Here is a 57,671-nt window from a genome sequence, read left to right as displayed (position 1 = left end):
CAGGTTTTCCCTGGGCATTCACATAGGCAATTACCGAGTAGGTAGTGCCCAGGTCGATCCCAACAACTGTACTCATGCGCTAACTCCACCCTGCTGAAACTACATCAATCTCGGTTATGGCTTCCGCTGGATAACTGGTCGCTGGCGATTAAGAGATTACCAGTTTATTCGAGCGTTGGCGGGCTACTTCTTTCTCTTCTTCCGAGATACCACGGGCCGTTTGAATCTCGATTTCGATTGACTGCTCACTGCGGGGCTCACGACCAACGATATGTAGCCGTCCCTCGCGATTGAGATCAAAGGTGACCTCGATCAGAGCGTTATCAGGCAGGTGAGGGGGAAGATGAAGGACCGCATTGCCGATTTCCTGTCCCAGAGTCACATCCCTGATCGTTTTTTCGGTGACGCTGTTCTCCATTACCTTTAGCTCAACGGTCTCCTGCTCAGCTTCCTGCGTATAGAATTTTCCAACTTTAGTAAATGGCAATGGATCGTTTACCAGTACCAGGTTGGAAATAATATCTTGCTGCGTGCCGGGGTCGAAGGCGATAATACCAAAGCTATGGCTGGCCACATTGGTGACAGACATATCATTGTATTTTTTGACCGCGTGTAGCTTGAGTCCGCTGTCCTCGGCTACCTCTTGCTGCGCTTGCTCTCTGACGGTCTGTGAGACGCTATCCAGGTCGACCTTCTCTTCGGTTTTGCCTGTGAGCTCGGCGATCTTGTGAATGATCTTCTCATCGATCGCCAGCTTACGACCATAAACGGCCGCGCCTTTGGCTACCGCCTGGTCTGGATCAAATACCTTGAGGGGGATATTGTACTCTTGTTTGAGGCGCTCATTGACCTGTGGCATCTTCGTAGAGCCACCCACCAGCAGGATCTGATCAAACTTACTATAGTTACGGGCTTTGGCGGCCTCGATGGTGGAGTTTGTGTAGTTGATGGTCTGTTCGAGCAGATGATTGGTAAGTTCATCAAATTTTTCGCGTGTCAATGGGATGCCAATGCGTTTCCCGTTATGGGAGACGACGACGGTGGTCTCCTTGCGGGCTGTGAGCGCATGCTTGGCGCTTTCGGCACGAATCCAGAGATCTTGCAGGGTCTCTTCGGTATCGACGGGATCATCGTTTGAGCCTGCTTCTTTCATCCACTGGTCGGCGACATAGCGGACCACGGCCTCATCCCAGTTGCGTCCACCCAGGGTGTGGTCACCACCGGTCGCTACTACGGTGATCGCGCCCCCCTGGATCTCGATCACGGTAATATCGAAGGTGCCCCCACCCAGATCATAGACCAGCACTACCTGGTCCTGCTCATTTTGCAAGCCATACATGACGGCGGCGGCGGTCGGCTCATTGATGATTTCGCGCACATTGAAACCGGCGATCTCACCGGCCTTCTTGGTGGCATCGCGCTCGGCAATACCAAAGTAAGCGGGGCAGGTGATGACTACATCTTTGACCGGGATGTTGATGGCCTGCTCGGCGTCATCAGCCAGCTTGCGCAAGATATACGAAGAGATCTCCTCGGCTGTATAGTCAGTTCCATTATAGTGGAAGCGCCAGTCGCTCTCGCCCATGTGGCGCTTAACCATCTCGCATGCTTCGGTTGGATTCATGACTGCGCTATTCTTGGCCTCTTTACCAACAATGCGGTTATCGCCTTCAAATTGCACGACAGAGGGGGTGGTTGAGTCACCCTCCAGGTTAGGGATGACGACTGGCTTGCTGAATTCATCTACATAGGCGATGCAAGAGTATGTCGTGCCAAGGTCTATGCCAAATATTGTAGGTACTGTCTGATCGCTCACTGGATTATCTCCTCATGAGAATAGTTATGCAATAGAATTGCCTGTGGTGGATTATGCTTGTGGTTGTTCTGCGACATAGCGATAGGTCTCCACCATTTCTGGGCGCAGAACGCGGTTCTCATAGAGAAAACCTTTGCGCAGGCGGCGGGCGATATGCTTGTCTAAAGATGCGTCGGTTGTTGGAATGGCTCGGAGTGTGCGCTGTTTATTGGATACGAAGGTCTCTTCTGCCACCTGGAAGGTTTCCACCCCATTATTGCTCAACATCTCTTCAACGCTTTCGGCGAAAGATTCGATATTGGCGATAATTGTGGCATCCAGGCCAGGGAACTCCTTTTGCATGTTATCCGTGATGTGATTGATATCATCATAGAGTGAAATAAGGTCGATAAAAAGGGGGCGCAAAATCTTGAAATGCAGGCCTTCGCGATAACTTTGTAGCTCGCTGTGCAGCGTATCAATCATACGCTCCTTGCTCTCATCATATTTGACTTTCGTCTCAAAGTCCTGCTTTAAGCCCTGCATGGTCTTCAAAAGCTGTTGCATGCCCTGAAATGTTTGCTCGATCAGCTCTACATTTTTATCTTCTGCTGCAGGTATAGCTATTTCTTGTTCAGTGGGAGGAAGCGCGGTCTGTATTGGCGATTGAGTGGCCGTATCTGTAAAAGTTGCCTGTTGTTCTTCCGTCATGCACGAACCTCATTCTTCCTGGTAAGAAAAGAATTTGATTTTATTAAACTATTAGAGTTTTTGCTGGCAAAGATGGATTAATTTGGATTATTGAATTGCCAATGCTTTTGTAGTATATTCTGAGCATAGTACGCTGTCAAGTAAATTTATGTATAAACCTGTTGATATGATTGAAGGAAATACCTACATTTGAAAGGTTTCTATGGCTCTAGTATTTAATCTGCTCGGTACCGCCTGGGTAGGTAGAGCTGCAATCTTCGGGGCGGTTATCCCTCTGGATGGTAGATGGTATTGATAGTTATGTATGAAGTATTATGAGTGATTTAGTTGCTGAGCAGCTTGCGATCAATAAAAAGATAAATATTGCTTTACACATTTATCCGGGTAAGAGCGAGCCAATTATTCTTTTGCACGGTGGACCCGGTGGCTATGATTATCTGGGTCCGGTGGCTGAGATGCTTTCACCCCCTCAGCTGGCTATTGGTTATGATCAGCGTGGTGGCGGGGCTTCAACGCGGCGTGGGCCGTATGGCATTGTAGACTATGTTAATGATCTGGAAGCGCTCAGGACTCATATAGATGTGGAGCGCCTGCATATTTTTGGCCATTCATGGGGTGGCTTGCTGGCACAGATCTATGCCGCATACCACCCGCAGCGGATTGCTAGCCTGGTACTTTGTAGCTCCGCGGCTGGCCTGGGTGCAGCCTTTATGCAGGAGGAGCGGGCGGCCAGTCGTGCGATATTCCTGCGCAATCCGCTGGTTGGCCTCTTTAGCCATACTATTTTTGCGGCCATGCTTGGCTCTTCTAATCTTATGAGTCTACTGGCTCCTATGTATTTTGCCTATCCCGAACAGGTTGCTCGTGAGGATCTGGCCATTCTGCGCCAGTTTGATGGTGGCAGTTTCAATGCTACCTTACGCTCTATTATGTATTCCAGTAATAGCTTGCTGCAGCGTTTATCATTGGATGGGCATGTGCCTATTATGCGCTTGCGTGGACAGCATGATCTTTTTGTTGCCTCAGAGCGTTCGTTGCGGCGCCGTTTTCCCCAGGCTCAGGAAGTTTGGTTTGAAGAGAGCGGACACTTTCCCTGGATTGAAGAGCCGGAAAAATTCAAGCGTGTGTTATGCGCTTTTTATACACAAAATGCCTATTCTGGAAAGGAATAAAATGCTATGTTTGAGGATGATGAGCTGGATACTTTGCGCGATGGGGTGATTATCAATCGTTCGCAGTTCAATGATGATGAGGATGATAATGCGCCTCGTGGTATAACGAGCGGCAATGTATTGCGTTGTCCACGTTGCCATCGTACGCGAGGCTATCGACCCATCAGGGTATTAAACGGCGTACAAGGTCAGCGTTGCCTGTCCTGTGGCACTAACCTCGTGCAATGTAGTCATTGCCAGCAGTTTACTATTCTGCCCCGGCTAATCCGAAACGCTCTACTCACCTGCCAGCATTGTGGCAATAAGCTAGCGTAGTGAAAGAAAGATCCATTCATTTTCAAGAATATACGCATAAAGGCAAGGTAGATGGCCAGGAAAAAGAAGCATCCTCATAGCAAGCCTCAAGTAGATGGTGGGCGGCAGGCTGTAACCCATCATACTGGTGTGATGGTTACACCGGATATACCGTTGACTCCGTTAGCGCAGTCCTGGGTCAAGGGGCGTGGCCTCTCTCTTTATATCCTTTGGAAACGTACCGCTGGGGCAGCGGCTGCCTTGCCCGAGCATGCTGCGATCTGGAGCCACCATACTCCTGTCAATTTATGGATGGTCACCCAATGCCAGTGGAACCCTGCTACACAGCCAGATGATGGCTGGTTTACCCTGGCTGCTCTGCTTGAGGGATGCGATAGCTTGCATGCTTACCTGGCGGCGGTGCGCCAGGCGCAGAAAGAAGTTGCTTATGCTATCTTGCAACTGGAGGAGATCCAGGTGACGGTGCCGGCGGATGTGGTGAAGAGTATGCGTCGGCAGAAACAGTATCGCAAGAAGGCGCTGGCTGAGAGTAAGGATGGCGCGATTGAGGAGGCGCTGGATATCTTGCAGCAGCATCTGCGATTGAATGAGAGCGCCTTAGAGCAGGGCTGGTCACCAGGCCGCTTTACCCATTTTGATCGTGAAACTGGCCAGCGTGGGTGGCTGGTTATCTCGCCACGGGAAGCTATTGCTGCTCGTCTGTCGGTGCAGCAGGTCTACAATTTAAGCAGTCTGCTCCAGCCACAAGATATCGAGTGGACCGGTCAGCGGGGAGCGCAGATTGCTTCTTCGCGCTATGAACCGTTCTATGAGCGGGTGATGCAGTGGAATGCGACCAATGATATTTTTGAAACTGTGGTTCAGTTGGAGACGTTGGTGGAAGATGGACAGCGCTCGACCGATGGCCAGCTCTGGTTGAATTTCGCGCTGGCCGGCATCGGCGTGCTCCTCTCTCTCTTCTCTCTCTCTCAACTACGCTGGTTACAGATCAGCGCGCTGGCTGGCCTGGCCCTGGCATCGATCTTTCATGCCTGCTATGCCCGCTTTGGCAAACCGCTATTGCAGGTGCTTGGCTGGCTCTTCTTCGCGCTTTCTCTACTTGTAGTTGTCTTGCTCTACACTTTGAAGTAATCCCTGTCTTTTATTGCTCGACTTGAAAATCTTTGCTGGAGGTAGTTACGTGACCGCTGAATATATCCCTACCATATTTGGAATTGATCTGGGCACTACCTATTCCTGTATTTCTTATATGGATCAATATGGCAAACCTGTGATTGTGTCGCTGGAGGATGGGGGCACCACCTTACCTTCGGTGGTGCGCTTTGAGGGTGAACAGCGTATTGTCGGTATGGAGGCCAAGAATAGCGCCGTTCTCTTTCCTAACCAGGTGGTTAGAGAAGTGAAGCGTCATATGGGCCACCCAGATTGGCGCTTCCTATATAAAAAAATCGAGTATACGGCGGAGGAGATCTCTTCCTACATTCTGCGCAAACTGGTGCTGGACGCCGAAAGCTATCTGCATGTGCCGGTTAAGGATGTGGTCATTACCTGCCCGGCCTACTTCGGTATTTTGCAGCGCGATGCGACGGTGCGAGCCGGTGAACTGGCGGGCCTGGTGGTGCGTGAAATCATTAACGAGCCGACCGCTGCCGCCATTACCTATGGTTTGCAGAATGAGAAAGATCAAACCATCCTGGTCTATGATCTGGGAGGCGGGACTTTCGATACCACGGTGATTACCGTCAAGGCGGGTGAGATCGCTGTGGTAGCCACTGGCGGGGACGATAATCTGGGTGGGCGTAACTGGGATGAAGCGCTACTGGTGTATCTGGCTGAGCAGTGGCAGGCTTTGAGCGGCTCTGACTCTGATCCTACCGATTCACCCGAGTCGTTGCAGGATCTCTGGAGTAAAGCTGAGGTTGCTAAGATTACCTTGAGCTCACGTTTGAATACCACTGTGACGGTTACCCATGAAGGGAAGCGTGTCTCTGTACCGCTGTCTCGCGAGAAATTTGCCTCCCTGACGTCCCATTTGCTGGAGAAAACGATCAAGTTCACGCAGGAGACGATGTATAACGCGCGTATGCGTGACTGTGAGCACTATGATCAAATCATCCTGGTCGGTGGCTCAACCCGTATGCCCCAGGTCGCAGAGCGTTTGACCAGCGAGTTTAACATCCCGCTCAGGATTTTTGAGCCCGATACAGCGGTCGCCAAGGGGGCGGCTATCTATGGCTACAAACTTTTCCTGGATGAAAAGATCGCCTGGAAGCTAGATCAGATGGGAGGACAGAAGCCGGGCCCACAACAGCCCCGCTCTTCGGTTATCCCTGAGGAGTTACGCACAGCACAGGCCGAGGTGGCTAAAAATGATGGTATGCCTTTTGAGACGGTGAAGAAGTTCAATGAAATGACGGTCTCCAATGTGACCAGTCATAGCTTCGGGGTTATCGTGCGTGACGCTGAGACCCATGAGGATGTCATCTCAAATATTATTATGATTAATGATACCCTCCCGATGACCGAGTCGAAGACCTTTTATACTACTATCCCTAATCAGGAAGTGGTAGAGATGAAGATCGTGGAGAATACGCAATTTGAACATCGTGTCTTTGAGCTAGCACAGGGACAGGAAGTTGGTAAAGTGAACCTGCATTTGCCACCTCGTTTACCTGTGCAATCTCCGATTGAGGTTTCCTTTACCCTGGAGCGTGATGGTCGCCTGTCCACTACCGCTCGTGAGCCCAAGAGTAATCGCCAGGTGATGGTTGATATTCAGACGGATCGTGTTATGTCTTCCGAACAGTATCAAGCTGCCAGACAGCGTTCGAGTGGTGTATCAATCTCATAGAAGGTGAGCGTCAGGCGCATATGGCGATTATGTTGTGTAGCCACTGTGGACATAAGTTTGTGCGTTCGCCTGAGCGTGAACGCTGTCCTTTCTGTGATCAGCCTGTGGATGTGAATGGGGCAACAGATGCCGCCGGCCCGCCGGCTACGGCAGCAGAACCTGTTTCTCCTTCTCCTACCCAACCAGAAGCGGCTCAGTCAGAACCACAGCTAGATATGCCTGAGGAAACGCCTGTTCTGAGTGCGGAGGAGCAGGCTGCTGAAGCTTATGTGCAGGAATTATGCCGCATTTTTGATGCTTTACTGGTTGTAAAGTCCTGGGAAGAGGCGCGCACATTGATCGAAGAAAATCAATCTTCGCTGCTGATTCCCACCTGTCCGCCGGTGCTGGCTGCCATTAGTGCGTCGCTGCACGAGAATGGGCATCCAGAGGTTGCCGAGCATGTGGATATGTATCAAGAATTGGTTCTGGATAGCCTGGCTCATGGTTTTGAGCAGGCCTGGCAGCATTTCTCGCAGTCTCAGGAGGTGGCTGGCCAGGCGTTAAGGGATCTCTTGCTGGCCCATACTAATGGTACTGTGCGCCGGGTCTTACAAGAACAGCAGGCGGTACTCTTATCTCCAGTTGCTGTGGGGGCGCTTTATCGGTTGATCGAACACTTTGGTAGCGGGACCACACACGCCAATGCCTACAATGCCTATCTCTTGCAGCTTTTGTTGGATGCTCGCGGAGGCATCTGGCCGCCCGAGGACCAGAAGTTACCGGTGATCGACGAGGCACAACTTTCCCCGATGGTCGTATTACTCTCTTTCCAGGCATGCCTGGCTTACATCCCGATGATCCCATGTTGAAGGAGATATTGAATAATCAGCCCGGTCAGACCGGGCAAGCTGTGGACAATGAGACATTGAACTTGTATCGCGACCTCATTCTTGAGGTGATGCGCCGGGGGGATTTATCCGCGACCGGAACAGGGAATTGGTCGCTAGATGCTGAAGGGAAAGCGGCGCTTCAAGCCAGGGTAGATGCTCTATTACCACATATCGATCGCGTCAAGCAGCCGCAGTTCTGGGCCTCACTGCAGAATATGCTTGAGATGTTGTCGCTCTCGCGTGTAGACCAGGAACCGGCTGCAATGCCAGCCGAGCCGAGCTTTTCGGTTGAGGAAGCCCCGGTGCAGTGGGTACAGGCGCAGATGCTGCGCAGTTTTTATACACTGGGCTATCTGGAAGATAATTTCAAGCGTGAGGAGCTGCTGGCCAGTTTTGAGCAGGCTTTTACTTTGCTTGATCCTGTGATCAATATCGAGGAATGGAATTATGCGCTCGTTGGTCGCGCGCAAGTCAGGGTGCATCGCAGAACCGATAAGCCGGTCCCACTGCTCTTGCAATCTCTTGAGGATGTGAATCAGGCGCTCCACTTTTTTACCTATGAGCGCAACCCTGAACGCTGGGCTATGACCCTGAATATGCGCTGCTTGCTGTGTGCTGAATTAGGACAACTTACTGGCGAGCACGCAAAATATAATTCTCGGGTTGTGGAGGATACTTCTCAAGTGATTGCTTTCTGCCAGGAAGCACAGATTTCATCCTATATGTATTATGATGCCTTGCTGGCGCGTGGTATGGCTTATACGATGCTGGCCGCCCATAATCAGAACTATTCGCTGGACCTGGCGCTGGCTGATCTGAATATGGTCTTGCAGCAGGATGTGCAGTGTGAGCCGCTGACTGAGCATTGGGCTACTGTGCATGTGGCATTGGGATCGGCCTATTATTATGTGCAGGGCGGTGAGCGGGTGCAGGCCTTGCGGCAGGCTATTGCTCATTTTGATGAGGCGCTGCGCGCTTTTACGCCGGAGCACAATCGCTTGCAATGGGCGCACACTATCTTTTTGCGCGCGCTGGCTTATAGCGATTATGCCGAGGGGAGCGTGCTGCGTAATAAAGAGCGCGCTTTGCAGGATATGTTGCGGGTGGTTGACGATTTTTCGCCTGAGATTGCGCCGACGCGCTGGGCTTTTCTACATGCCAATCTGGGCAATCTATACCTGATCCGCTTGATTGGCCGGCGTGGTGAAAATTATGAGCAGGCGATCGAGCATTATGGTCAGGCACTGACTGTCCTGAGCCCCAAAGAGCATACCGTTACCTGGGCGCTGGTACTGGTGGGTCGGGGTGTTGCCTATCGCCAATCAGCTATGCCAGCGGTGGATCAGCGCTACTCTTACACGATCAGCCCATTAGAGATCTTGACGCGAGCCTTCCAACCATTGGGAGAGGGAAATATCATCCAGGATATAGCGCAGCTCTTGCCACATTATTTGAAGTACATGCGCCTGGCAATGCAAGATTTTGATGCTGCCCTGACCGTTTTATCGCCTACCGCTCATCCGCGCGAGTGGGGCTATGCCTGCCGTGAGCGGGCCACCACTAATACGCTCTACAAAATAGGGAGCAACTTTATGGATGGTCGCAAGGATGCGCTGGCGGATCTGGATGCTGTGCTGGCTGTTTATGAGCGGCAACACCTGCGCTTCGATTGGGCTGTGACCCTCAATAATCGCGCGCTTTTCTATTTCTCGCGCTTACAATCTGGACAACTGTCGGCGGCGCAGCCCGCTTTGCGTGATGCGTCGGCGGCCCTGACGGTATTTACTCGCCTGACCTATCCACGCGAATATCGTAACCTGTATGCCTTGCGTGCCCGTATCTTCTCATACCTGGAACAATGGGAGCAGGCCCATGAAGCCTTGTTGATTGTGCGCGATGTCTTACGCACCACGCTCTTGAATGCTCCTTCGGGTAGTGATCAATTTGAGGAACTGGCCGAGGTGTCGGCGCATGATATTTATGTCTATGCCGCCCAGGTATTAGTCAAGTTGCGCCGCTATGCTGAGGCGGTGGTGGCCCTGGAAGAGGGGCGGGCCCAGCAACTACGGCTGGCGCTGGCGCTGGATACCATTACTACTACGCGTGCCACTGAAGATGCGGCAGCTCAAAAGCGGCGCCAGACTTTTCTTGCCCTGCGTGAAAGATGGCATACACGTCAGCAAGCCCTCAATCTTGAAACGCAGCAGGGAACTTTATCCCAGGAAGAACTGGACCTGGCGGCCCGGCAGCTAGAGGAGAACTGGCAGGAGCTGATGAGCGCGGCTCAGCTTATTCAGCGGCATGATGATCCCTCGTTTATGCAGCCTGTTCCCACCCTGCAAGATATTGCCAGCGCCCTGGCTACGAAGGACGAGGCGCTGGTATACCTGGTCAGTGGCGTCTTCATGGCTGACCATGGTGGAATGGCATTGATGGTCTCCCACCAACCAGACGGCGATCTTTCTGTCCAACATCTGGACCTGCCCCACCTCTCACTGGAAACCATCTCAGGTGTGTTTGATCCGAATCCGTCCGCTGATACGGTGCTAAAAATCGATACCATCATTCAAACACTGGGTGCGGCGGGATTGACCTCATTAAGCCAATTTTTGTTATCCCAGCCCCATCTACGCCGTGTGCGCCTTATTCCATATGGACGGCTAGGGCTGCTCCCTTTGCCTGCTGTTCGGGTAACCTTGCCTGATAAGCGCTGGGCCCACTTTGGCGAACTTTTCGAGGTGACGCTGGTACCAAGCGCCCAGGCCGCACGGATTTCTTATAACCATTTGCACACGACCAAAGAAGATATCCTGGCGGTTGGCAATCCCCAGCCTTTGCCTGCTGGCTATAAAAGCCTGCATTATGCGGAAGCGGAGGCGGAAGTAGCTGCCGCCCTGGCACGCAAACATGGTCACGCAGTCCCGGCTGTACAGGAGATATTGGGCGAGCAGGCGCTGAAGCAGCAGGTGATTGAAGGCTTGCAGCGGGCCTGGTATGCTCACCTGGCCCTGCATGGCGAATATCTGCCCTATGATCCACAGGCCTCGCAGTTAATCTTTGCCGGCGCTGAAGCTACGCCAGAGACTGAGCGCACCCTCACTTTACGTGAGACCCTGGATGGTCGGGTCAACCTGCATGGCCTGCGCCTGCTGGTGCTCTCTGCCTGTGAAACGTCGGTCATCGATATTGAGCGCGTGCCTGACGAAGGACTTGGACTGGCCAGTGGCTTTTTGCAGGCGGGCGTGGCCGGGGTGGTGGCCTCGCTCTGGCAGGTCAATGACCGCGCCACCTATCTGCTCATGAACCGTTTTGCTGACCTCTTCCTCAATCGTTCCTTGCAGCTTACGCCCGCGCAGGCCCTGGCGCAAGCACAGCGCTGGCTACGTGAGGAGGCTAGCTATCAGGTGCTGGCCAATTATAAGCCGTCGCTTTTAGCCTTCTCCATCCAACGCATGAGCGAAAACCAGCAAAAAGTTCTCAACACCATTCGTCACCATGCCGCCGAACGTGCCCGTACTAATCCAAACGCCCTGCCATATGCCGACCCCCGTTTCTGGGCCGCCTTCGTCGTCACCGGTCGCTAAGCTTGCGGACTTTATCTCTCATAGAATCACGTCGCCTTAATGATATGCTTCTTATTACACATATCATTAAGGCGACGTGATTCTATGGTTATTTTAGAGAACATCAATTATTGAGTTCACGGCGATTGAAAGGAAAGGGTGAGGATGGTGGCGTCGGCTGGGAGAGGTTACTGCCGAGTAACTCGCTGATCAAGGGGTCCAGGTCGGTGCCACCAGGCATGAGGTAGAAGTTGTTATGGTTGCGTTTGCTTTCGCGTACAGTCTGGATTAAACGCCGTAGCTCTCCTTTGATCCTGTTGAGTTCCTGTTCATTCATGGTGGTGCGCTGCAGGCGTGAAATGAGCATGTTGACTGCACTACCTACCTGCCAGAGAACATTTTCCTGTGAATAAGGTGCGCGCACATTCAGATTGCCATTGGCGGCTTCAACCAGGGTCTGCAAGAGTTGTTGAATGCCTACATCCAGATCTCTTTTCTGTTGCGCCATGTCGCGCTCAAGTTGCGCGATAAGCTCGGCCTGGTTGGCTCGTTCGAGCGCCCGGTTGGCATTGCGCACCCATATATAGGTGATAAAGGCCACGATGATCTGGATGGCCAGTGGGCGTAGGAGAATGGTGTAGTTAGTTTCGATCAGGACTTGTTGTAGGTCGGGTGTGTGGGGTTGCAAAAACAGGTCAAGACAAATAAACAGGCAGTTGAAGGTGGTCGTATAAACTACACTCCTTACAGGAAGGAAGGAGACTGCGATAATGACTGAGAGCACAAAGAGATCATAGATAGGCATGGCATTCTGGGTTAGTGCGAAACCGGGATACGTGAGCAAAATCGATGCCAGGGCGGCGTTTACCGCGATCACAATTAGAATCCCCAGCAATTCAACTTTTCCCTGCCGGTTGAGAAATATAGCTATAATTGTGACCAGCAGTAATCCTAGCACTGGTGGCAATACGTGATAATTGGTACTGTTCAGGCCGGCTGGTATAAATGCCAGGCAGGTGATGAAAGAAATAAGGAGCAGGATGCTGGCTACTCTTGTACGATGTAAGGGATCATTTTGCCTGAGAGTAATACTACTTTTTGGCTCTACTAGTCGATACCACCATGACATGCGGTTTCTCTCCTCTTCACTGCTAGCTAAAAATACTTAGTTTTGTGTATGGCGGGGGATGGCTTGTTATATCTGGTATGTCATCTTGTGCCAGCATAAAATCTTCTTGCTGGTTCTTGTATAGGTATATGTAATAAAATAGATATTTTTTTGATAAACAATAGTTATTTTATACTGTTCTGTTTCTGGTGAAGTGCGCATAGAATCGAGGTCAAGGTAAAAAGTGTGCTATTGCGAATAGTAGCAATAAACCATATTTTTGTCAATAGATATCGAATAGAATGCTTAATTGCTGTATAAACTAACTCTCGCTATCTGATGTCGCTTGCCTATGTGCTTGTCTTTTGATTTGTGGTTACCGCTTCATGGGCATCAGTTCGTCCTTTGTCCCCTTCGAATTTGGTGCTGAGCAGTTGGTTCATCGTATTCAGGTTGGAGATGATGCGTTTGGATTCATAGAGCACAAAGCTCAGAGGAGTGAAGGGTGCTGGATCATTATGGCGTAACGCTTTACGCTTTTCTTCTAGCTCATGTAAGATCTGGGTGATATCCTGCATAGGCCTGGCTGGCCGTTCATCGCGTATCGCACGGGCGAAGGTGTTTAAGGCTGCCGCAATGCTATGGGTGAGTTGTGCCAGCATTGGCAGGGGAGGGTGTTCCGGATTTTCTAACAAAAAAGCTTCAAGTGAGATTACGCTTTCCGCTATATGGTCAGCGTTAGTTAAGAGACACTGCATAGTATTTTTATCAAATGGATGGCGTTCCGGTTCGTTTAAGGCTCGTTCTATCGAGGCCTCCGCATTTGTCTTGGCCAGCCGTGAATCACGCCGTACCTGGCTGATACGCTCAGCGTCATATGTCCCCGGTGAGAGGTAGGTGTTCATTACCTCTAGATAGTATTTCTGCAAAGTCTCTAAACGCCTGGCCATATTTTCTGGCACCTTTAGATGCTCCCAGGTCGGCCAGAGTATATAGGTCAGGAGCGCCAGACTTCCACCAATAATGGTGTCAATCGTGCGGAATAATTCGAGCTGAGATGTGTGCTGATCTACAAATGAGAGCAGTATAATAATCTGTATGGTCACAAAATAGGAGAAGAGGCCGTAATTGACGGTGAGCAGCGCATAGGCAAAAAATGTCACGATAGCTTCTATTATGACCAGTGTCATGTTGGCTGGTGGTATGAGATAGAGAAGCAAGGCGATTGTTAGGGCGCCTAATGTCGTGCCGATCATACGGGCAAAACCACGCGTGAAGGTGGCAGTGAAGTCTGGTCGTAGCACAAATAAGGCGGAGATCGGGACCCAATAGCTGCGCACGAGCGGCGAGAAGCGATAGATGATTGCTGCGATGATCATGACAACAGCCAGGCGGATAGCATGGCGGAAGGCGGTTGAATCTAGCGATATGTTGGCCCTGAAGGTTGCAAATGGATTTTTGATATGCAGCTCGGGCCGCCGTGGCAGCCGAATACTCATTGCGAGGGATGGGGGGCTCTGGTTGAGCGAGTTGGCTGTCTTTTCGGCCGCACGTAAATATGAACGCAAGGCTTTATAATAAAGCGCAATCTGCTGTAGCTTATAATTTGATGTATCCTCTTCTACCAGTTCATGTACCCTGTTATCTAGAGTTGCGTAGTATGGAGCGAGATCGATAGCTTTTTGACTGGATTTAATTGAGCGAGCAATGGCATGCAAAATACCTTCTATTTCCCGCTGGATATTTTGTACTTTTTCAGCATATTGCTCGCTATCCTGTTCCATAATCAATTGCAATGTGTCGGTAAGGATGGTCAGGTTCAGGCGAATTTTGTTGGCTTGCTGCAATAATTGCGTAAATTTTTTGGCTTTGCGGCGACTCGATTTGCTATCGTTCAGGGTTTCCTCGGTTTGTCTCAATTCAATGTTGACCTGGCGGATATTGCTAATATCACTTGAATCTGCCGCATAGTCGGCCAGAGCTTGATAGCTATTGCTGAGCAACGTGCGCTCAGATCCGACACGTTGCCATAAAGGTATCAGCGAGAGCAACGTCTGGAAGAGCGCTCCAATCAGCATGAGTAATGCTTCAAGCAGGGCTTGCGTAGGACTGAGGGTGAAGTGGGTCAGAATAATCAAAGCAACGGTTGATTGCAGACCAATGATCATGGCTCGTTGACTGATAACTACCAGTAGCCCTGCTACAAAGCTCCATAAACCTATGAGTAGGACTGATAGCCAGGGATAAGGACCGGTTAATGCGCCTACGCAGGCCGAGACTGCCACTCCCAGGCTGGCCAATAACATGGTGCGTATCCGTATACTATGAGTGGCATTCAAGCTGACTGTTCCCAGGCTGGATGCGCCACCGGCAATGGAGACACCTTCTATGATGTGTCCGCTCGCTACGCCCAGCGCAAGCGGCAGGATGAAGCCAAAGGCGCTGATGAATGCGCGCACTACGACTAATTGCGAGCGATCAAAGCGAAACGCCATTTTCCAGGCATGGTATAGAGCTCCTATCCAGGAACTCTTTTTATAGCCTGGCGTTCGTCTGCCCTTGCGAGCGCTTTGTTCGGTGTTTTCTGTATGTGTTGTCTGTGCCATCACAATTTTAAGCTGTTGATTTCTCTTATTGTTTAGACATTATACCTGGCGGTATATTCTCTATACTCACGGTTATCAAATCCCTGGAGATACAGATACCACGAATCTCCCTGCTTCAAAACTCATCTATCGGATGATCTTGTTCGTGTATTAAATAGGCTTTATATCATATTCAGCAGCATTTTTATATTGTAGAAGATCATCATCAATCATAACTGTTCAGCATAAAAACAGGTGATTTTCTTATTTCTTAGAGGAGTCAACCAGGATGCCAACGGATGCCAGTGGTTTTACACTGGGTATTGAAGAGGAATATTTGATCGTTGATGCACAAACACGGGAGCTGGATTCGGCGGCTGCCCGCATCTTGCCACGCGCGCAACGCACACTGGGGGAGCAGATTCAGCCTGAGCTACAGCTCTCGCAGATTGAAAGCGTCTCTCCTGTCTGTCAGACATTGGCCGAGGTACGTCAATCTTTAATTCAACAAAGACGTTCGCTTATTGATGCAACTGCCGCCCTTGGCAAGCATATCGCTGCCGCGGCCACCCATCCCTTCTCGCATTGGAATAATCAACAGGTACATCCCAAGGAACGCTATCAATCGCTCTTGCGTGAATTTCGACAATTAGCTCGTGAACAGGGTATTCAAGGCTGCCATGTGCATGTCGGGCTGTCAGATCCTGCCCTTTCACATGCAGTCTTCAACCGGGTGCGCGTCTGGCTGGCTCCTCTATTGGCCCTCTCGGCAAATTCACCTTTCTGGCTGGGAGAAGATACCGGTTATTCCAGTTTCCGTACTGAGATCTGGATGCGCTGGCCCCTGTCTGGTCCACCACCAACCTTTGCCTCTTTGGAGGAATACCGGGAATTAGTACAATCGCTGGTAGCGGTCAAAGGTATAGAAGATGCCACCAAAATTTATTGGGATTTGCGCCTCTCGGAGCGCTATCCGACCATTGAGTTTCGGGTTGCGGATATCTGCTTGACGATCGATGAGGCGGTGATGATCGCGGGCCTGGCCCGGGCCCTGGTGCGTACCTGTTATGAACAGGCTTTACAGGATACGCCGATCCCGGCTGTGCATCAGGAACTGTTGCGTGCTGCTCACTGGCGCGCCGCCCGCTATGGTCTGGAGAACGAACTGGTAGATGTGAATGATAGACAGGTCATACCTGCTCATGAACTGGTGGAGCGCTTACTTACGTTTGTGCGGCCAGCGCTGGAGGCTGAAGGAGACTGGGATGAGGTCTCTGCCCAGGTGCAGCAGGTTTTGCAGCAAGGCAACGGTGCCAGTAGACAGCGAGCCGTCTACCAGACCACAGGCGACATGCAGGCGGTGGTCGATTATATTATCAGCGAAACCGCCCGCGGAATCGTGTAATTGTCACTATATGAGTCATCCCTAATTTTTGAAAAAAGGTTTCTCACTCTCAATGCGGGAGGTGCAGGAGGGCGGCTAGCTCTCCTGCCGGGGTGCGGGGTGTCCCCGCAAAACCTCTTTTTCTTTTTTTACTCGCCGCCGCAGGCGGTGCGAGAGAGAAGAAGAGGCGGGGAACACGCCGCACCCCGGCAGGGAGGACCCTGCACCCCTTGTTTTAGGAACTTTTTCAAAAGTTTGGAATGACTCATATATGCGCGATGACTGAGTTACGGTGCACGAGGTGAACATCGACCAGGTGGGTGATGGCCAGGCCGTCCGGTTCGCTATGGCGCTCAATCAGCCTTTTTACGGCCAGTGCGCCCATGGCGTCGGTGGGCACATGAACGCTGGTAAGTGCGGGGGTCAGGTGCCTGGCGATGGCGACATCATCAAAGCCTATAATTGATACATCTTCAGGGATACGCACATTACGCTTATGTAGCGCTCTCATCATATAGCTTGCCGTTGGATCGTTGGCGCAGACCATGGCGCTGAATGGTCTGTGTGAGTCCAGCAGGCGTTGACATGCCTCATCAATTTCTTCAAGTGATGTAACATCAATATCTAATAGTAACTCATCTATTATAGGCAGATTGGCCTCCTGGAGCGCCTGGAGATAGCCGGCCTGGCGCTGGCGAAATGTGTAAATATATTTGGATGCCGTCGTATGGCCGCCCACAAAGGCAATGTTGCGATGCCCTATGCTGATCAGATATTCCATCGCATCCTTCACTCCTCCCGCATTGTCTGCCAGTACCGCATCAATTGGTTTCACACGCGAACGGATGTAATTATCGATCAAGACGCATGGCAGGCCGATCTCCTGCGCCGCCCGCACCGTTTCAGGCGTAAAAGGGCCTACCAGCAAAAGACCATCCGTACGTAGCTCTTGAATTTTACTTATCAGCAGCGCAGGCTTGATATTGGCGTCAACTCCCTGATAGGTAAGACGTATCCGGGCCTTATTTGCCTCTGTTTCAGCTCCTTGTAAGATTGGCATCCAGAAAATGTCAGGTGTAACGACATCGCCATGGGTCAGCACGAAGGCGATCTCTTTCAAGTTTTTTCCGCGTGCACGCTCGGGCTTTTCGTATTTCTCATATCCCAGTTCTTCAGCCACTTTGAGAACGCGCTGGCGAATCCCATCATTGATGTTTGCATGGTTGTTTAAGACCCGCGAGACAGTGGCGATAGAGACCCCCGCTTTCTGGGCGATGTCTTTGACCGTAATTGAACGCTGCATAGCTTGCTTTCTTTATCCCCGTTTAGAAATTCACAACTTTGTTTCTTGTAAATATACACTTTTTCAAAGAAATTTTCCATGATTTTCCATGAAAATTCATTGACTTTTACTGATATTTACGTATACTTGTTTTTAATAATAACAACACGCGTAGTATGCTGCCAGACAGCTTGAAAAGTGATGGTTCATTTTGAAAAGACTTGATCTACCTTTAACAAATAACTGGTTTTTGAAAGAACGTGATGGTTCGCTCCCTGTTGAACAAGATGTTGTATCAGAGCAAGGATGGTTGCCGGCGACGGTACCAGGAACTGTTCAGCAGGCGTTACTGGCTGCTGGCCGCATTCCCGATCCTTTTGATGGTCTACATGAGAAGGAAGTGCAGTGGGTTGGTGAGCGGGATTGGCTCTATCGCTGTACCTTTGTGTTGCCCGACGATTATCAGGCGGCAGAGCAACTGGCCCTACAATTTGAGGGTCTGGATACCTACGCGACGGTCTGGCTCAATGGGGTGGAGATTGCGCACAGCGAGAATATGTTCGTTCCGCTCTATGTCAATGTTACTGATAGTGTGCGTCCCGGACAAAATGAGCTATGGATCGTTTTCGAGTCGGCTGTCCGCTGTGGGCATGCGTTGGAGGCCGAATATGGTAAACGCATCATCTGGGGCGAGGGAGATAGTAGCCGTGTCTATGTGCGTAAGGCGCAGTATCACTATGGCTGGGATTGGGGTCCGGTCCTGCTGACGGTAGGACCATGGCGTGCGATCTCTCTGCTCGCTTATGAGGGCCGCCTGGCTGATGTATTGTGTCAGCCTGAGGTGGCTGCTGATCTGGCCAGTGCCAATATCACTATTTCAGCCGCTATCGAGCTGGCCGCCGAACAAGATGGTGTCAGTTGCCTGTTGCAAGTCTATGATCCACAGCAGGTTTGCGTTAGCGAGCTCACATTGACTGAACTGTCAGCACTGGATAATGGATCGTATCGCTTCCAGGCTCAGGTGCAGCTTGACCAGCCGCAGTTGTGGTGGCCACGCGGGCATGGCGCGCAACCACTCTATCGCGTGCTTATCACACTACAAGATTCACAGGGGTCTTCTCTGGATCAGTATCAAGCGCGCCTCGGGTTGCGCCGCCTGGAGCTGATCCAACAGCCTTTCGCGGATCAAGCAGGTAGCTCTTTCTATTTTGAGATCAATAACATCCCGGTCTTTTGCGGAGGCGCGAACTGGATTCCCGCCGACTCGTTTACGCCGCGTATCTCTTCTGAGCGCTATCGGCAGTGGGTGCAGATGGCGGCTGATGCCAATATTGCCATGTTGCGTGTCTGGGGTGGTGGCATCTATGAAGAGGATGTCTTCTACGAAACCTGTGATGAACTTGGCATCCTGGTCTGGCAAGATTTTATGTTCGCCTGCGGTATGTATCCCGCTCTGCAATGGTTTCAGGATAGTGTGCGGGCCGAGGTTGAGGCCGCTGTTCGTCGCCTGCATACCCATCCAAGTATTGCGCTCTGGTGTGGCAATAATGAAGATTATATGCATTCGTGGCCGATGGGACATTATGATGCCGAGTTTGAAGGTGAGCTGACCTCCATTACCTTCAGTGGTCGCCAGCTCTACGAGCATCTATTGCCAGAGATTTGCGCGCAACTCGATCCGCAGCGCCCCTACTGGCGGGGTAGCCCTTATGGTGGCTCCTTCGCTAATAATCCCGAGGTTGGTGATCAGCATGTCTGGGATGTCTGGCATGGCCCGATGAGAAGGTACCAGGACTATCCTTTGCTCAAAGGACGTTTTGTGAGCGAGTTTGGCATGCAGGCACTCCCTGTGCGCTCGACGATTGAAGCCTTTACGGAGCCAGAGGAGCGCTATCCACTTAGCCGTACGTTGGAACATCATAATAAGGCTCCTGATGGCTCGCGACGCCTTGCCGTCTATCTGTCCGATACTGTGCGCAATGCCTCGGACCTGGATAGCTATATCTATGCAACACAGTTGGTGCAGTCTGAAGCGCTGGCCGCTGGTCTGCGTGGCTGGCGCCGTTTATGGCAGGGACCAGGCAAAGAGTATGTAAGCGGAGCACTGATCTGGCAGATCAATGATTGTTGGCCTGTGACCAGCTGGGCTATGGTTGATTATTATCTACGCCCCAAGCCTGCTTATTATACCGTACGCCGCGAGCTGGCCCCTATCGTTGTCGGACTGGCCGTACAGCCTGAACAGCAGGCCGCTGTCTGGGCTGTCAATGATACGCACGACGCGCTGGATGTGCGGCTGGTCTTCCAGTGGTGGAGCCTTGAGGGTACGCTACTCAATGAGCAGCAAGCAGCATATACGCTCTCTCCCCACCAGGCAACTGAGCTGGAAGCGGTCGCTTTTGATGTGGCGCAGGAGTATGTTCTGGGCGTACGTATGTACCAGGAAGATCAGGTTATCGCGCGTACTACCCTCTGGCCAGAGCCATTCAAATATCTCTCCCTACCGGAGCCGGACATTGCTCTTGAACGAGGCGCTACCGGTACCCTCTCACTGCAAGCGCAGCGCCCCGCCAAAGGTGTCTGGCTGACCAGCGATGCCGAACAGGTGACGTGGAGTGACAACATGTTTGACCTGTTGCCGGGTGAAACATATCACGTTACCACTACAGGATTGGCCGCTAGCAGTACCTTGCAGGTCGATTGGCTGCGTTCATAGCGCAGGTTGCTGTTGTGGTGTCTCATAATCACGGGACACCACAACAACATGGTGGGAAGAGCTTATTGTTTACATTATCAGCCCCCTGAGCTAATGTATTTGTTTTATAGGCTGCTTTGCCATAGTTAGCAGCTTTGAAGCTAAATAAGCGCAAAAACCATCTTGGCAATCTAATTTCTGACTGGTATACTCGTTTCATGGGTGTGTAGGAATGAAGAAGGCGAGTTGTATCGTGTCAGTACCACAAGATGAAGCCGGCAAGCGAGTTGCGCAGGCTCCCACAGAACATATTCAAGGCATTGTTGAGCGCGTAACGTATCATGCTGAAGACACTGGCTATACCGTTGCGCGGCTGAAAGCATCCTTCGCACGCGATTTGATCACCATCGTTGGCAGTTTTCCTGAAATTCATGCGGGCCAGACGTTGCGTCTGACCGGCTATTGGCGCGAGCATTTGAAGTATGGGCAGCAATTCCAGGTACTGCATGCCCAGGAGACCAAACCTGCAACCCTGACGGGCCTGGAGAAATATCTGGGCAGTGGCTTAATCAAGGGCATTGGTCCTGTGACGGCGAAGCGCATTGTAGCTCAGTTTGGCATGGATACACTGGATGTGATTGAGCAGCAGAGCGAACGCCTCGCTGAGGTTCCGGGCATTGCGCAAAAAAGAGTGGCGATGATCGCCCAGGCCTGGCAGGCCCAGAAGGCCATTAAAGAAGTCATGATCTTCCTGCAGGGCCATAAGGTTTCTACTACCTATGCCGTTAAGATCTTTAAGCACTATGGCGATAGTGCGATTGAGAAGGTCTCTCAAAATCCTTATCAGCTAGCCACCGATATTTATGGAATTGGTTTTATCACCGCCGACACGATCGCTCGCTCCCTGGGCATTGCTCCCGATTCCTCTTTCCGTTACCAGGCTGGTATGCTGCACATTCTCCAGCAAGCTTCCGATGATGGACATTGTTTCTTACCCCAATCCGAGCTGGTAGAGCAGGTGGTTGAGCAACTGGCCCTGCCTGAATTTCCGGTCGATGCAGATAAGATTCGTACGCTGATCACCGAGATGGCCGAGGAGAAGCAATTAATTATTCAACCGGGCTATGGTGAGATGGCCGGGCAAACCATCTGCTATGCACCGGCCTTTTACCATACCGAGGTTGCGCTGGCCAAACGGCTGGCCAGCTTTGCGCAGGAGCCAATCGAGGTTGATGCACAGCGTGTGCAGCGCTGGATTGATGGATATACACAGAAGAAGGGCATCGTGCTCTCCGCTGAACAGCGCCAGGCCGTTGAGCTGGCTGCTTCCTCACATATGCTGGTTCTAACGGGAGGCCCTGGCTGTGGCAAGACCTTTACCACACGCACTATTGTGGCTTTATGGAAAGCCATGGGTAAAACTATCCTGCTGGCGGCCCCGACTGGACGCGCGGCCCAGCGCCTATCTGAGATGACCGGCTGGGAGGCCAAAACCATCCATCGCCTGCTGGCTTTCGATCCCAAGACCATGCAATTTCGCTATAACGAGCAGAATCCCCTGGAAGCGGATGCGTTGGTGGTAGATGAGACTTCGATGCTTGATCTTTTCCTGGCCCATTCGCTGGTCAAGGCGATCTCCACCCATGCACAGGTATTATTTGTTGGCGATATCGATCAGTTGCCCAGCGTTGGACCGGGCATGGTGTTGCGCGACCTGATTACGTCTGAGCGTCTGCCAGTGGTGCGCTTGACCACTGTCTTCAGGCAGGCTGCTGAGAGCCATATTGTCACCAACGCTCACCGCATCAATGCCGGACAATTTCCCCAGCTTACCCCTACAACGAAGTTCGCCAGTTCTGATTGTCTCTGGTTGGAGGCGCCTGAACCTGAGATCGGAGCTGAGGGCATCAGTCACCTGGTCAGCCACTACCTGCCCGCCCATGGTGTGGACGTACTGCAGCAGGTTCAGGTACTCAGCCCTGCGACCCGTGGTGAAGTCGGCACCCGCCACATGAACACTCTGCTCCAACAGGTACTCAATCCTCTACAGCCAGGTGGCATCGAATTGACGCGTGGTGGCCACACCCTGCGCGTCGGGGATCGCGTGATCCAGCAGGTCAACGATTACCAGCGTGAAGTTTTCAATGGCGACCTCGGCACGATTGCCGCCATCAACCTGGAAGAACAAGAAGTTAAAGTACGCTTTGCTGAGCGCGAAGTCACATACGACTATGCTGACCTCTCAGAGCTCGCCCTGGCCTGGGCCATCACCATTCATAAATCCCAGGGCAGCGAGTATCCCATCGTCATCATCCCCTTGTTCATGCAGCACTACATGCTACTAAGCCGCAACCTGTTATACACGGGTTTGACGCGCGCCAAAAAACTAGCCATACTTGTCGGCCCCACCAAAGCGATCGGCATGGCCATTCACCGTGTCATGGACCGCCAGCGCTATACCGCCCTCGCCGATCGCCTGAAAATCCCCCTCTAGGCGCTTCATTTAACTGAAATGCAACAATTAAAACGATCTGTACGTGTGGGGCTTGCCCCGCTTCATCCGCTCTCGATCGAAAAAGCAACAATAATAATACTAAATATCTATGAAGCGCTTTTGTTTTTTGCTTTTCTGGCAAGGGGGTTATGAAGCTGGGGCAAGAAACGCACGTACATATCGTTTTATTCCAAATATAATTATTAAGTCTAGATGATATATTTTCCCTTCAGGCTCGAAAAATATATACCAAATGTCTTGCTCTATATAAAAATACTTGCCAGAATAACCAAAAATAGGTAAATTGGCATTATATATTCCAATCTTATAGTATAGATACCTGGTAGAGGTTATTTTGGAACAGAATCATTTAGGAAATGCGGCAAGCGAGCGTTTATTGACATATCACTGTCCTGCGGATATATACGCGGTGGCCTGGTCCCCGAATGGCAAATATATTGCGTCTGGTGGTAGGGGTGAGATCGTAGAGGTGTGGGATGTACGGACTGGAGATCTCTGTCAGACTTATCGAAATCATGCCGCCCCGATTATTTCTATATCCTGGTCTCCTGATAGTCGTTACATTGCTTCAGCCGGCCTGGATGATACGTTGCGCGTCTGGAATGCTAGCGATGGCTCTCTGTTGATGAGCTACTGGGGACATGGTGGCAATATCCACGATGTCAATGCATTTTCCTGGTCACGTGATGGTAATTATATTGCCTCTGTATTTTGGAAGCAGACCGTTAACATCATTCCTGTTTCTCCACAAAGCCATATCCCTGCTCCCAAAGAAGTTGGTGTGTTTCGAGGACACACCGACCGTGTAAAGGCCGTGGCCTGGTCGCCGGATGGGCAGCGCCTGGTTTCGGGAGGCAACGACCGCACGGCGCAGATCTGGGATAAATCCGGTCGGCTACTACATACATATCGCCAGCATCAGCATGAAGTGCATGCCCTGTCCTGGTCGCCAGATGGTAAATATGTAGCCTCTGGCGATGAAGGCGAGATCTCCCATTTTTCCGCTGGCAACTCTTCATCTATTCATGTCTGGAATAGTTATACTGGCGAAACCGTCGTCCGCTACGATGGTCATGATACGGGCAGTTATGGGATCTATTCACTATCCTGGTCACCTGATGGTAAGCATATTGCCTCGTCGAGCGATGACGCCTTTGATGTCGTACATATCTGGCATGCCTTGAGTGGTCAACGGCTCTATGCTTTCTCTTCGGAGGCTGGTATTGTGCCCGCATTGGCCTGGTCGCCCGACGGTCGCTACCTGGCTGGTGCTGGCAACGGCGCACACAATCGCAAAATAGAGATCTGGAAATTATAAATAGCTCTAAATATCACCTTTATAGGTTTGTATAGCGTATACAGAGAGGGGTGGGTCGCTGATTTTTATACCCAGCCCTCCTTTTCTCTATTATCTGAATAGCGAACATGTTTGTGTAGAGCCATCACATGTTCAGCAGAAAAGAAAGGGATAACGCTACGCGTATCCTCTGTGCTGGACAAGTATTTGTACCCATAAAAGGGGACAGTTATGACTACTCAGAAAGAAGCAACGACACGCCTGCTGTTAGTGCGACATGGTCAGACTGCACAAAGTAGAGAAGATGCGTTTTGTGGCGTTACTGAAGTTCCACTGACCGAAACTGGACGTAAGCAGGCCCAGCAAGTGGCTGAGCGTCTACGTGGGCAATCTATTGATGCTCTTTACTGTAGCCCACAGATAAGAGCACGCGATACGGCTGAACCGATTGCCCGGGCTTTGCAGCTTGAAATACAACTGCGGGAAGCCTTGCGCGAAATGAACTTTGGCATCTGGGAGAATCAACCCCGCGCCTATCTTTCCGAGCACTATCCACGCGAACTGTCCCACTGGGAACAAGGTTCGTGGATGACGCAGATTCCCGAAGGCGAGACGCAACAAGCCGTGATTACGCGCGTAGTGCCCTGTGTGATCGAATTATTGCACAAGCATGCCGGCCAGACCGTACTACTGGTGAGCCATAAATCCACCCTGCGCTTACTGGTTGGCCACGTTATCAACATGGCTTTACCGGCCAGTCGCTGCCTGCGCCTTGATCCCGCCAGTATCACTGAGCTAAGCATCGCCGATGACCAGGCCCAGCTTATATACCATAACGACACCAGCCACCTGCTTTAAATTACTTCTTACCCAAAAGAGCATCCCTGGTTTGTGAATCTCTATAATAAAAACCAGGGGTGCTCTTTTTTGGCAGGTAGTGTTCTCTATTTGTTATTATCCTTTTTAGCTGAAAATACACTAGATTATTATATACTACAATAATATTATTGGGTAAAATGCTTATAGCTCATGCAGAGGAATATATGACTGATAGCATTGATATCCACCCTGGCACTACACTGGTTTCGTACCATGAAGGTTATGCGTTCGTTAACCCCGCGCGCTGGTCGCCAGATGGCACACGTATTTTTTCGGCTGGCTATTCCTATGAATCAGCTCAGATCTGGGACCCGCTCACTGGCCAGACGTTGCTGCAATTGCCACATAACATTGGTTCATCCGGAGCGGCCGCCTGGTCGCCAGATAGCCTCTCCCTGGCCGTGGCGATTGGCGGCGCGGATCAGACTATCCATATTTATGATACCGAGACGGGCCAGATGCGTGTGAAATGTGGCAATGGTGGCCATACTAACTGGACACTGACAATTAGTTGGTCGCCGGATGGCCGCTTTCTGGCCACGGGTTATTATTGTTATGCTGTGGTGATCTGGGATGCTCAAACCGGGCGTAAAAGCTCTCTATTAGAGGCCCATCAAACAACTATTAATAGTATTGCCTGGTCGCCGGATGGCCAGTACCTGGCGACTGCCAGTGATGATGGATTAGTCTATGTCTGGAATGCTCACACGGCCACTATTGTCTATACATATAAAGGACACAATCCTGGCGTAACTGTTGTTGCCTGGTCACCAGATAGCCTGCTACTGGCCTCAGGCAATGGTGGCGCTATCCATATCTGGCAGGCCCTGGCCGGTCAACTGCTTACCGCTTATCAACATTCCTCTGGCCAGATTAGCGAGTTGAACTGGTCGCCGGACGGACAGTATCTTGCCGTGGGAGCCTGGTATGCACCCCAGGTGGTCTACGATATTCAGCGTACTACTATCCTGGCAACCTATGATAAAGCTACTGCCTTTACAAACAACGTTAGCTGGTCGGTGGATAGCTCGCTACTGGCATGTACAGGCGAGGGCGTGCATCTATGGGAGGTTCATACTGACAAGACAATCTTAAGGCGTGGTCAACCCACTACTATTTATACTTCCAGGCCCTCACCAGACGGTTCATTGATCGCTACCGTTAACGCTACAAACTTGTATATCTGGGAAGCCTCCACGGGCTCTACGATCGCTATTTATCGCCCCACGTCCACCTATATTCAGTCCATTGATTGGTCGCCCACTGGTACCTCTATCGTCTCTGGTCATATGTATGGGGAGGTCCTGACCTGGAATATAGTGAGTCGGGATGCGCGACCGCTTACACGTACTTATCTTGGGCAGCAAGGGACCGAGAATTCGCGCTATACAATCGTCGCTAGTGTCGCCTATGCGCCTGGTGGTAAGTTATTGGCGGCAGCGCGCTGTAAGACTATTTTTATCTGGGACGTAGAAACTGGTGAGGAGGTGCTGGTCTATCGCGGCCATGAAAACGAGCTTGAACACACCCTGGGTGTGCGCCGTCTCTGCTGGTCGCCCGACGGTCAATATCTTGCCTCCTGTTCAGAAGACGTGATTCAGGTCTGGGACGTTCGGACCGGGCAACATATCCAACAATTTAGCGGTGATAGTGAACAGGTTATGGATCTGGCCTGGTCGCCAACTGATGGCCGTATCGCCGTTGCTCAAGGCACCGATATCTCCATCTGGGAAGCATCTTCCGGCAAGCGGCTTGCTATCTATTCTGAGCACCTGCAAAAAACCATTGCCGTCTCCTGGTCTCCGGATGGTCAGATGCTTGCTTCAGTCGGATCGGAGCAGGATACCGTCCATGTCTGGACAGCAGCTAATGGCCTGATTAGCAAAGGCTATGTCTACCGTGGACATTCACCCTCCTCAAGTGTATTTGCCGGTGTCAAAGACGCCCACTGGCTTCCAGATGGCAAACATATCGTATCCTCAGCCCGCGAGGTCAATATCTGGCGCGCTCGCTATTGATAAGTCACTCAGGCCCAGGGCTTTTTAATGGTTCGTCCAGCGATCACTGGCAAGCGATACGATGGATATGCTTTCATGGGTGGAGAGTGTGGTGGGCGGCCGCAACTGCCCACCACACTCTCCACACTCCCAACCTGGCGCCGCAGGCGCCAAAGAGGAAAAGTAAAAAGCCCTGATTCAGGCCAGGCGCAGGCGCAGGTAGACGAATGGGGTAAGGATGGCTTATGCTATAGATAGAAAGAAGACGTTTTCTTTGTTATAAGGAGATCACTGTATGATTACAGCCTGTCTGATTGGTGTGTCAGGATTCGGCAATATCCATTATCAAGATCTGATGCGTGCGGTGGAGCGCGGGGAGGTTCGCCTGTTAGGAGCGACTGTTATCAATCAAGAGGAAGAGGCGGAGAAGTGCCAGCATTTGCGTTCCATTGGCTGCGAGATCTTTACCGATTTTATGGTCATGTTGGAGCACTTTCAAAGGCGATGTGATCTTTGTTTTATTCCTACGGGTATCCCTTTGCATGCGCCAATGACGCTGGCTGCTTTGCGTGCGGGCGCGCATGTTTTCGTGGAGAAGCCGGCCGCCGCGACTATTCAAGATGTATTGCTTATGCGTTCCAGTGCCGCAGAGAGGCAACGTTTTGTGGCGGTCGGCTTCCAGACGATGTATGCGCATGAGACTTTATGGATGAAGCAGGCTATTCTGGAGCAGCAGATTGGTAAACTGCAGAGCATTAAGTGTTATGCTTTATGGCCGCGCCTGGATGATTATTATGCTCGCAATGGCTGGGCTGGCCGCCTGCAGGTGCATGGAGCCTGGATCCTGGACTCGCCTTTTAGCAACGCTGTTTCTCATCAGTTGAATATGCTCTGCTTTTTAGCTGGTAGTGAGTTGACGCGTTCAGCCTCCCTGCGCAGCATCGAGGCCGAGTTATATCGCGGCCATGCGATCGAGAGTACCGATACCGCCTGTATGCGAGTAACCACAGAGAACGATGTTCCACTTTATTTTTATGTTACTCACTGTTCAGTGCGGGAGGCTGGCCCAGAGATCATTGTGCGCGGTGAACGAGGAAGCATTCATTGGACCTCCGATCGCGTCTCGATTAGCCGCGCCGATGGTACACATGAAGAACTGGCTTGCGATACTGGTGTGGAGTTGCGTGATCGCCTGCTGCAGCATCTCTACGCAAAAGTAGCGGACCCACAAAGTTTTGTCTGTGATCTAGATATCGCTGGCGCGCACGTACTGTGCTTCAATGGTGCGCATGAATCCTCTCCTATTCATCAATTTGATGCCACCTTAATTCAACGTTTTGAAGAGGGCGGTTCAATTAAGACCGTAGTTGAAGGCATCGACGAAGTGATCCTGCAAGCTTTTGAGCAGGAGAAGCTATTTAGCGAATTGGGTATTGCCTGGGCGCAGCCCGGCAAAGCCTTTCCCCTGGCTAACTATACCCATTTTCCAGCTACTGAGCTGCAATAAAGAAGCAACTTCAGTTTAGGAATGTGTCTTATTCTCATCATGGGAAGCGTGCCGTTTTTGTGCGGACGTGCGCTGGCGCGCCCGCGCTTTTTTTCTTGTGTGGTGAAAAAGTGCGTACCGCGCACTTTTTCACCACACAAGGATATTTCTTGAGTACCTTTGGCACTCAAACTCAGGTTTCAAGATCATGGAGATCAGAAACACTCTAAATATATAGATTATATTCGGGCCTTTTTGACACAATTGTATTTATGCGTTTAAATAATTGTAATAAGTGCTGCATCTGCGCTTATAATAAAAAGCTGTAGAGAAAGAGGCCTGTATATGATCGATCCCGAAGCGATATTGGCGCAGGTGAATCAAAAACAAATACCATCAGACTGGCGCGTCTTGCATGGCAGGGGATCTCCCATTGGAGCTGCTATCCTGATGGGCATCTTCACCCTGTTTTTTGTGGGTATCTGCGAGGCGATAGTAGTTATAGCTGCTAGCTTCTTTGGCTGGTTCCAAATCTTTCAATATAGTTCTGCAACTCCTGAGCCTACTTCGCCGCTCCCTGTTTCCTTTGATCCCACCACTTCATCTGATTGGATGCATATGCTCTGGCCTGCAGGCCTTCTTCTTGTGCTGGTGCCTGTAGCACTGGCCGTGGGCGTGGGACTCCTTGCCAGGTCAAGAACTGAGCGGGCTCGTAACTCGTTATTGATTTTGTTGCCGGAAGGGGTTGTGCAGTGTATGGATTGTAGCCAGCCTGCGAAACATAGTTTTAAAGTATTAAACTATGCGGAGATTGTCAACCTGGATCTTAAAGTAGAGACCACTACCTCTTCTTATAATGAGATGACCCATAGCTCTAGTAGCCATACCAGTATGTGGTTGAATATCCACATGCGCCATGGAGCACTGGAGCGCTGGAATCTCAATAGCTTATATGCTCCACCTGAGACGACGGCACAATATATTATCTCGGGTTATGCTCAATACACTGCTTTACACCCGCAGTATCCTTAATATTATGTGCTAAAAGCTAAACCATAGTAATTTTTTAGTGTGTGTCTGAGCTTCATGATCACCGTGCTCTTCATGCCTGATTTTGAGCGCCAAAGGTGCTCAAGATTTTTCTTGTGTGGTGCAAAAAGTGCGCCCAGCGCACTTTTTGCACCACACAAGAAAAAAAAGCTCGGGCGCGCCAGCGCACGTCCGTACAAGGGCGGCACGCTTCCCATGCGGATAGGAGTAAGACACATTTTTAGTGTGTTGCAGCAAAAGCGCAACACACTAAAAAATTACTATGGTTTAGCTATGAGCTATATGATTTGGACAGGGTCGCCAGCCGGTATAAAGGTTATCTTTACATCATCGACTTTGGGCTGTAGCCATTCAACCAGATATTGCATGCCCGCCTCTTCGCTGGTGGCGTGCCCCAGGATAATGAGTGCCTTCTTTTGGCCTGTGGCGATGGCATCGCGCACATATTCACCGGCCTGCCATTCGACGGTCTCTCCACACAGGGCCACATCCAGATCGGCCAGGTGTAGGGCTTTAATTTGATTCTCGCCGCCGATAGCTCCCAGTAGCATACCGATGCGCTGGCAGGGCATAGCTGGCTCTCCGATGAAGCGGATCGTGTTACTGCCCAGTTTCTGTTTTAGTTGCGCGATAAGATCGGCGACCGTGATGGGGGGATATGAATGACATAGTGATTATCGGTATGCTCATAATTTTCCCAGCCCAGAACCTTTTCGACTCCCATCTGGATGCCATCTGGATCGTGCATATGCCAGTAATCATGAAAGCGCCAGATGGTAAGTTTGTGCTCATCGATGAAGGCGCGCTTGGCGGTATAGACCGGATCTTCATCTAACCAATCGGTGTTATCCCGGTGTTCGTAAAAGGTTGGCTCATGGGTAATAATCAGGTTGGCTCCCTGAGAGACCGCCTGCCGCAAGACATCTATTGTTGCTGTAAATGTTGTGACGATCCCGGTTACTTCCTGCTCTGGATCTCCGCACTTAAATGTATCAATAGAATCTTCCAGAGGAGCGCCCGGTATCTCAGCCACAATAAGGTCGATGACCTCCTGAATCTTCCTCGCCATACGTGTTATTCCATCTTTCTAGCCAGTTTTGTGTCTATAACCTGGCATTCTGTATAGAGCATATCATGTTCTATCCATGGAAGCCAATATTTTATATGCTAGCACAGGGCTTTTTCATGTTCCTCTTTGGCGCCTGCGGCGCCGGGTTGGGGGTGTGTGGTGGGTGGCTACGGCCCTCTTAGGTGTAGGTTTTTTGAAAGGGAACAAGAAAAAGGACACGGTTTTCTGTTACGATAAGACCACCGTCAAAAACAAAGGCGATCGAAAGGGAGAAAACCATGTCGTATCCAGAAACAGTATGGCATTGGATCAAAGAAGTAGCAAGACGCTTTCCTCATCTGAGTTGGCCCCAAGCCAAGGTGCTGGCCTGCTACAGCCTGGGGATTGTCATAGCAGGAACCTGCGGCTTGACCCAGGTGTCCGACAGCCTGGCAGAAGTGTTGGGGCAAACGCAACCAACCGTCTTTCAACGCCTGCGGGAATGGCGCAATGAAGCGGGTGCCAAACGGGGTTCTCATCGGCAGCAGGTGGACGTTTCGGCCTGCTTCGCGCCCCTCTTGACCTGGATCCTATCCTGCTGGGATCCCAGCAGCCACCGTCTGGTGCTCGTTGTCGACGCTACCAACGTGAGTGACCGTTTCGTGATCCTTTCCATCTCCGTGGTGCTGCGTAGTTGTGCCATCCCGGTCGCCTGGCACATCGTGCCAGCTGGAGTGAAAGGAGAACACAAATCGCACTGGCTGCACCTACTGGAGAGCTTGCGCGGGTCCGTTCCTGCGCAATGGGAAGTCCTGGTGATGGCAGATCGAGGGCTCTACGCTCGCTGGCTGTATCAAAAAATCGTGGCGTGTGGGTGGCATCCCTTTTTGCGTATTCGCAGCGGCAGCAAGGCCCGTCCAGCCAGCAGTCATCGGGTGGGGGACTTCCGAGAGATCAAAACGCTCGTTCCCAGCGCGGGAACCCAATGGAGTGGGGACGTGATGTGCTTTTCGGATCGGCATGCTCGGCTGCGCTGTCGCTTGCTGGCGCGCTGGGATGAAGGCTATGAGGAGCCCTGGTTCGTGGTGACGGATCTGCCCGTCGAAGAGGCCCAAGCTTGCTGGTACGGGCTGCGCCCTTGGATCGAATGTGGGTTCAAAGATGGGAAACGAGGGGGGTGGAACTGGCAACGCTGTCGGTGTGAGATCCCTTCACGGGTGGAACGGCTCTGGTTGGCCATGGCGGTAGCGACTCTGCTCACCGTAGGGATGGGAGCCCAGCGTGAGGTGCAGGAGCAGGCGCCTTGCCTGGAACGCCTGCCTCCCACGCATATTGCTCGGCGCACGGCCAAGCCCGACCGAAAGCAGCATCAAAGGCGCAAGTTGAGTTGCTTCAATCGGGGGTGTCGCTTGGCAGCGCGTATCATTTGGCGCTTACAGGAACCGTTACGCTTCTTCTTGCCCGCTGAGCCCTGGCCTCAGGGGCCTGACTTGCCGCTCGCAGAGGGCTTTTTCAACTCCTGTTGAAAAACCTACACCTAAGAGGGCTACGGCCGCCCTCCACACACTCCACGCATGAAAGAATGGATATCGTGTCGCTTGCTCGTGATCCCCTGCGATCTCTGGACAAACAGTAAAAACCCCTGCCTGGAATGCAATAAAGCAGAATAAATAGATGTTATACAAATCGGAGCGCTGCTTAGCTCATCTAGTTTGCATTCCAGGATGACTTTTTAAGCCGTTCTTGTGATTTTTGTGGCCGGGAGTTTGTTACCCGAGGAGGTTAGCCTCCTCATCTCACATATATGCTAGAAATTTAAAAGGAGCATTTACATATGGCTTCAACAACGGGCTCTAAGGTGCAGGTCGGCGATGTAGCCCCTGATTTTACCTTGTCTACCCAGGATGGTAAAGTGGTTAGTTTAAAAGATTTTCGTGGTCAGAAATCGGTTGTGCTTTATTTTTATCCTAAAGATGATACCCCGGGTTGTACGGCTGAGGCCTGTGCTTTTCGCGATAGCTATGAAGTATTTAAGGACGCGGGCGCTGAAGTACTGGGTATCAGTTCTGATTCAGTGGATGCGCATCAGAAATTTTCGAGCAAACATCGTTTGCCTTTTATTTTGTTGAGCGATAAAGGCGGGTCCGTCAGAAAACTCTACGGCGCGGCCTCCGTGTTTGGCTTGCTACCCGGTCGCGTGACCTACATCATTGATAAAGAAGGTATCGTGCGCCATGTTTTCTCTTCACAATTGGCAGCCGAGCGCCATATTGATGAAGCCCTGAAAACTTTAAATGCCGCCAGATAACATACTACTACTGTCCGTTTTTAATTTAAAACGCCCGGCGATCAAAGCTAGAGCGCCGGGCGTTTCTGGTAGGCTAGTCTTTATTATTTGTGGGATTCTACTTTGGGCTGTTCTTCTATGACAGGAGTTGTGGGCGTGGCAGGCGGTTCATTTGCCGCCGGCTTATTATTCTGATTTTGTCCGCGCGCAACCCGCTCCAGTTCTAACTGTGAGCGTTCTTTCTGGCGGCGAGATCGACGCATATCAATAAGTTGATTCCACGCTTTGTACAATAAAGGATTATACACATAGTCTTGCGTATTGATGACCAGGCGTGAGAAGCCATCGAAGCCTTTTTTGAATTCATAGACGCCCCACATCTCTTCGCCGGGTTTCAGGATATTGGGGATGGCGCGGAAATCAAAGAAGTCGCAGCCATTTTCTTTGGCCCAGAGGAAACAATGATACTGGATCAGATAGGTGGCCTTGAGATTGCGTTTGCTATTGGTTGAGCCACCAAACATATCCCAGCACCAGTTACCCATTTTGATCAGCATCTTGGTAGCGATGGCCTCGCCTTCGTGCTCAGCCAGGAAAAGTACCGCCTGTCCACGCTTCTGATAGCGTGTAAATATCTCTTTATGATAATCCCTGCTATGGATGAAGAAGTCATCGCGCTCGCCAGTAATAGAGAGGATATCATAATAGGTGTCAAAATCAGCATCACTGGTCGCTTCACGAATGACAACGCCTTTGCGTTGTGATGAGCGCACATTTTGGCGCCAGGTCATTTTGAAGTTAGCGAGCAGGGTTTCTGCGTCCGGGCGCAGATCCAGGACCCAGCTGCGGCGTGAGACGCCTGTGTGGGTGTTGGTGTAGAAGCCCAGGTTCTTAAATGCCTTCAGCCAATCCTCAACCTGTGCATCATCATCTGGAATATTTGGATCTATACGTAGTACAATCGCATGCTCTTTGCGTGCGATACCCTGTGCATGTTTGACCAGTGCTGGTAGGGCAGGTGAATCGGGTGCTTCTAGAATCGGTCCACGTATACAATAGAGATAATTCAAGCGTAAAACTGGTACTGGGATAGCTACAACGTGTAATTGCATCACACCAATTAGCTGGTCGTTGACCAGGGCGCCAAGACGATAGACACGGGAGCCTAGATATTGATTGAGCTCTCCCCATTCGTATGATTGCATAAGATGTACATATTGTTGTTGACTGACGAAGGCATTCCACTGCTCTCGATCAGTGATTTCTTGAATAGTTATATGTGCCGATGTATTCATGGTAGATAATACTTTCCGCTGAATGATGGATTAAGTTTGATGATTACAATAGCCAGGTGCAAAACTGTTCAACACAATATGATTCCGGTACCCTATCCGCCATTCCACACTCATTTTTTTTATGCCTACTTTCGTGGTTCCTTTTGTGCGCAACGTAGAGTACGTCACTCGGCGTTGGCAGATACATAGCTTAGTTTTAATTTTTTCTATGCACTGACTGCTCCTGGAATTAAAATGATCGTGATATAGTCTCCATTGCTATTCCTTGACCATCCCATCTCCGATGAAGCACAAAATCGATCGTTCTACTTTGTTTGTGTTCGCGACCTTTACGGCTATCTCTTTCTGTTTCGCACCATGAATCTTTCTGTGTTACAGACAGTTATTCTCCTTGCACTTTATTTGTATACCATATTTCGGAGCATAACGGATAGCTGACAGCACTTTTGGATTATTCCAGCGCATGGATATAAGCGCTTTTAGAGCTTGTAATAAAAAATTTTTATCAACACAGCAATTGATAAATCTGGTAGGAAAAATAGTTCTGCTTCAATCGACGTGTTTCTTTGTCATCTCCTATTATTGGTGGTTGCTGCCTCATCTTCAGGGATGCTGCGTCTAGGTTATGATGACGCTTTGAGTGTGGATGTTACCGTTAGGATGAAGTGGCGGCACAAATACAAACTTTCTCGGAATTCCACTGGAGTCCATATAGTTACTTCGGTTAAGCTACATTATTTTTTCCTCCTCTCTTGTGTCCAGGTAATAACTCGTAGTAATTCTTTACCCTAAAACATTCTATTCAACGTCTTGATTCTATAAATTGAACTGTGTATGCATTAGTAGTGCTTTTAGAATAGATGTAATAACGTAAAAATAGAATACGCACTTTTTATGTTTTGTCTATTCTGAAAAATGCAGTTTGATTTGGCGAAAATGTGCTTGTTGAACAGTGCACATTGTTGTATAGTAGAAGCGTATTTGTTAAGTGATAAAGGAGGTCATGAGATGGCCCGACACAAACAGGCAAATATCGAAGAAAAGCATGACGTGAACGAGCCTGAAATGGGCGGTGATTTGCTCACGGTTCGCGAAGTTGCCCGTCACTTACGAGTAGATGATACAACTGTGCGTCGCTGGATTAAATCTGGTGCTTTAGAAGCTGTTGCGCTTCCGCATAGTGGCAAACGTTGTGGCTATCGTGTACGCAAGCATACGCTGGATGCGTTATTCAACACGGGAACCCCATCAACGGTTTAGGATGGGAAACGAAACTGGGGAGTGATGCAGATTTGCGTCACTCCTTTTTGATTTGATATTTTAAAATTGCTTACGTTTAACTATCTATCCCATATTATGTGGGTTGTGGTCCCTTGCTGCTTTTTTGGATCAGCTTATCGGGATGATGTGGAAATTGTAATATTTGTATATTGTGTAAGGAGTGTCTGGATGCTTCATTGGCTGACTGCAATTGGTGGTATCGTACTATCTGATCTGATCTTAAGCGGTGATAATGCCCTGGTGATTGGGGCTGCCGCGGCTGGTTTGCCGCGCCATCAACGTACCTGGGCAATTTTATTTGGTGGTGGTGGAGCAATTATTTTGCGTATTATCTTTGCCATTGCAGCCACTATGTTGTTACAGATCCCTTTTCTAGGTGTCTTTGGCAGTATTATTTTGCTGGTCATCTCTATACGGCTGTTGGGAGATCGCAGTAAAGATGCCCATAAATCGGATGCTGAAAAGCAGTCTGAACAAGACAAACTGACTCAACGCGGTTCAAATGGTATCTGGGCTTCGCTGGCTACGATTTTAGTGGCCGATGCCACTATGAGTTTAGATAATGTGTTGGCGGTAGGTGCCCTGGCTGAGGGCAATATTATTTTTCTGGTCATTGGCCTGTTGTTGAGCATCGCGATTTTGTTGATTGGCAGCTCACTGCTTGCCAATATGATGGATCATTTACCCTGGCTGCTGGATGTAGCATGTGTGATTCTAGCCTGGACCGCTGCGCATATTTTCCTGGGCGATGATAGCCTGCAAAACGTCTTTGCCGCTTTCCCCTGGCTCCAATTTATCGCTCCTGCCATCACTATTGCCATTGTCCTGTTTGCTGATTTCTATTTACGGCGCCGAGATCACAGGTATCAGTAACCACACACATAAAAAGACTTATCCTTGCGGAGAAGGATAAGTCTCCCTGTACAATATGTGTCAGGTTTAAGGATATCTGGTCTGATCAGGATGCGATAAGCGTCCTCCTTCAGAGGGGAAGGGGGCGTATATCATATTTTGTTGCGACATTGGCGATTGTGTATAGGATAATGTCTTGCCCTGTAGTACGGCGATAAGTGGATCAATGGCCGTCTGTGTAAAAGGGATACGAGGGGATTGGTGTTGTAGCTCTGCGTGCTGTACCGCACGAACTGAGGCGGTGACCGCTTGCTCTACACGCTGTAGTTCTTTTTCGGCCAGGGCGGCCCGTTGTAAACGTACAAGCAACGTATTGAGTGCCCGAGCGATCTGCCACAGTGAGTTATCTTGTGTTAGTGGGGCGCGTGCATTGTAGTTGCCATTGGCCACCGCAACGTGGGTTTGCAATATCTGTTCAATGCCCTCTTCTAGCTCACGTTTTTGATCTCCCAGTGCATGTTCCAGCGTCGCGACCATTTCAGCACGATCAGCGCGTGCAATCGCTTTGGTTGTGCTCTGTACCCACACGAATGAGACACCTGCCACGATAAATTGCAAGGCAATGGGCCTGACTATAGTCGGAATAAACTGGGTTTGCATATCTATATTAAAGAATGTTGTGTGCGGTTGATAGAGCATGCTTGTCAATATTAAGAGACAATTAACAATGGCAAAGATAAATACACTACGAGCCGGCAACAATGATACAGCTAGCAGTTCACCCATGATATAGAGATCATAGAGCTGGATGCTTGGCTCATCAAGTGGTGTGATCAGCCCTAGTGCCAGGCTCAGCATGAGCTCAAACATAATCACAACCGTCAATGAAGCGGCCAGTGCGTAACCTTGCCTGTTTAAGAAAAGAGCTACAAAGCCGGAGATAACCAGACCAAGGTCGGCCCAGACAATCGCTGGCTGGGGAAGGAGAAGGCAGCAGGGGAGGAATACAATGACTACGATAATATAATAAAACAGCACCGTACTGAGCAGCTGTGATTTACGCACCGTTTCGCGTTTAACGAAACTTGCATCAGAGCTAACTTCCGCCATCGAGGTTGTCCTATACCACCATTGGACCAGCGGATTCCCATTATTGGCCTCTCGCTTAACTACTACCTCAGCTGGCGACCAATCTTTTCTGGGCAGGGGTGTCTCAGGGGTTGAAAAGTTTGCCATGATGATTTCCCTCCTACATACACCGAAATCACTATCAATTTCATCGACAATAAAACGCGCAGGGCCTCTTCTGTCACCGCGGGTGGAAGAGGCGACTTGGATTTGATTTCCTCGATGTTTGCAGTCGCATCGATCAAATCATAGACAATAGATAACATCAACTTTTGTCTGGATGTCCAGCCTTCCAGCCTGCTAAGGTCAAGAGGAGCTGTGGTCTTTGGTACAGGCGAATTCTGTAACGGACGCGTAGTTATATCTGGCCTTGGGTTTGAGGAAGGTGGAGTGGGATGGGGTGACAGCGTCCACTCGAATGGCCCACGCTCGCTATCAACCCTGGCCAGAATCTCCTTGCTTGAGGAGTGACGATGACCCTCTTTGTCCTCGATATAGCAAGTGATAACCTTCCCTCTACTAGGTGCAAAAATCCCTTACAACGTCCACGAATGCCTGGTACGTGATGCAGCTCTGCGTGTAACAGGCCATTTTTTCGATACCGCTCGAACAACGCAAGACTGAAGGCAAGGCCCAGGCTTGCATCGATATTGTCTTTACCCACAATGCACCTTTAATTAGCTACTCAGGTATGGCAACTATTTTTATAGTATCCTTGCTGCAATGTTCTATTTCTTGTGTTATAGTAGTTGTTGTTACTCTACATAAAACTATCCTAAGGACGCTATAAAAGTAATTGTTTTCGCAGAACAAAATCTACCATGGAATTGTCTGCTACGTCTATTAATTCTGTATTAATAAGTGCGATGTGTCAAGAAATGTAACATTTTGGGTAGCATTGCATTTGCAATGCTACCCAAAATGTTGAGCTTATGTGCGTTTAAGGAGCGGTAGGATTCATCTTCCATTGTCCTCCGCACCTTTCTCCAGCGCGTATTTTGATATGATATACTGGACGGTGATTATGTGCATGTTGAGTGTTGATCAACAAGGAGGTAACCTTTATGGCACAATGGCGTGAAAGTACTATTAATGCTAATGGTATTAAAATTCATTATTATCAAACTGGTGATGCACAGAAGCCAGCTATTATTCTTTTGCATGGTGTAACTGATAGTGGGTTGTGTTGGAAACATATTGCGCATGTGTTAGAAGACGATTATACCGTCATCATGCCCGATGCTCGTGGTCATGGGCATTCCGATGGGCTGGCAACTGGTTTTGCCTATGAGGCATTGGCAGCCGATGTCGCAGGCCTGATTCAAGCTCTCAATTTGGAGCGGCCATATCTGCTTGGCCATTCAATGGGAGGCATGACCGCCCTGACGGTGGCTGCGCAATATCCAGAACTGGTGCGGGCTATTTTACTTGAAGATCCTCCTCTGGTTGATCGAGCAGAGAACAGTACAAATAATGGATCGCGACCATCCCCCATGGCTAACTGGTTGGCTGGTTTGAAGCAGATGACAAGGGATGAGTTGTTGGCCAGTGTGCGAACTGAGAATCCTAAATGGGATGAGGAAGAGTATGAGCCGTGGGTCGATGCCAAAATCGATGTTGATCCGGCCGTTTTTCAGCAGATTAGATCCCTGCAGCAATCCTGGCGCGAACTGGCGGCTAACGTAGAGTGTCCAGTACTCTTGATCACGGGCGATAATGCTTTGCATGCCATTGTTACGCCACAAATCGCACAGGATGCTTTACAGTATTGGCGGTATGGGCAACTGGCTCATATTGCCGGGACCGGCCATAATATTCGCCGCGATAATTATTCCGCGTTTATTCAGGCTACCACTGCTTTTTTGCATAGTGTGTAGTCGTACTCTGAATATTAGTAATTAATAATAAGGGATATTTCTCACCCATAAAGACTTGACAGTGGGGTAAATATCCCTTATTATATGACTGTACTGAACGTTGTTAAATAATTTAATGGTGATAATGATGGGGATCAAGGAACGTCGCGAACGTGAAAGGCAGATTACCCGGCAGGCTATTTTGGATGCTGCGCTGCAGATTGCCCGGCAAGATAGCTGGTCTGCCGTGACTATTCGTAAGGTAGGCGAGCAGATCGAGTACAGCGGCCCGATGGTCTATGAGTACTTTGCTAACAAAGAAGCGATGTTGCTAGCGCTTTTACAAACGGGTTTTGAGCGACTATTGGAAGCTATGCAGCAGGCCAGGATCAGGTCTGACGAGTTTGAGGTGCAGATGTTTGATATGGCCAATGCTTACTGGGACTTTGCCGTTCATAATCGCGAGTTGTATCAGTTGATGCATGGTCTGGGTGGAGTGCCCTTGGATAGGGAGGCTACATTGCTGGCTGTGCATGATGTTTGTGACCTCACACAAAAAGTGCTGATTGAGTGGTCGCAAGAAGTTGAGATTTCCCTTCCTGATCCATTGGGAGCAACTGAGATAATCTGGAGTCTCTTGCATGGTCTTGTGAGTCTGATGCTGGTTGATCGTATTCACGATGGTGAACAGCGAGCCAGGAACCTTATGCAACAGGCTATTCGTGATCAGCTGGCAGCGTGGAAAAATAAAGAAAAGAGTTAGCTTGCTGCTCTTTTTTTTGCGCTGTATTTAACAACGTTAAATTTTTTAATTATATTCAAGGAGATTGTGTCATGAATGCACCTGAAGAATTACATCTCATTTTTGGGACCGGGCCTGTTGGTATTTCGTTAGCCACTGAATTGCTAAAGCAGGGAAAGAGCGTACGCCTGGTGAATCGTAGTGGTCATGGACAGGTTCCGGCGGGAGCTGAACTGGTTGCCGGAGATGCCTCACAATTGCCATTGGTGCAGGATCTCTGCCATGGAGCGGCCGTTGTCTATAATTGTACTCATGCTCCTTATCAACACTGGCCAGAAGTGTTGCCAAGGTTACAAGAGAACTTGATTGAGGGTGCTGCTTCGGCTGGTGCCCGGCTGGTTGTTATCGATACGCTCTATCTCTATGGGGAGACGCAGGGACAGCCGATGACTGAGGCTACTCCTCACCTGGCTACTTCGCGTAAAGGGCGCCTGCGCGCAGAATTAGCCTGGGGCTACTTACAGGCTCATCGCACCGGAAAGGTGCAGGTTGCTCTGGCCCGGGCTGCCGATTTCTTTGGTCCGCAGGTACTTAATTCGTTCCTGGGCCAATACTTTTTCCCGTCTGCATTGAATAATCAGCCAGTGGCAACTATGGGGGATATAGATCTGCCTCATAGCTATAGCTATATGCCTGATATTGCTCGTGGCCTGGCTATATTAGGTGATCATGAGGAGGCTATGGGACGGGAATGGCTCTTGCCGGTTGTAAAGGCTCCTACAACGCGTGAGGTTTGCTTGCTTGTCGGCAAGGCGCTGGGCCATCCACTAGAGATTTTAAATGTTTCGTCAGTTGAACAGGCTCGGGAGTTTGGCGTTTTTGATGAGACCTTTGCCTATGAGTACAAGGAACTTTTTTATCAATATCTGGAACCACAGATCGTTGATTCAAGCTTGTTTGAGCAGACTTTTACTGTTAAACCTACACCTTTAGCTGAGGCGCTCCAGCATACCATACATTGGTATCAGGAGCAGGCCAGATAACAAATAAGCGACATCACTGTCAGCACCAGGGTAGTCTTCTGACGGTGATGTCGCTTATTATTCCTACATTATTATTTATGATCCTTCTCCTTTGAAGTGTTCATAATCATCTATGTGCACTTAAATGTTAAAATGACGTTGTGCTCGTTTTGTCCATTCGGGACTATCGATGTTATCTCGACTATCAACTCCCCAGCGTAATGCCGCCAGATCCAGAAGGATAAGTAGAAGTACTAATAGCATGATTACCATGGTCTTTCCTTTCGTCTGCTTCATAATAATGACTGGTTTATAAATCCTGTATATCTATTTCAATACCCTTGTTTCAAGTGTACATCTATGTTATTATCGAGTCAAGGAATTGTTTTTGATAGTATGGATCAAAAAAAATGATAAGAGGATAAGCCATGGAGTTGCGTCAACTGGTTACTTTTCGTATGGTTGCGACCACCTTAAGTTTCAGCCGTACAGCTCAATCTCTCAATTATGTGCAGTCCAGTGTTACGGCTCAAATGCAGGCTTTGGAAGAGGAACTGGGGGTGCGGCTATTTGATCGCCTGGGCAAACGTATCGCCTTGACCGATGCTGGAAAACGCTTTCTTCCTTATACGGAAAAGATCTTGACGCTTTCTGAAGAGGCTCGCGAGGCGGTTACTGCTGGTGATGTTCCCAGTGGTTCGCTGACCATCAGCGCGCCCGAGACGCTCTGTATTTATCGCTTGCCGGCGCTCCTGCGCCTGTTCCGCGATCGTTATCCACAGGTGAGGTTGATCTTTCGACCTACTCCATATGATGATCTGCGTCGCAGTGTTAGCGATGGCGTGGTGGATGTCGCATTTGTCATTGATGAGCCGCAACGCTCAACCGCGCTGGTAATTGAGCAGCTGATAATCGAACCATTATTGATCCTGGTGGCTCCCGATCATCGCCTGGTCCAGTTGCCAGCTATCCAGCCAGAGGATCTGGATGGTGAGCCGTTCCTGTTGACTGAGGCTGGATGCAGCTATCGGGTTGTCTTTGAACGTGCCCTAAATGAAGCTGGGGTGCGTCCCACCACCAACCTGGACTTTACCAGTGTAGAAGCTATCAAACAGTGTGTGATGGCTTCGATGGGGATTGCTTTTTTGCCTGCTATTACTGTGGCAAAGGAAATTGCCCAGGGGCGCATGGTTGCCCTGCACTGGCCGGGACATGAATTTCATGTTCACACGCAGGTACTCTGGCATAAAGAGAAATGGCTTTCGCCAGCTCTCAATGCCTTTTTGACGGTGACGCGCGAGTTTATGTGTGAAGCGGCTGCCACTCCGCTCCCTGTCTGATGCCACAGAAACCAGCAGTGCTCCAGCCAATTTCTATCTCCTGCGCGGTTGACTGAGCTAGCAGGTACTTATAGAGCTGGTGGGCGGGAGTCGTGGCGGCCCAGGTCGGTTCTTGTCTGGCAAATGGACTGCGAGCCGTGCGCGTGCCTCCCGAACCATCCCCATCTACAACGGTATCTACTACGATACGCTGTGCGCCGCTGTGCAGTAAACGCTGCCCAAAATTCTCAAAGTTAGTATAAGGCAGACAAGGGCTGACCGTGATCTGTGTGTGGATGCCTGCCTCCCGCGCAGCCTTTACCAGTTGCCAGCGTTTTTCTAGCGGCGGACCACCTTTCAGACTTTTTAAATAGCTTGTATCATCTGTTTCGATGGTTACTGATAGCCAGGCATAAGGAAGCTGGCAGAAAAGTGCCAGGTCGCGTTCAGCCAGTGGCGAGCGCGTCTGGACCACCAGTAGATTCAGATCGGGATAGCGGGCAAAAACCTCCAGGCATTGCCTGGTGACTTGATATTTATGTTCTAGTGGCTGATAGGGATCGGTGGTGCTGCTCATAAAGATACGTAGCTTTTGGCGCGTCTCTGCTTTCATACGTCTGAGCGCTGCATCCAGTAATTCAGCGGCATTGATTTTTACCTGTACCGCTTCTCCCCAGGCGGCTCCGTTGCTGCCAAACGACCACTGTGGCAGATATTGGGCATAGCAATACATGCCACAGGTGGTCTGTCCAAATCCACAGCCTGTATATGCCGATAGCGCGTGCGTAAATGGAAATGGCCCACTTGCCAGAAAGCCTTTGTGTTGCGCCGTCAGAATGCTCCGGGCCTCTTTTTGCGTTGTTTCCATCACCTTCTCTCCCTTTCCGTCTCTTAATTATAAATGATTTCCTCTTTTGTTACATCTTACTAATTCTGATTGCCGTCAGCAAAAAAGGCATTATAGGCCTTGACAAATTCATTTCCCCGATATATTATAGATATATCGATAGTATATCGGAAGTACATCGAATAGAAATAGGACTAAATAAAAAGGAGTTACCTATGAAAAATTTTGGAATGAATCAAGGGCCATGGTTTGGCCAATCAAGAGAATTCCACCATACATCCAGGGGTCAGCAAGTCCCGTATGGTGAAGGCCCGGCGCAGTTTGAGCACCGTGGGCATCGTGAGCGCTGGGGAGAGCCTTCAGCCGAGTTTGGACATCATGAGCATCGTGAGCACCGTGGACCACGTGGTCGCCGGGGAGATGGCTTTGGCTTTGGTGAATTTGGGCCGCGTGAGCATCGTGGTCCGCATGGAGAGGGTCATGGTGGACCTGAGCACCGTGGGCCGCGTGGTCGTCGTGGTGAGCGTGGTGGTCCACGTATAGGACGTGGAGATGTCCGTTCGGCGACTTTGCTGTTGCTGGCCGAGAATCCATCCCATGGGTATCAGATTATTCAGCAGGTGGGTGAGCGCAGTGGCGGACTCTGGCAACCCAGCCCCGGCTCTGTCTATCCAGCCCTGCAAATGTTGGAAGATGAAGGCCTGATCAAGGCTGAAGAGCAGGAAGGTCGCCGTGTGTTCCAGTTGACCGAGGCCGGACAGGCCTATGTGGCAGAGCATAAAGATGAGCTCTCTACGGTCTGGAAATCCGTCACGGATACGGTCGATAATAGCCAGCTGGAGCTGCAAGATCTCTTTCACCAGCTTGGAAAAGCGGTCAGAACTGTAGCCCAGGAAGGCACCCCGACCCAGATTGCGGCTGCGCGTGAATTATTGGGCAATACGCGCCGACAACTATACCTGATCCTGGCCAGTGAAGACACAACCACTCAGGACTAAGCATTCTGGACAGCTATGATCTTTTAAGGATATGTATATGGACAGGATGAAATTATTCTTGTGTGGTGCAAAAAGTGAGTGTGGTGCAAAAGTGCGCACAGCGCACTTTTGCACCACACTCACTTTTTGCACCACACAAGAAATAAAAAGTTCGGGCGCGTCAGCGCACGTTCGCACAAGGGCTGGCCCCTTGCTTAATCCTTCAGAAATGAGCACTTACGAGACTTTCGTCATCTTCCCTTTATCGGTTGCGCTGGCGTTGGCCTTAGCTTCCGCCCGGTTGCTGGCCATCTCTTCGACCGTCTTTACCTGCAGGCGAGCAGCCCCCTCGGTCTCGATGGTTTTTACACGTGTGCCGTTCTGTACGGCGGCCTCAAGGCGAGCCCTGGCCTGAGGAATGGCTGCGCTATATTGTGGGAGCCATTCTGCCTGCGCGACCAGCATCTCATCGGTTAGCTGCCAGACCTCCTCAGGATTACAGACCGCCCCTACCAGGGGATCATGCAGCATGGCCTGTTTGAGTAATGTGACATCGCCATGGACGGCGGCCTCCATTCCCATCTGTTGTACACGCACGCTGGCCGAACAGGTCGCGGCACAGGCCAACGGTAGATCTCCAACGACCGGCATATTGATGCCATTTTTATCAACATAACCAGGAATCTCGATCACGCAGCCATTGGGCAGATTGGTAATGTGATTCTGGTTAACGATATTGAAGTGTCCCCGATAGAGTCGACCGGTCTCCAGGGCCTCGATGATATATGAGCCATGTTCTTCACTGCGCCTGGTGGCACTGATTGGTTGTGGCTCTTCTTTTAGCCAGTTAGGAAAATCGGTCTCAAACCAGTTGCGCCCCTCAGTACATACCCTCAGATAGCCTCCCGTTTCGCCATTGATCCAGTTGGAGAGATCGATCCATTGGGAAATTTCATTCACGCGTTTGCGGTACCAGGGCAGGTATTCGCTCAAGTGGCCATTTGATTCTGTGCTATAGTAGCCGAAGCGGCGTAGGACGTCGATGCGCACCTTTTCTGTTTGAGGAAAGGTGGGGTGGGCTTCAAATAATTCTAGCAGTCGTGGTAGCATATCCATGCCGCGCCACTGTACTTTGATGAACCAGGTCTGGTGGTTAATGCCAGCGGCGATTACATCGACATCGCGCCGGTGTAAATGTTCATCCGCTTTGAGCAGTCCCTCTTTCTGTGCCCATAGTTCGATACATTTGGTGATCTGCCAGTGTGCCCCCTGAACACCATGACAGAGACCAATCGTATTTACTCCCCCATATTGATTACAGGCCCAGACATTCATGGCCATGGGATTGGAATAATTGAGAAATAAGGCCCCTGGTTTAGCCAGCTCGCGAATATCGGTGCAGAAATCTAGCAGCGCAGGAATTGTGCGCTGGGCATACATCAAGCCACCCGCGCACAGCGTGTCACCGACACACTGGTCAACGCCATACTTCAATGGGATATCGATATCCGTCTGAAAGGCTGCCAGCCCGCCCTGGCGGATAGTGCTGATGACATAGTCACTCTCGGCGATCGCGGCACGCCGATCAGTGGTCGCAACGATCTTCGCTGGCAGCTTGCTGGCTTTGATCTCACGCTCACAGAGCTGCTGAACCATTTCCAGATTTTGGGCAGAAATATCACTAAAGGCGAATGTAGTGTCCGCCAGCTCTGGTACCGCCAAAATATCTCGTAACAATGTGCGTGTAAAACCAATCGAGCCAGCGCCAATCATTGCAATTTTAATAGCCACGTTATGCTTCTCCTTTGAATCGAGTTGGCTGAGGATTTGAGATGATTGTAAAAATGTAACATTAGCAATCAGTTTTAGTAGTTGAATGGATCTATTGAGACAATAGTAACTTCTATATGTGGCTTCTGTCAATGCCTGATATTTGACAAATATGGTTGAGTTATGCAATAGTAGTAGCATCTGTAATGTTACATATGTACATGAACGATCTGGTAGTGCTACCAGATGTCCAGCATCCAGTCTAAAATCGCATAGGGAGTAATATTTCCGCATGGTTACGAGTGAGCAGGTGGCCCGGCTGGCAGGCGTTTCGCGCGCAACGGTATCTCGCGTTCTCAATGGTTCGCCTAATGTTAGCGAGGAAACAAAGAAACGTATTTATGCCGCGATTGCTACGCTTGGGTATGGTACCAATATTTTTACGAAGGCGGTGCCCCAGGATCGTTCGCGCATGATTGCGCTGGCTATGTTTGATGGCGAAGGTGGCTTAAATTTTTCACAACTCGCTATGACCCAGTGCCATTTTTATCTGGAATTGTTACGTTTTATTGAGCAGGCGGTTGCTGAAGCCGGCTATGATCTATTTCTGCCTGCCCGTCCTTATAGCACCTTTGATGCGGGTGGAGATCCTACCTTGAACTATGTTCTATCCTTACAGGCCAGGGGCGTAGAGGGTGTGATTACGCTGGCTCTGGGGACGGATGATCCTCGCATTCAAGGTTTATGCAATTCATCGATGCCCGCGGTTTTTATCGACAATCTTTTTCAAGGTAGCCATGCCACCTATGCGAAATCAGATTATAAGGGTGGCGCTGTGCAGGCGGCCGAGCATCTTTTACAGCTTGGACATCGGCGCATCGCTTTTTTTCCAGGATCGCTCTTTTCGATTACTGGAACCGAGCGTTTTATGGGTCATCAACAGGCAATGGCCAGTGCTGGACTCTCTATTGAACAGCAACTGGTCTGCCAATCGGGTTGGGAGACCCAGGACGCCTATCATGCGGCGTTGGCCCTATTACGTGAACGACGCGACTTCACCGCTATTGTGGCTAACAGCGATATGATCGCTTTTGGTATTCTGCGGGCGTTGAAGGAGCACCATATTCGTGTGCCTGAAGATGTTTCTGTCATTGGTTTTGATGATATTGATCGTAGCCAGCACTCCGATCCGCCCCTGACCACGATTAGCCAGGATAAGCAGGCAATTGGCCAAGGGGCCGTGAGCCGCTTACTTCAATTGATGAGTGGAGAAGAGGCTCCTTCACCTTTAGTCGTGCCAACTAAACTTATTGTACGTGCTTCCACCTCAACGGTAAAGCGCCTGTAGAAGGCTACTTACAGTATCTTAGAATGATGACAAATATGCCTATTTGGTCATCCGTTTAGACGGCCAGCCGCCTGGGGAGAACTGCAGCTCCCCCCTACTCCTCGCCCCAATTGCGAAAGGTCGGAGCTACTTTTGCGCAAAATGTTATAACTACCATTCACATCTGCGTGAATGATTTGTCCATCCTTTGCCCGATACCAACTGCGGGCAATGCGCTTGCCCGAAAACACAGCAGGGTTTGTCTGATCTGCGCGGTACGTGGGGATCGGATCGCGGTCAAGGAAACTGGCCTTGCTGGTATAGCTCTCTTCGGCAAGAATGACCCTGATCCCGACCAATTTGGCTTTGTAGGTTAATTGATCGATAAAACGAGCATGTGGGATCTGTACAAAGGATTGATTGTTGCGTTTGCCCATGCTCACTTCCTGCTTCCAGAGCGGATTTTTGCCAATGACAAGCGTTCCAATGCTCTCCTCTACCAACAGATCGATGATGCGACGGCTTGCCGTATGCAGATAGTGCTCCACACGGCGATTGCGCTTCGTCGTTCTGCGATCCAGTTGGCGCGAGGTCAAACGCTTCTCTCGGCTTAAACGGCTTTGGGCTTGGGCGCGTTGTTTGTTGTATCCTTGATTGAGGCTTTTGATCGGTTTGCCGCTGAGCACACGGGGAACAAAACCAGGCTTATTGCTGGTGAGGGCGGCCAGGACATTGACTCCAACATCGATGGCTGCCACCAGGGCAGGGTCGACATCGGCCTGCCCCTGCTCTTCTTGCTGTTCATACACCACTTCAATCATGTATCCATCAGAACAGGGCACAACCCGTACTTGAGCAATTTGCCAGAATTCGGCGACGCAGGTGTCAATCTCGATGGGCAATCCTGAAGGGATGAGCTTGGCGGTTTTCTTGAACGCACGCTTGCCGAGTGCCTGCTTGTCGTAGATGAGGATATTACGGCCCTTGATCTTGTCTTTGTATTTGGGCAGCGTTGGGCGTCCAGTGAAGCGGGAGGGATCTTCCTGGTACGCTTTCTTCGCTTCAAAGAAAGAGATCCAGTTCTTATGAAGTAAGATCAAAATGGAATTGGCCACCTTGGCGGGAAGGGCCTTGTAGCATTCCATGCCCTTGACCCGATGAAACACCTCGACATACGACAGATACTTGTCTTCCTGAGTGTAGGTCTGTCGTATCTGATAGTTGGCCTGATTGTACAGGTTTTTCGAAGCGAACGCAGCAGTATCGAGAACCGCAAAGCGAGGATCATCTTGTTTGACCAGGTGTCGCTCAACCAGGTGCATCCTCTGCCTCCAATTCTTTCACAATCTTTTCGGTTTTCCGTTTCGCTCGACGTTGCCCATACAACCGGGCCATGAAGCTATAGAGAATGCTTGTCAGATCCGCCAGCAGGTCCTCCTGATTGTTTTCCGCCACATTGACCACTTCAAAGCCCCTGCCTTGCAATTCCAAGAGCGTCTCGAGATACCGGAACCCGAAGCGCGTTGCACGATCCTTCTGCTCCACCACAATCGTCGTCATCGTCACATCTCGCAACAGGGCCAGAAACTTCGGTCGAGCATCATTGACCCCGGAAGCAATTTCTGTGACGACCGTGGTGATCTGATAGCCTTTGGCCGCACAATAGGTTTCGAGTCGTTCGACTTGCCGTTCCAGATTGGGCTGGTGCTCCCGTGAAGAGACTCGCGCGTAAATCGCAACTCGCCGAGCGCGGCTTGCCTCTTCTGGTTTCCCCTCTTCGACGATGATGGTTCCGGTTTCGGCCTGGTACCCTTTGATCTGCCCAGCTTTCCACCATCTGAGGGCTGTACGATAACTGATCCCTTGTGCCTTCGCGTACTGGCTCAACTTCATGTTTATGAGTCTAGCACAAAACGATCTTGTTGTCACTATTTGTCATGGTTCTTAGTAACTAGTCTGCTACACCGAATCCACATGGTAACGCCTTGATCAACCTGATCGCGGCTGGCTCTATCCTCTACTTCCTACTGTTGTAGATGAAAGAACAGCCTCTCTAGAGAAGCCTGATCAGTGTTCCTGGCTTGTATGAGCGATCGGATCATGCTCTCTTCTTGTCGCCTCTTGTTTGATCGGTTCTCCAGGGAGGGGTGTGGACAGGACAATGGATGTGGTGACAGGCCCTGTTCTCATGAGTTGATTGAGGACCTGTTCCAAATGGGCGATCGATGTGACGACCAGCTTCAAGAGAAAACTCTCATTCCCTGTGACACGGTGACATTCCAGTAGCTCGGGGAGATCCGTCATGAGGGCACGCAGACTGGCCTCCGTCTGGGGTGTCGTGGTAATGCGGATAAATGCCATCATGGGCAAGCCAACCTTTGCCGTATCGACGTGGGCTCCATAGCCAGTAATCACCCCCGCATCTTCCAGTTTGCGCACTCGTTCAGCGACAGCAGGGGTGGAGAGTCCCACCCGTCGACCTAATTCAGGAAAGGAAAGCCGGGCGTCCTTTTGCAACTCCCGCAGAATACTCCACCCTGTCTCATCCAGGAGACGATCATCTTTGAAAGTCATTGTACTATTTCCTTTCAAGTTTGAAAGAAGTATAGCATATCACTTTTGAAAATGCATGTACTGGAGATTTTCTTCCTGCTATACTCTATAAAAACAAGTAGATCTTTCAAGGAGATTTCATGACCAAAAACTTTTCGGAACAGGAAGTTCTCACTTTCGCGCGTCTTGCCTATCGAGAAGGAAGTGCGACCTTTGGAGTGGAACGAGACCACTGCGCCTTGCTTGTGATCGATATGCAGGATGAATTTGTAAGACCTCACTCCACCCCTTTCTGGGTTCCAGAAGCAACGAGGCTTGTCCCGCGCATCAAGCAACTGATTGAAGCATGCCGCACAAAGAGCGTTCCAGTCATTTATACGGCCTTTGCCAGAACCCATCAGTATCTGGATCGTCCCCTGAGCGGGCCACTCATGCCCAATCGCTATACCGAAGAGGACGCTGCCTGGTTTCGCGATGGCACCATCTGGCATGAATTGGCGCCTTTAGAAAACGAGATTGTGCTCTACAAGCCGTCGTATGGCGCTTTTTATGATACACCCCTGGAAACCATTCTCAAGAACTTGCACAAGGATACCGTGATCATCTGTGGTACTCTCACCAATTTCTGTTGTGGAACCACCGCTCGGCAAGCATATGAACGCGGCTTTAAGGTCATCATCGGCGGCGACATCACCGCCACCGATGATCCTGCGATGCAGGAGCCCGAATTACAGGTGCTCAGGAAAGGCTTTGCGAAAGTCCTCTCTCTGAGCGAGATCCTCGAAGATCTCGCAGGCTAGAGAAGCGTCTTGCCAATACAACCTTTGTCTCGGATGCAGAAGTCGCAAAGGTCCGCTGCTTTGTCGGAATATGTCTGGCTTCCAATCAGGTGCGGGCGTGACTGTGCTCGCCCGTATGTGGCCGCCCGTAAGGGGGTGACACTCTTCCCATAAATATGAGAGTCAGTGGTATTGTGACTACCGGCTTAAAAGGATAGAATAAATAAAGAAGATTGAATGCGAGAAGTGCAGGCGCCCCGCGATCAAGTGGGTAGCCCGACCAGACTTTCCTGAGGGGGTGATTGTATCCCAATCCCCCTCTCGCTGCAGGCAGAAGATGAGGAATGCGATTGCGCAAGCAAGCAAGACTTTGTATTAAAATTGGTATAATAATTATTCTATTGCTTATCCTGGAAGCCACGGTCACCCAGGAATGGTCTATTAATGATGTTGTACGCCTCGTGCGAGGTGCGCAAGAGGTCAGCTTATCCTTGACAGGCGATGATTCTTTCTTCTTTCAAGTATCGCCACCGTGGGGGAAAGCCGTTTTGGATGGGAAGCCAGTGGAGCACCTGCCGCTCTCAACAAATGATACTCCCATCAGTCTTGCTCCAGGACAGCATACCTTGCAATGGAATGCTGAACCTTTTCCTACGCAGAGCTGTAAATTCACTGTACCTGTGAGCTCGTCTCCGCAGCAAAATTGTGTGTTAACACAGATCGCCGATAGCTCGCGCGCGGATACTATTTATATGGTAAGTTTTCCGGACCGCTTATCGCTGAAATCATTGGCCCCTGAACAGCAGTCCGCACTCTTGCAGGCCATACAGTCCTATCTGGATACTTTTCAGGCGCACGAAACCGTTCAGCCAGGGGAACCATTCCGCTATAATGCCACCTCACCAATTCAGACCGCGGCGCATCCTTTAGCCGCTACCCTGCGTTTTTTATTGGATACCGATGTGAACATGCCAACGGACTGCCAGGGTCCTCTAATTGGTGTGCATTGTCAGGATGGTCAGGGCAGCGACTGTCGTTTAATTTGCACCCGCTTTTTTCCTCAACCGGACACATTGAATGGTATACCAGCGTGGGATGTGTTTGTCATTACGCGTCCAACCTGGACATATCGCGCTGTCAATGCCCCTGACGCAGCTAAGGATAGCTTAGAAGGCCAGGCCGGCGATCAACAATATACTTTTTTGCAGATCTTTTGGATTCAGCATACCTGGCACGTGCTGGTCCATAAAGCCGGGGACAGCTCTTTTGATGATCCTAACTGTACACTGATGATTAGTAATATTCTTGCTATCTCAACCAATACTGCTATCCAGAATCCGTCATTTACTTCCAACCAGAACAGGGCTCTGGGATGTTTGGCCACTATTGGTGTAAAAGAAGCCCACTCCCAGCCGAGCAATGCCTATTTCCTCTGGCGTTTCGGTGTGTTTACGGCCGTCAATCCTGCAGCCCACCAGCTTCAACCCCAACTGCCCATCACAGATCCCCGCCTACAACCAGTGATTCAGGAAATTCAACGCCACCCCGCCATCATCTCATAGGTTGTGCTCAATTTTTATATCCTTCGAGTCTCTGAGTGTCTGTTTTCTACCCATCCACCCATTTCATTATGCATTTTTTGTAACACCTTAAAGTGTATGAATCTTTAGCTTAATGAGAAACTACTTTCTTTATTATAAGATACTAAAACTATTATAGATGAATTGGGAGCAGAATATTTTTATATAGCACTATACAGACTTTAAGTGATAATAAGTCGTAAATAAAGGCAATTTTCATTGATTATGGCGGGATAAGATGCGGGTGCTTGACTTTTTACTGATTTGAATGTATAAATTTATTCAAGGTTAAGAAAGTACTTTCCTGATCCGGCTGACTTATTTTGAGCCTATATCTGTATGGTTTGAAGGGAATCAAACTATGCAGATCCTGCGCAACGTCTGCACACCAGGTTTTTATATTGTGTACAAAGGAGTAGACCCATGTCATCAAAGCTCTCTTTACCTGATTCAGAAACAATTAATTTGGAAAGCTCGGGAAAATCACCTTTTCTTTCTGGCAGTACTACCCGACGTCAGTTCTTGGTGCGGGCGGCAGGAACCGCTGCCGCAACGACTGGTATGTCTGCCCTGGCGGCGGCTCTTAGTGGATGTGGAACACCTAATGTCAACACAGGCAAAGGACAAGCCGTCCTTAACTTTTACCATGAAAGTACCCCAGGTGAGGTATTAACCTACAAGAAAATTATTGCTAAATTTGAGGCGGCCAATCCGAATATCAAGATCCAATTGCAAAGCGGGAACAATGGCGCTCACCTGCAAAAGTTTAATACGCAGCTGGCAGGAGGCTCCCCTCCTGATATCACACGTATGTGGGAGATTGATTACGGTGGCTATGCCAAAAAGGGTGTTTTCCTGGACCTGAACACCTTTATTGATAAAGATAATCAGTTCGCTGAAAAAGTGAAGCCTGATATCTATCCTGACCTGGCTAAATTATTTACCTGGGAAAACAAATTTTACGTTATGCCAGATCAGTTGACGACGGTGGCGCTCTTTTATAACAAGGATCATGTGCGTGAAGCGGGTCTGACTATGCCGAGTTCCTGGACGGATACCAGCTGGACCTGGGATAAGTTTACGGATTATGCTGGTAAGTTGGGTCAAACCTCGGCTGGTCGTACCACCCGTTATGGATATGCGGAGGCCTGGAACTTTGCGTTTAGCGCAACCTGTGCGGTCGCCGTCGCTAATGGCGGCCATTGGTTTGGTGATAAGGCTATCAACCCGGGTGATACCGATAGCAATCTCTCAGATCCCAAAGTTGCGCAGGCTATTCAATGGTATGCCGATCTGTCAAATGTGAAAAAGGTGGCTGCCGCCGAAAAGTCATTGCAGTCTCAGAGCGGCTATCAACTTTTCCAGACTGGTAAGGCATCGATGTGTATCGTTGGTCACTGGTTCTATGACGCATTTTCACAGACATCGGGACTTAATTTTGATATTGCTCCAGTGCCCGTTGGTCCTTCGGGTTCACGCTCTGGTACAAACCTTGAGGGGACAGGTATATCGATTGTTGCCCGATCCCAGTATCCTGATGAGGCCTGGCGCTTTGTGAAATATTGGGGCGGTCCCGAGGCGAATCTTGAGCGCTTGAACTGGCTACCGACCCTGAAGAGTGTTGGTTCCTCTGCTGAGTTTAAAAAGGCCAATGCTGCCCTGGATCATGCGACTCTCTTTACGGAAGCCCTGGAAGTCGGCGCTGCCGCTGCTGAACCGGTGAGCCGTGCCTGGCCCAACTTCTCTACTGACTGGTTGACTATTTTGGACGATATCTGGAATGGCAAGAAATCCGCTGCTGACCTGAAGGCATTGGATAGTAAGGTTAATAAGGCTATTCAAGCTTATGGTTAGTTGACTTTAAGAGCTGTTGTACGAATATTGCGCTCAGCTACTCTTTCTTCTCTCAGAGAGGATAGGGTGTGATGCGCGCAATGTTGGTTTTGTTAGAAAGGGCGATCTATGGCGTTTGCTGCATCCACGTCCACGAAGGGTCTTGGACAGGATAGAAGAGGAAAGCGGAAGCGTAGTCATTTACGGGCTTACCCTGGTTCATATCTTTTCATTTTGCCTAGTTTCATTGGTGTGCTGATATTTACGGCCTTCCCGGTGCTGTTTGCGTTTTATATGAGCTTGCATAACTGGGATGGCATCTCTGATCCCAGCTTTAATGGCCTGGGTAATTATCTGGATTTCCTGACGGACGATTTGTTCTGGACGGCGATACGCAATACTTTAATCTACACCCTGGTTACCATGCCAGTGAGTATTCTGGTTAGCCTGGGTGTCGCGGTGTTGCTCAACCAGCGTGTACGAGGACTGGCTTTTTTCCGGACGGCCATGTTTATTCCTGTCGTTACTTCTGCTCTGGCTGTGTCAGTGATCTGGAAATGGATCTACGACTTTGATAATGGTCTGATTAACGATACCCTGCTCTGGCTACATCTGCCACCAATTCCCTGGTTGAGCAGCCCGGTGTGGGCCCTCGTTGGCGTCTGTATTATCGGTGTCTGGCAAAGCTTTGGTTTTTCCGCCATTGTGCTGCTAGCTGCAATTCAGAATATTTCTGAGTCGGTCTTGCAGGCAGCGGTGATCGATGGCGCCAATAGCTGGCAGCGCTTCTGGCGCATCACCTTTCCGCTAATCTCGCCTTCATTACTCTTTGTCTCGATCAATAGTTTTGTCGGTTCCTTCCAGGTTTTCACCCAGGTGTATTACATCACCAATGGTGGTCCAGACTACGGCACTACCGTACTTAATTTCCTGGTCTTCCAGCGCGCATTCAGAGAGAATCGCTTTGGTTCGGCGGCCGCCCTTTCTTATGTGATGTTTGCCATTATTTTTGTGGTAACCATTATTCAATTGCGCCTGAGCCGTAATGCGGTGAATGCTGCCGCTGAGTCGAATATCTAAAGCAGAAGGGAAGGTGAAAAAGTGATATCGCAGGTGAAAAATGCGAACCTTGCGGCAGTGAAGGCCGCAGACAGGATCGATGCTGATTACGGTCAGCAGCGCTTACTGGTGAAAAGGCAGTATCGCATCCGCAACATGTTGCGTCAGATACTAATATATGTGTTGCTTTGTGTGGTGACCTTGATCGTGATCATCCCATTTTTGTGGATGGTATCTACTTCACTCAAGACAACGGTCGAGGCCTCGACCTATCCACCATCGATTCTGCCCAGTGTGCCGCAATGGCATAACTATGCCGATGTTTTTAACGCGGTCCCGTTTTTGACCTATCTACTGAATAGTATCCTCTATGCATCGGCTATAACGATAGGACAACTCTTCTGTTGCTCGTTATCTGCTTATGCGTTTTCGCGCCTGACCTTTCCTGGTCGGAATAAACTATTTATTGTTTACCTGGCTACCATGTTAATTCCTGGTGCAGTGACGCTGGTTCCCAGTTTTATCATGATGAAGACTTTTGGCTGGCTCGATTCATATCTGGCAATCATTGTGCCAGGTATCTTTGGGAGCGCTTTTGGTACCTTTCTGCTGCGCCAATTTATGTATTCGATCCCACGTGAACTGGATGAAGCAGCGACCCTGGACGGCGCCAGCAAGTTCCGTATTTACTGGCAAATCATACTACCGCTCAGTCGATCGGCCTTGACCGTGCTGGCGGTAACAACCATCATGAATGTGTGGAATGATTTTGTCTGGCCATTAGTTATGTTGCAGAGCGATTCCGTCACGCCGTTGACCATGGGCCTCTCGATTTTTACCAGCAATGGAACTGAGCAATTTAATAATGTACCGTTAAATATGGCCGCTTCGACAATGACTGTGGCCCCCTTGATCATTATTTTTCTATTTGCCCAGCGTCATTTTATTCGTGGTATCGCGGTCAGCGGTCTGGGTGGTCGCTAGCAATAATGGACACTGATATAGAAGGTGACTTACGATGGGGGGTGTTTATGTAGAGAAAAATATCTTCAGGGCAATACGTTTCTTTCAGGATTATAAAAATGTGAGGCGATGTTTTCCTTAAATGGTGGTTATGACGGTCTGGTGTCAATTTGCTTGCTGCTTTACAGGGAACATGCTATGCTCTGGTTATTTAGCGAGAAGATCTCTTTTTTACTCCATAACCGATGAGTTGAACACCAATACTATACGGTATAAGAGAGCAAGAAAAGGATAGTGAAGCGGTAATAGCATATGACATCACTAAAACAACAATCCGAAACCGGGCAGACTGCGGATGGACGATCTACTCAGAGTGTTACTATCCATGATGTGGCACGTGCCGCAGGTGTAACCATTAGTACGGTTTCAAAGGCGCTCAATGGGCAGGGGAAATTGCGTGCAGAGACACGTGAGAGGGTACAAGAGGTAGCTCGTAGTCTGGGTTTTCGCCCTAACGATCTTGTCCAGAGCTTGATTCGTGGTTCGACCTCGACGATTGGCTTTATTACTTCTGATAGCGAGGGGCGTTTTAGTATTCCGTTATTATCAGGCATCAATAATGTTCTGATGCAGGAGCAGATATCGGTTTTCCTTTGCGATACAAGCGATGATGTGCAACGAGAACAGCAGCATATCGATTTGTTGCTGGCCAAGCGTGTAGATGGCTTTATCGTCTCTGGCTGGAAGATTGATGCGCGTCCACCCCTCAATGTTGGGAATAATCGCACGCCAATAGTATATGCCTGCGCACAGGTAAAGACGCCAGAAGCACTCTGTTTGATCCCTGATGATGAGCAGGGAGGCCGTATAGCAGTTGAACATCTGCTACAACTGGGACGTCGCTCGATCGCGCACATTACCGGACTCTTCCAGTATGAGTCGGTCCAATCGCGCGAGCGTGGGATGCGCCAGGCATTAGATGCTTATGGAGTACCACATAGTCCCAATAAGGTGCTGTCGGGACCCTGGGGCCAGCGTTGGGGATATGGGGCCGCCAGGCTATTATTGGATGATCCTGAGAATCGTCGCCATCTAGATGCCATTTTCTGTGGCAGTGATCAGATTGCATGTGGAGTGATTGATGCACTACATGAGCGTGGGGTGCGTGTACCCGATGATATAGCTATCGTTGGTTTTGATAACTGGGATATCTTTGCGACCGAGTCTCGTCCAGCTTTGACCAGCGTGAATGTGAATCTGCCCGATCTTGGACGTCAGGCCGCTCAGCGTTTACTGGCTATGATCAAAGGGGGCGAAGAGCAAGAGCGAGGCATTATTCGTTTGCCTTGTAGCCTGGTTGTGCGCGAATCCAGTGGGGCCTCATTGGAGCATCTCAAGGAAAATTAATCCATTAATTTCTCCCCTTCTTCCACCCAGGCAATCTGTTATAAGTGTGTAGATACTGTTATCTGTTGTCTGGAAAGAGAAAATAAAGAATAATGCAAGATTTAAGCTACCATTCTGGTGACCCTATTTTTTCCTTTGGCGATCTAGACTTTAGTATTCAACTTTATACCTTTGAAAATGTATACGCGC

The 57,671-nt window shown here is 50.0% G+C and carries 47 protein-coding genes and 1 pseudogene (2 of these 48 only partly in view); 31 read left to right on the top strand and 17 right to left on the bottom strand.

The window, feature by feature from the left end; all coding sequences use genetic code 11:
- From EL645_RS31715 to grpE, 3 genes are all read right to left on the bottom strand, one after another.
- On the bottom strand, nt 1–76 hold the 5' end (the start) of the coding sequence (locus tag EL645_RS31715) for an Hsp70 family protein (RefSeq protein ID WP_126556481.1). The gene continues 1,982 nt to the left of window position 1, outside the view; only the first 76 of its 2,058 coding nucleotides appear in the window; the start codon lies at nt 74–76; its stop codon lies beyond the left edge, outside the window.
- Nucleotides 77–148: 72 nt separating this feature from the next.
- Nucleotides 149–1,816 carry an Hsp70 family protein gene (locus EL645_RS31710; RefSeq protein WP_126556480.1) on the bottom strand — a complete coding sequence of 556 codons (1,668 nt, stop codon included), beginning with the start codon at nt 1,814–1,816 and terminating at the stop codon, nt 149–151.
- A 51-nt stretch (nt 1,817–1,867) separates the two neighbouring features.
- Nucleotides 1,868–2,506, bottom strand: a complete 639-nt coding sequence (grpE, locus tag EL645_RS31705; RefSeq protein WP_126556479.1) for a nucleotide exchange factor GrpE — start codon at nt 2,504–2,506, stop codon at nt 1,868–1,870.
- Nucleotides 2,507–2,820: 314 nt separating this feature from the next.
- Here grpE and EL645_RS31700 point away from each other — a divergent pair, with 314 nt between their 5' ends.
- Genes EL645_RS31700 through EL645_RS31675 form a run of 6 tightly spaced genes read left to right on the top strand, consistent with a single transcriptional unit; the run spans nt 2,821 to nt 11,300 of the window.
- The gene (locus EL645_RS31700) at nt 2,821–3,678 is read left to right on the top strand and encodes an alpha/beta fold hydrolase (protein ID WP_126556478.1); all 858 of its coding nucleotides are present in this window, start codon (nt 2,821–2,823) and stop codon (nt 3,676–3,678) included.
- Between the two features lie 6 nt (nt 3,679–3,684).
- On the top strand, nt 3,685–3,993 hold the full coding sequence (locus EL645_RS31695) for a hypothetical protein (protein ID WP_126556477.1): 309 nt from the start codon (nt 3,685–3,687) through the stop codon (nt 3,991–3,993).
- Between the two features lie 51 nt (nt 3,994–4,044).
- Nucleotides 4,045–5,124, top strand: a complete 1,080-nt coding sequence (locus EL645_RS31690) for a hypothetical protein (protein ID WP_126556476.1) — start codon at nt 4,045–4,047, stop codon at nt 5,122–5,124.
- Between the two features lie 49 nt (nt 5,125–5,173).
- A complete protein-coding gene (locus EL645_RS31685; protein WP_126556474.1) occupies nt 5,174–6,844 on the top strand; it encodes an Hsp70 family protein in 1,671 nt (556 codons plus the stop codon).
- Between the two features lie 20 nt (nt 6,845–6,864).
- On the top strand, nt 6,865–7,695 hold the full coding sequence (locus EL645_RS31680) for a hypothetical protein (RefSeq protein ID WP_126556472.1): 831 nt from the start codon (nt 6,865–6,867) through the stop codon (nt 7,693–7,695).
- Nucleotides 7,696–7,703: 8 nt separating this feature from the next.
- Nucleotides 7,704–11,300: a CHAT domain-containing protein gene (locus EL645_RS31675; RefSeq protein WP_161977858.1), complete on the top strand. Its 3,597-nt coding sequence runs from the start codon at nt 7,704–7,706 to the stop codon at nt 11,298–11,300.
- A 103-nt stretch (nt 11,301–11,403) separates the two neighbouring features.
- Here EL645_RS31675 and EL645_RS31670 read toward each other — a convergent pair whose 3' ends face one another.
- Both EL645_RS31670 and EL645_RS31665 read right to left on the bottom strand, forming a co-directional pair.
- Nucleotides 11,404–12,408, bottom strand: a complete 1,005-nt coding sequence (locus tag EL645_RS31670; protein ID WP_126556468.1) for a hypothetical protein — start codon at nt 12,406–12,408, stop codon at nt 11,404–11,406.
- A gap of 329 nt (nt 12,409–12,737) precedes the next feature.
- Nucleotides 12,738–14,993 (bottom strand): FUSC family protein, encoded by a 2,256-nt coding sequence (locus EL645_RS31665; RefSeq protein WP_126556466.1) that lies wholly within the window; start codon nt 14,991–14,993, stop codon nt 12,738–12,740.
- Nucleotides 14,994–15,261: 268 nt separating this feature from the next.
- Between EL645_RS31665 and EL645_RS31660 the strand changes: the two genes are divergently transcribed.
- On the top strand, nt 15,262–16,377 hold the full coding sequence (locus EL645_RS31660; RefSeq protein WP_126556464.1) for a carboxylate-amine ligase: 1,116 nt from the start codon (nt 15,262–15,264) through the stop codon (nt 16,375–16,377).
- 244 nt (nt 16,378–16,621) lie between these two features.
- Here the strand turns inward: EL645_RS31660 and EL645_RS31655 are convergent, their stop codons facing one another.
- The gene (locus EL645_RS31655) at nt 16,622–17,659 is read right to left on the bottom strand and encodes a LacI family DNA-binding transcriptional regulator (RefSeq protein WP_126556462.1); all 1,038 of its coding nucleotides are present in this window, start codon (nt 17,657–17,659) and stop codon (nt 16,622–16,624) included.
- Nucleotides 17,660–17,849: 190 nt separating this feature from the next.
- Here EL645_RS31655 and EL645_RS31650 point away from each other — a divergent pair, with 190 nt between their 5' ends.
- The 7 genes from EL645_RS31650 (at nt 17,850) to EL645_RS31620 (ending at nt 29,539) form a co-directional block, all read left to right on the top strand.
- Nucleotides 17,850–20,354, top strand: coding sequence for a beta-mannosidase (locus EL645_RS31650; protein WP_246035643.1), 2,505 nt, complete (start codon nt 17,850–17,852; stop codon nt 20,352–20,354).
- A gap of 232 nt (nt 20,355–20,586) precedes the next feature.
- On the top strand, nt 20,587–22,827 hold the full coding sequence (gene recD2 / locus EL645_RS31645) for an SF1B family DNA helicase RecD2 (RefSeq protein WP_246035642.1): 2,241 nt from the start codon (nt 20,587–20,589) through the stop codon (nt 22,825–22,827).
- Nucleotides 22,828–23,182: 355 nt separating this feature from the next.
- Nucleotides 23,183–24,166 (top strand): WD40 repeat domain-containing protein, encoded by a 984-nt coding sequence (locus EL645_RS31640; RefSeq protein WP_126556458.1) that lies wholly within the window; start codon nt 23,183–23,185, stop codon nt 24,164–24,166.
- Nucleotides 24,167–24,376: 210 nt separating this feature from the next.
- Nucleotides 24,377–25,003, top strand: a complete 627-nt coding sequence (locus EL645_RS31635) for a histidine phosphatase family protein (RefSeq protein ID WP_126556456.1) — start codon at nt 24,377–24,379, stop codon at nt 25,001–25,003.
- Nucleotides 25,004–25,188: 185 nt separating this feature from the next.
- On the top strand, nt 25,189–27,042 hold the full coding sequence (locus tag EL645_RS31630) for a WD40 repeat domain-containing protein (RefSeq protein WP_161977857.1): 1,854 nt from the start codon (nt 25,189–25,191) through the stop codon (nt 27,040–27,042).
- Nucleotides 27,043–27,316: 274 nt separating this feature from the next.
- The gene (locus tag EL645_RS31625) at nt 27,317–28,528 is read left to right on the top strand and encodes a Gfo/Idh/MocA family protein (RefSeq protein ID WP_126556452.1); all 1,212 of its coding nucleotides are present in this window, start codon (nt 27,317–27,319) and stop codon (nt 28,526–28,528) included.
- Between the two features lie 324 nt (nt 28,529–28,852).
- Nucleotides 28,853–29,539, top strand: coding sequence for a hypothetical protein (locus EL645_RS31620; RefSeq protein ID WP_126556450.1), 687 nt, complete (start codon nt 28,853–28,855; stop codon nt 29,537–29,539).
- 296 nt (nt 29,540–29,835) lie between these two features.
- On the opposite strand, the gene EL645_RS44700 is transcribed toward EL645_RS31620, so the two are convergent.
- Together EL645_RS44700 and EL645_RS44695 are read right to left on the bottom strand one after the other, a co-directional pair.
- Nucleotides 29,836–30,153: a hypothetical protein gene (locus tag EL645_RS44700; protein WP_281276486.1), complete on the bottom strand. Its 318-nt coding sequence runs from the start codon at nt 30,151–30,153 to the stop codon at nt 29,836–29,838.
- Nucleotides 30,154–30,176: 23 nt separating this feature from the next.
- Nucleotides 30,177–30,626: a Nif3-like dinuclear metal center hexameric protein gene (locus EL645_RS44695; RefSeq protein ID WP_126556446.1), complete on the bottom strand. Its 450-nt coding sequence runs from the start codon at nt 30,624–30,626 to the stop codon at nt 30,177–30,179.
- Between the two features lie 278 nt (nt 30,627–30,904).
- Between EL645_RS44695 and EL645_RS41665 the strand changes: the two genes are divergently transcribed.
- Both EL645_RS41665 and EL645_RS31600 read left to right on the top strand, forming a co-directional pair.
- Complete coding sequence (locus tag EL645_RS41665; RefSeq protein ID WP_218031778.1) at nt 30,905–32,131, top strand: transposase; 1,227 nt, start codon at nt 30,905–30,907, stop codon at nt 32,129–32,131.
- A gap of 308 nt (nt 32,132–32,439) precedes the next feature.
- Nucleotides 32,440–32,913 carry a peroxiredoxin gene (locus EL645_RS31600; protein ID WP_126556445.1) on the top strand — a complete coding sequence of 158 codons (474 nt, stop codon included), beginning with the start codon at nt 32,440–32,442 and terminating at the stop codon, nt 32,911–32,913.
- Nucleotides 32,914–32,996: 83 nt separating this feature from the next.
- Here the strand turns inward: EL645_RS31600 and EL645_RS31595 are convergent, their stop codons facing one another.
- A complete protein-coding gene (locus EL645_RS31595; protein ID WP_126556444.1) occupies nt 32,997–34,187 on the bottom strand; it encodes a lipid II:glycine glycyltransferase FemX in 1,191 nt (396 codons plus the stop codon).
- A gap of 1,008 nt (nt 34,188–35,195) precedes the next feature.
- Here EL645_RS31595 and EL645_RS31590 point away from each other — a divergent pair.
- Nucleotides 35,196–35,447 carry a helix-turn-helix domain-containing protein gene (locus tag EL645_RS31590; RefSeq protein WP_246035641.1) on the top strand — a complete coding sequence of 84 codons (252 nt, stop codon included), beginning with the start codon at nt 35,196–35,198 and terminating at the stop codon, nt 35,445–35,447.
- 189 nt (nt 35,448–35,636) lie between these two features.
- Entirely contained in the window at nt 35,637–36,341 is a 705-nt protein-coding gene (locus EL645_RS31585) for a YjbE family putative metal transport protein (RefSeq protein ID WP_161977856.1), read from the top strand.
- A gap of 66 nt (nt 36,342–36,407) precedes the next feature.
- Here EL645_RS31585 and EL645_RS31580 read toward each other — a convergent pair whose 3' ends face one another.
- Both EL645_RS31580 and EL645_RS46370 read right to left on the bottom strand, forming a co-directional pair.
- Nucleotides 36,408–37,556 carry a hypothetical protein gene (locus tag EL645_RS31580; protein ID WP_174845327.1) on the bottom strand — a complete coding sequence of 383 codons (1,149 nt, stop codon included), beginning with the start codon at nt 37,554–37,556 and terminating at the stop codon, nt 36,408–36,410.
- Nucleotides 37,493–38,112: pseudogene (locus EL645_RS46370) on the bottom strand (hypothetical protein). The gene EL645_RS31580 and the pseudogene EL645_RS46370 overlap by 64 nt, the downstream one beginning before the upstream one ends.
- Nucleotides 38,113–38,512: 400 nt before the next feature.
- Here EL645_RS46370 and EL645_RS31570 point away from each other — a divergent pair.
- The 3 genes from EL645_RS31570 (at nt 38,513) to EL645_RS31560 (ending at nt 41,089) form a co-directional block, all read left to right on the top strand.
- Complete coding sequence (locus tag EL645_RS31570) at nt 38,513–39,325, top strand: alpha/beta fold hydrolase (RefSeq protein WP_126556442.1); 813 nt, start codon at nt 38,513–38,515, stop codon at nt 39,323–39,325.
- A 124-nt stretch (nt 39,326–39,449) separates the two neighbouring features.
- Nucleotides 39,450–40,067: a TetR/AcrR family transcriptional regulator gene (locus tag EL645_RS31565; protein ID WP_161977855.1), complete on the top strand. Its 618-nt coding sequence runs from the start codon at nt 39,450–39,452 to the stop codon at nt 40,065–40,067.
- A 71-nt stretch (nt 40,068–40,138) separates the two neighbouring features.
- The gene (locus EL645_RS31560; protein WP_126556438.1) at nt 40,139–41,089 is read left to right on the top strand and encodes an NAD-dependent epimerase/dehydratase family protein; all 951 of its coding nucleotides are present in this window, start codon (nt 40,139–40,141) and stop codon (nt 41,087–41,089) included.
- Nucleotides 41,090–41,209: 120 nt separating this feature from the next.
- Here EL645_RS31560 and EL645_RS44690 read toward each other — a convergent pair whose 3' ends face one another.
- Nucleotides 41,210–41,332, bottom strand: coding sequence for a hypothetical protein (locus tag EL645_RS44690; RefSeq protein ID WP_281276441.1), 123 nt, complete (start codon nt 41,330–41,332; stop codon nt 41,210–41,212).
- Between the two features lie 164 nt (nt 41,333–41,496).
- On the opposite strand from EL645_RS44690, the gene EL645_RS31555 reads away from it, so the two are divergent.
- Nucleotides 41,497–42,408 (top strand): LysR family transcriptional regulator, encoded by a 912-nt coding sequence (locus tag EL645_RS31555; protein ID WP_126556436.1) that lies wholly within the window; start codon nt 41,497–41,499, stop codon nt 42,406–42,408.
- Here EL645_RS31555 and EL645_RS31550 read toward each other — a convergent pair.
- Nucleotides 42,371–43,255, bottom strand: a complete 885-nt coding sequence (locus EL645_RS31550) for an SPL family radical SAM protein (RefSeq protein WP_126556434.1) — start codon at nt 43,253–43,255, stop codon at nt 42,371–42,373. The genes EL645_RS31555 and EL645_RS31550 overlap by 38 nt on opposite strands.
- Nucleotides 43,256–43,449: 194 nt before the next feature.
- On the opposite strand from EL645_RS31550, the gene EL645_RS31545 reads away from it, so the two are divergent.
- Entirely contained in the window at nt 43,450–44,232 is a 783-nt protein-coding gene (locus EL645_RS31545) for a PadR family transcriptional regulator (RefSeq protein WP_161977854.1), read from the top strand.
- 216 nt (nt 44,233–44,448) lie between these two features.
- Here EL645_RS31545 and EL645_RS31540 read toward each other — a convergent pair whose 3' ends face one another.
- Nucleotides 44,449–46,002: an alpha-glucosidase/alpha-galactosidase gene (locus EL645_RS31540; protein WP_126556431.1), complete on the bottom strand. Its 1,554-nt coding sequence runs from the start codon at nt 46,000–46,002 to the stop codon at nt 44,449–44,451.
- 271 nt (nt 46,003–46,273) lie between these two features.
- Between EL645_RS31540 and EL645_RS31535 the strand changes: the two genes are divergently transcribed.
- The gene (locus EL645_RS31535; protein WP_126556428.1) at nt 46,274–47,329 is read left to right on the top strand and encodes a LacI family DNA-binding transcriptional regulator; all 1,056 of its coding nucleotides are present in this window, start codon (nt 46,274–46,276) and stop codon (nt 47,327–47,329) included.
- Between the two features lie 47 nt (nt 47,330–47,376).
- Here EL645_RS31535 and EL645_RS31530 read toward each other — a convergent pair whose 3' ends face one another.
- The 3 genes from EL645_RS31530 to EL645_RS31520 all read right to left on the bottom strand — a co-directional run bounded on the left by EL645_RS31530 (nt 47,377) and on the right by EL645_RS31520 (nt 49,882).
- Complete coding sequence (locus tag EL645_RS31530; protein WP_246035640.1) at nt 47,377–48,630, bottom strand: RNA-guided endonuclease InsQ/TnpB family protein; 1,254 nt, start codon at nt 48,628–48,630, stop codon at nt 47,377–47,379.
- Nucleotides 48,617–49,201: an IS607 family transposase gene (locus EL645_RS31525; protein ID WP_126557746.1), complete on the bottom strand. Its 585-nt coding sequence runs from the start codon at nt 49,199–49,201 to the stop codon at nt 48,617–48,619. Before EL645_RS31525 ends, EL645_RS31530 begins: the two co-directional genes overlap by 14 nt.
- Nucleotides 49,202–49,375: 174 nt before the next feature.
- Nucleotides 49,376–49,882, bottom strand: coding sequence for an Lrp/AsnC family transcriptional regulator (locus EL645_RS31520; protein WP_126556426.1), 507 nt, complete (start codon nt 49,880–49,882; stop codon nt 49,376–49,378).
- Between the two features lie 119 nt (nt 49,883–50,001).
- On the opposite strand from EL645_RS31520, the gene EL645_RS31515 reads away from it, so the two are divergent.
- The 7 genes from EL645_RS31515 to EL645_RS31485 form a co-directional block, all read left to right on the top strand.
- Nucleotides 50,002–50,661 carry a cysteine hydrolase family protein gene (locus EL645_RS31515; protein ID WP_126556424.1) on the top strand — a complete coding sequence of 220 codons (660 nt, stop codon included), beginning with the start codon at nt 50,002–50,004 and terminating at the stop codon, nt 50,659–50,661.
- A 329-nt stretch (nt 50,662–50,990) separates the two neighbouring features.
- On the top strand, nt 50,991–52,202 hold the full coding sequence (locus tag EL645_RS31510; RefSeq protein WP_126556422.1) for a hypothetical protein: 1,212 nt from the start codon (nt 50,991–50,993) through the stop codon (nt 52,200–52,202).
- Nucleotides 52,203–52,643: 441 nt separating this feature from the next.
- Entirely contained in the window at nt 52,644–54,074 is a 1,431-nt protein-coding gene (locus tag EL645_RS31505; RefSeq protein WP_126556421.1) for an ABC transporter substrate-binding protein, read from the top strand.
- A gap of 108 nt (nt 54,075–54,182) precedes the next feature.
- Nucleotides 54,183–55,133: a carbohydrate ABC transporter permease gene (locus tag EL645_RS31500; protein ID WP_126556419.1), complete on the top strand. Its 951-nt coding sequence runs from the start codon at nt 54,183–54,185 to the stop codon at nt 55,131–55,133.
- Nucleotides 55,134–55,166: 33 nt separating this feature from the next.
- Nucleotides 55,167–56,096 (top strand): carbohydrate ABC transporter permease, encoded by a 930-nt coding sequence (locus tag EL645_RS31495; protein ID WP_218032154.1) that lies wholly within the window; start codon nt 55,167–55,169, stop codon nt 56,094–56,096.
- 291 nt (nt 56,097–56,387) lie between these two features.
- Nucleotides 56,388–57,482: a LacI family DNA-binding transcriptional regulator gene (locus EL645_RS31490; protein ID WP_126556417.1), complete on the top strand. Its 1,095-nt coding sequence runs from the start codon at nt 56,388–56,390 to the stop codon at nt 57,480–57,482.
- Nucleotides 57,483–57,574: 92 nt separating this feature from the next.
- Nucleotides 57,575–57,671, top strand: partial view of an alpha-amylase family protein gene (locus EL645_RS31485; RefSeq protein WP_126556415.1) — the beginning only. The gene runs 1,604 nt beyond the window's last position; 97 of the gene's 1,701 nt are visible here — the first part of the coding sequence; it begins with the start codon at nt 57,575–57,577; the stop codon falls past the right edge of the window.

The organism is Dictyobacter kobayashii (assembly GCF_003967555.1).
In the GTDB taxonomy this organism is placed as follows: Bacteria; Chloroflexota; Ktedonobacteria; order Ktedonobacterales; family Ktedonobacteraceae; genus Dictyobacter; species Dictyobacter kobayashii.
This window is presented reverse-complemented; position numbering and strand designations above follow the sequence as displayed.

What these genes read in the sequence shown, in the direction of transcription:
- EL645_RS31600 (WP_126556445.1), top strand. Translation starts at nt 32,440, where the DNA reads ATGGCTTCAACAACGGGCTCTAAGGTGCAGGTCGGCGATGTAGCCCCT.
- EL645_RS31500 (WP_126556419.1), top strand. Translation starts at nt 54,183, where the DNA reads ATGGCGTTTGCTGCATCCACGTCCACGAAGGGTCTTGGACAGGATAGA.
- EL645_RS31665 (WP_126556466.1), bottom strand. Translation starts at nt 14,993, where the DNA reads ATGGCACAGACAACACATACAGAAAACACCGAACAAAGCGCTCGCAAG.
- EL645_RS31550 (WP_126556434.1), bottom strand. Translation starts at nt 43,255, where the DNA reads ATGGAAACAACGCAAAAAGAGGCCCGGAGCATTCTGACGGCGCAACAC.
- EL645_RS31655 (WP_126556462.1), bottom strand. Translation starts at nt 17,659, where the DNA reads ATGCAGCGTTCAATTACGGTCAAAGACATCGCCCAGAAAGCGGGGGTC.
- EL645_RS31660 (WP_126556464.1), top strand. Translation starts at nt 15,262, where the DNA reads ATGCCAACGGATGCCAGTGGTTTTACACTGGGTATTGAAGAGGAATAT.
- EL645_RS41665 (WP_218031778.1), top strand. Translation starts at nt 30,905, where the DNA reads ATGTCGTATCCAGAAACAGTATGGCATTGGATCAAAGAAGTAGCAAGA.
- EL645_RS31520 (WP_126556426.1), bottom strand. Translation starts at nt 49,882, where the DNA reads ATGACTTTCAAAGATGATCGTCTCCTGGATGAGACAGGGTGGAGTATT.
- EL645_RS31490 (WP_126556417.1), top strand. Translation starts at nt 56,388, where the DNA reads ATGACATCACTAAAACAACAATCCGAAACCGGGCAGACTGCGGATGGA.
- EL645_RS44695 (WP_126556446.1), bottom strand. Translation starts at nt 30,626, where the DNA reads ATGGCGAGGAAGATTCAGGAGGTCATCGACCTTATTGTGGCTGAGATA.
- EL645_RS31630 (WP_161977857.1), top strand. Translation starts at nt 25,189, where the DNA reads ATGACTGATAGCATTGATATCCACCCTGGCACTACACTGGTTTCGTAC.
- EL645_RS31690 (WP_126556476.1), top strand. Translation starts at nt 4,045, where the DNA reads ATGGCCAGGAAAAAGAAGCATCCTCATAGCAAGCCTCAAGTAGATGGT.
- EL645_RS31625 (WP_126556452.1), top strand. Translation starts at nt 27,317, where the DNA reads ATGATTACAGCCTGTCTGATTGGTGTGTCAGGATTCGGCAATATCCAT.
- EL645_RS31620 (WP_126556450.1), top strand. Translation starts at nt 28,853, where the DNA reads ATGATCGATCCCGAAGCGATATTGGCGCAGGTGAATCAAAAACAAATA.
- EL645_RS31560 (WP_126556438.1), top strand. Translation starts at nt 40,139, where the DNA reads ATGAATGCACCTGAAGAATTACATCTCATTTTTGGGACCGGGCCTGTT.
- EL645_RS31670 (WP_126556468.1), bottom strand. Translation starts at nt 12,408, where the DNA reads ATGTCATGGTGGTATCGACTAGTAGAGCCAAAAAGTAGTATTACTCTC.
- EL645_RS31545 (WP_161977854.1), top strand. Translation starts at nt 43,450, where the DNA reads ATGAAAAATTTTGGAATGAATCAAGGGCCATGGTTTGGCCAATCAAGA.
- EL645_RS31680 (WP_126556472.1), top strand. Translation starts at nt 6,865, where the DNA reads ATGGCGATTATGTTGTGTAGCCACTGTGGACATAAGTTTGTGCGTTCG.
- EL645_RS31580 (WP_174845327.1), bottom strand. Translation starts at nt 37,556, where the DNA reads ATGGCAAACTTTTCAACCCCTGAGACACCCCTGCCCAGAAAAGATTGG.
- EL645_RS31700 (WP_126556478.1), top strand. Translation starts at nt 2,821, where the DNA reads ATGAGTGATTTAGTTGCTGAGCAGCTTGCGATCAATAAAAAGATAAAT.
- EL645_RS31570 (WP_126556442.1), top strand. Translation starts at nt 38,513, where the DNA reads ATGGCACAATGGCGTGAAAGTACTATTAATGCTAATGGTATTAAAATT.
- EL645_RS31590 (WP_246035641.1), top strand. Translation starts at nt 35,196, where the DNA reads ATGGCCCGACACAAACAGGCAAATATCGAAGAAAAGCATGACGTGAAC.
- EL645_RS31695 (WP_126556477.1), top strand. Translation starts at nt 3,685, where the DNA reads ATGTTTGAGGATGATGAGCTGGATACTTTGCGCGATGGGGTGATTATC.
- EL645_RS31535 (WP_126556428.1), top strand. Translation starts at nt 46,274, where the DNA reads ATGGTTACGAGTGAGCAGGTGGCCCGGCTGGCAGGCGTTTCGCGCGCA.
- EL645_RS31530 (WP_246035640.1), bottom strand. Translation starts at nt 48,630, where the DNA reads ATGCACCTGGTTGAGCGACACCTGGTCAAACAAGATGATCCTCGCTTT.
- EL645_RS44690 (WP_281276441.1), bottom strand. Translation starts at nt 41,332, where the DNA reads ATGCTATTAGTACTTCTACTTATCCTTCTGGATCTGGCGGCATTACGC.
- EL645_RS31505 (WP_126556421.1), top strand. Translation starts at nt 52,644, where the DNA reads ATGTCATCAAAGCTCTCTTTACCTGATTCAGAAACAATTAATTTGGAA.
- EL645_RS31635 (WP_126556456.1), top strand. Translation starts at nt 24,377, where the DNA reads ATGACTACTCAGAAAGAAGCAACGACACGCCTGCTGTTAGTGCGACAT.
- grpE (WP_126556479.1), bottom strand. Translation starts at nt 2,506, where the DNA reads ATGACGGAAGAACAACAGGCAACTTTTACAGATACGGCCACTCAATCG.
- EL645_RS31565 (WP_161977855.1), top strand. Translation starts at nt 39,450, where the DNA reads ATGATGGGGATCAAGGAACGTCGCGAACGTGAAAGGCAGATTACCCGG.
- EL645_RS31595 (WP_126556444.1), bottom strand. Translation starts at nt 34,187, where the DNA reads ATGAATACATCGGCACATATAACTATTCAAGAAATCACTGATCGAGAG.
- EL645_RS31515 (WP_126556424.1), top strand. Translation starts at nt 50,002, where the DNA reads ATGACCAAAAACTTTTCGGAACAGGAAGTTCTCACTTTCGCGCGTCTT.
- EL645_RS31525 (WP_126557746.1), bottom strand. Translation starts at nt 49,201, where the DNA reads ATGAAGTTGAGCCAGTACGCGAAGGCACAAGGGATCAGTTATCGTACA.
- EL645_RS31555 (WP_126556436.1), top strand. Translation starts at nt 41,497, where the DNA reads ATGGAGTTGCGTCAACTGGTTACTTTTCGTATGGTTGCGACCACCTTA.
- EL645_RS31585 (WP_161977856.1), top strand. Translation starts at nt 35,637, where the DNA reads ATGCTTCATTGGCTGACTGCAATTGGTGGTATCGTACTATCTGATCTG.